General features: G+C 41.5%; 52 protein-coding genes (1 of these 52 running past the window's edge). 28 read left to right on the top strand and 24 right to left on the bottom strand.

Annotated features, from left to right (window positions below; genetic code table 11):
- From DQQ10_RS07895 to DQQ10_RS07885, 3 genes are all read left to right on the top strand, one after another.
- A protein-coding gene (locus tag DQQ10_RS07895; protein ID WP_112746315.1) for a MauE/DoxX family redox-associated membrane protein crosses the window boundary here: on the top strand, positions 1–415 show its 3' portion. Its footprint begins 8 nt before the window's first position; only the last 415 of its 423 coding nucleotides appear in the window; the start codon falls outside the window, past its left edge; the stop codon is at positions 413–415.
- Positions 412–1,467: a hypothetical protein gene (locus tag DQQ10_RS07890; protein WP_112746314.1), complete on the top strand. Its 1,056-nt coding sequence runs from the start codon at positions 412–414 to the stop codon at positions 1,465–1,467. The genes DQQ10_RS07895 and DQQ10_RS07890 overlap by 4 nt, the downstream gene beginning before the upstream one ends.
- Before the next feature lie 92 nt (positions 1,468–1,559).
- Positions 1,560–1,814, top strand: a complete 255-nt coding sequence (locus tag DQQ10_RS07885; protein ID WP_112746313.1) for a DUF6520 family protein — start codon at positions 1,560–1,562, stop codon at positions 1,812–1,814.
- Positions 1,815–1,888: 74 nt separating this feature from the next.
- On the opposite strand, the gene DQQ10_RS07880 is transcribed toward DQQ10_RS07885, so the two are convergent.
- From DQQ10_RS07880 to DQQ10_RS07860, 5 genes are all read right to left on the bottom strand, one after another.
- Positions 1,889–3,196 (bottom strand): TlpA family protein disulfide reductase, encoded by a 1,308-nt coding sequence (locus DQQ10_RS07880; RefSeq protein ID WP_112746312.1) that lies wholly within the window; start codon positions 3,194–3,196, stop codon positions 1,889–1,891.
- Positions 3,196–4,584 carry a RagB/SusD family nutrient uptake outer membrane protein gene (locus DQQ10_RS07875; protein ID WP_112746311.1) on the bottom strand — a complete coding sequence of 463 codons (1,389 nt, stop codon included), beginning with the start codon at positions 4,582–4,584 and terminating at the stop codon, positions 3,196–3,198. Before DQQ10_RS07875 ends, DQQ10_RS07880 begins: the two co-directional genes overlap by 1 nt.
- Positions 4,585–4,589: 5 nt before the next feature.
- On the bottom strand, positions 4,590–7,895 hold the full coding sequence (locus DQQ10_RS07870; RefSeq protein ID WP_112746310.1) for a SusC/RagA family TonB-linked outer membrane protein: 3,306 nt from the start codon (positions 7,893–7,895) through the stop codon (positions 4,590–4,592).
- Positions 7,896–8,097: 202 nt separating this feature from the next.
- Complete coding sequence (locus tag DQQ10_RS07865; protein ID WP_165823849.1) at positions 8,098–9,039, bottom strand: FecR family protein; 942 nt, start codon at positions 9,037–9,039, stop codon at positions 8,098–8,100.
- A gap of 219 nt (positions 9,040–9,258) precedes the next feature.
- Positions 9,259–9,792 (bottom strand): RNA polymerase sigma-70 factor, encoded by a 534-nt coding sequence (locus DQQ10_RS07860; protein ID WP_112746308.1) that lies wholly within the window; start codon positions 9,790–9,792, stop codon positions 9,259–9,261.
- A gap of 89 nt (positions 9,793–9,881) precedes the next feature.
- Between DQQ10_RS07860 and DQQ10_RS07855 the strand changes: the two genes are divergently transcribed.
- Positions 9,882–10,130 (top strand): helix-turn-helix domain-containing protein, encoded by a 249-nt coding sequence (locus DQQ10_RS07855; RefSeq protein WP_112746307.1) that lies wholly within the window; start codon positions 9,882–9,884, stop codon positions 10,128–10,130.
- Between the two features lie 386 nt (positions 10,131–10,516).
- On the opposite strand, the gene DQQ10_RS07845 is transcribed toward DQQ10_RS07855, so the two are convergent.
- Both DQQ10_RS07845 and DQQ10_RS07840 read right to left on the bottom strand, forming a co-directional pair.
- Entirely contained in the window at positions 10,517–11,632 is a 1,116-nt protein-coding gene (locus DQQ10_RS07845; protein ID WP_112746305.1) for a hypothetical protein, read from the bottom strand.
- 114 nt (positions 11,633–11,746) lie between these two features.
- Complete coding sequence (locus DQQ10_RS07840; RefSeq protein ID WP_112746304.1) at positions 11,747–12,298, bottom strand: RNA polymerase sigma factor; 552 nt, start codon at positions 12,296–12,298, stop codon at positions 11,747–11,749.
- Positions 12,299–12,803: 505 nt separating this feature from the next.
- Between DQQ10_RS07840 and DQQ10_RS07835 the strand changes: the two genes are divergently transcribed.
- The 4 genes from DQQ10_RS07835 (at position 12,804) to DQQ10_RS07820 (ending at position 16,327) form a co-directional block, all read left to right on the top strand.
- On the top strand, positions 12,804–13,211 hold the full coding sequence (locus tag DQQ10_RS07835; RefSeq protein WP_112746303.1) for a plasmid mobilization protein: 408 nt from the start codon (positions 12,804–12,806) through the stop codon (positions 13,209–13,211).
- Positions 13,196–14,464: a relaxase/mobilization nuclease domain-containing protein gene (locus DQQ10_RS07830; protein ID WP_112746302.1), complete on the top strand. Its 1,269-nt coding sequence runs from the start codon at positions 13,196–13,198 to the stop codon at positions 14,462–14,464. The genes DQQ10_RS07835 and DQQ10_RS07830 overlap by 16 nt, the downstream gene beginning before the upstream one ends.
- A gap of 62 nt (positions 14,465–14,526) precedes the next feature.
- Entirely contained in the window at positions 14,527–15,771 is a 1,245-nt protein-coding gene (locus DQQ10_RS07825; RefSeq protein ID WP_112746301.1) for a hypothetical protein, read from the top strand.
- 4 nt (positions 15,772–15,775) lie between these two features.
- The gene (locus tag DQQ10_RS07820; RefSeq protein WP_112746300.1) at positions 15,776–16,327 is read left to right on the top strand and encodes a hypothetical protein; all 552 of its coding nucleotides are present in this window, start codon (positions 15,776–15,778) and stop codon (positions 16,325–16,327) included.
- Between the two features lie 95 nt (positions 16,328–16,422).
- Here the strand turns inward: DQQ10_RS07820 and DQQ10_RS07815 are convergent, their stop codons facing one another.
- Genes DQQ10_RS07815 through DQQ10_RS07790 form a run of 6 tightly spaced genes read right to left on the bottom strand, consistent with a single transcriptional unit; the run spans position 16,423 to position 25,816 of the window.
- The gene (locus DQQ10_RS07815) at positions 16,423–17,517 is read right to left on the bottom strand and encodes a putative phage abortive infection protein (protein WP_112746299.1); all 1,095 of its coding nucleotides are present in this window, start codon (positions 17,515–17,517) and stop codon (positions 16,423–16,425) included.
- Positions 17,518–17,532: 15 nt separating this feature from the next.
- Positions 17,533–18,246 (bottom strand): M48 family metallopeptidase, encoded by a 714-nt coding sequence (locus DQQ10_RS07810; protein ID WP_112746298.1) that lies wholly within the window; start codon positions 18,244–18,246, stop codon positions 17,533–17,535.
- 2 nt (positions 18,247–18,248) lie between these two features.
- Entirely contained in the window at positions 18,249–21,287 is a 3,039-nt protein-coding gene (locus tag DQQ10_RS07805; RefSeq protein WP_112746297.1) for a type I restriction endonuclease subunit R, read from the bottom strand.
- A 53-nt stretch (positions 21,288–21,340) separates the two neighbouring features.
- Positions 21,341–22,048, bottom strand: a complete 708-nt coding sequence (locus DQQ10_RS07800; protein ID WP_112746296.1) for a hypothetical protein — start codon at positions 22,046–22,048, stop codon at positions 21,341–21,343.
- Positions 22,049–22,061: 13 nt separating this feature from the next.
- A complete protein-coding gene (locus DQQ10_RS07795) occupies positions 22,062–23,378 on the bottom strand; it encodes a restriction endonuclease subunit S (protein ID WP_112746295.1) in 1,317 nt (438 codons plus the stop codon).
- Positions 23,369–25,816 carry a type I restriction-modification system subunit M gene (locus tag DQQ10_RS07790; RefSeq protein WP_112746294.1) on the bottom strand — a complete coding sequence of 816 codons (2,448 nt, stop codon included), beginning with the start codon at positions 25,814–25,816 and terminating at the stop codon, positions 23,369–23,371. The genes DQQ10_RS07795 and DQQ10_RS07790 overlap by 10 nt, the downstream gene beginning before the upstream one ends.
- A gap of 170 nt (positions 25,817–25,986) precedes the next feature.
- On the opposite strand from DQQ10_RS07790, the gene DQQ10_RS07785 reads away from it, so the two are divergent.
- The 4 genes from DQQ10_RS07785 to DQQ10_RS07770 all read left to right on the top strand — a co-directional run bounded on the left by DQQ10_RS07785 (position 25,987) and on the right by DQQ10_RS07770 (position 31,018).
- The gene (locus DQQ10_RS07785) at positions 25,987–27,195 is read left to right on the top strand and encodes a ComEC/Rec2 family competence protein (protein ID WP_112746293.1); all 1,209 of its coding nucleotides are present in this window, start codon (positions 25,987–25,989) and stop codon (positions 27,193–27,195) included.
- 664 nt (positions 27,196–27,859) lie between these two features.
- Positions 27,860–29,008 carry a Na+/H+ antiporter NhaA gene (nhaA, locus tag DQQ10_RS07780; RefSeq protein WP_112746292.1) on the top strand — a complete coding sequence of 383 codons (1,149 nt, stop codon included), beginning with the start codon at positions 27,860–27,862 and terminating at the stop codon, positions 29,006–29,008.
- 69 nt (positions 29,009–29,077) lie between these two features.
- Positions 29,078–30,412: a TIGR00341 family protein gene (locus DQQ10_RS07775; protein WP_112746291.1), complete on the top strand. Its 1,335-nt coding sequence runs from the start codon at positions 29,078–29,080 to the stop codon at positions 30,410–30,412.
- 105 nt (positions 30,413–30,517) lie between these two features.
- Entirely contained in the window at positions 30,518–31,018 is a 501-nt protein-coding gene (locus tag DQQ10_RS07770; protein WP_317047924.1) for a DUF305 domain-containing protein, read from the top strand.
- Positions 31,019–31,457: 439 nt separating this feature from the next.
- Here DQQ10_RS07770 and DQQ10_RS07765 read toward each other — a convergent pair whose 3' ends face one another.
- The 3 genes from DQQ10_RS07765 to DQQ10_RS07755 all read right to left on the bottom strand — a co-directional run bounded on the left by DQQ10_RS07765 (position 31,458) and on the right by DQQ10_RS07755 (position 34,022).
- On the bottom strand, positions 31,458–31,865 hold the full coding sequence (locus tag DQQ10_RS07765; protein ID WP_165823848.1) for a response regulator: 408 nt from the start codon (positions 31,863–31,865) through the stop codon (positions 31,458–31,460).
- A 93-nt stretch (positions 31,866–31,958) separates the two neighbouring features.
- Positions 31,959–33,338 (bottom strand): sensor histidine kinase, encoded by a 1,380-nt coding sequence (locus DQQ10_RS07760; RefSeq protein WP_112746288.1) that lies wholly within the window; start codon positions 33,336–33,338, stop codon positions 31,959–31,961.
- Between the two features lie 3 nt (positions 33,339–33,341).
- Positions 33,342–34,022 carry a response regulator transcription factor gene (locus DQQ10_RS07755; RefSeq protein WP_112746287.1) on the bottom strand — a complete coding sequence of 227 codons (681 nt, stop codon included), beginning with the start codon at positions 34,020–34,022 and terminating at the stop codon, positions 33,342–33,344.
- A gap of 199 nt (positions 34,023–34,221) precedes the next feature.
- On the opposite strand from DQQ10_RS07755, the gene DQQ10_RS07750 reads away from it, so the two are divergent.
- Positions 34,222–36,447 carry a bifunctional alpha,alpha-trehalose-phosphate synthase (UDP-forming)/trehalose-phosphatase gene (locus tag DQQ10_RS07750; RefSeq protein ID WP_112746630.1) on the top strand — a complete coding sequence of 742 codons (2,226 nt, stop codon included), beginning with the start codon at positions 34,222–34,224 and terminating at the stop codon, positions 36,445–36,447.
- Here the strand turns inward: DQQ10_RS07750 and DQQ10_RS07745 are convergent.
- Together DQQ10_RS07745 and DQQ10_RS07740 are read right to left on the bottom strand one after the other, a co-directional pair.
- Positions 36,444–36,869 (bottom strand): response regulator, encoded by a 426-nt coding sequence (locus DQQ10_RS07745; protein WP_112746286.1) that lies wholly within the window; start codon positions 36,867–36,869, stop codon positions 36,444–36,446. The genes DQQ10_RS07750 and DQQ10_RS07745 overlap by 4 nt on opposite strands.
- On the bottom strand, positions 36,838–38,349 hold the full coding sequence (locus DQQ10_RS07740) for a sensor histidine kinase (RefSeq protein ID WP_112746285.1): 1,512 nt from the start codon (positions 38,347–38,349) through the stop codon (positions 36,838–36,840). Before DQQ10_RS07740 ends, DQQ10_RS07745 begins: the two co-directional genes overlap by 32 nt.
- Before the next feature lie 207 nt (positions 38,350–38,556).
- On the opposite strand from DQQ10_RS07740, the gene DQQ10_RS07735 reads away from it, so the two are divergent.
- From DQQ10_RS07735 to DQQ10_RS07690, 9 genes are all read left to right on the top strand, one after another.
- Positions 38,557–38,955 (top strand): response regulator, encoded by a 399-nt coding sequence (locus DQQ10_RS07735; RefSeq protein WP_112746284.1) that lies wholly within the window; start codon positions 38,557–38,559, stop codon positions 38,953–38,955.
- A 135-nt stretch (positions 38,956–39,090) separates the two neighbouring features.
- Entirely contained in the window at positions 39,091–40,191 is a 1,101-nt protein-coding gene (locus DQQ10_RS07730) for a mechanosensitive ion channel family protein (RefSeq protein ID WP_133259577.1), read from the top strand.
- 10 nt (positions 40,192–40,201) lie between these two features.
- Entirely contained in the window at positions 40,202–40,726 is a 525-nt protein-coding gene (locus DQQ10_RS07725; RefSeq protein WP_165823847.1) for a hypothetical protein, read from the top strand.
- Between the two features lie 426 nt (positions 40,727–41,152).
- Positions 41,153–42,031 carry an AraC family transcriptional regulator gene (locus DQQ10_RS07715; RefSeq protein WP_112746280.1) on the top strand — a complete coding sequence of 293 codons (879 nt, stop codon included), beginning with the start codon at positions 41,153–41,155 and terminating at the stop codon, positions 42,029–42,031.
- 66 nt (positions 42,032–42,097) lie between these two features.
- Positions 42,098–42,643 (top strand): YceI family protein, encoded by a 546-nt coding sequence (locus DQQ10_RS07710; protein WP_112746279.1) that lies wholly within the window; start codon positions 42,098–42,100, stop codon positions 42,641–42,643.
- Positions 42,636–43,469 (top strand): oxidoreductase, encoded by an 834-nt coding sequence (locus tag DQQ10_RS07705; protein ID WP_112746278.1) that lies wholly within the window; start codon positions 42,636–42,638, stop codon positions 43,467–43,469. Before DQQ10_RS07710 ends, DQQ10_RS07705 begins: the two co-directional genes overlap by 8 nt.
- Before the next feature lie 122 nt (positions 43,470–43,591).
- Positions 43,592–44,011, top strand: coding sequence for a hypothetical protein (locus tag DQQ10_RS07700; RefSeq protein ID WP_112746277.1), 420 nt, complete (start codon positions 43,592–43,594; stop codon positions 44,009–44,011).
- Between the two features lie 14 nt (positions 44,012–44,025).
- Positions 44,026–44,619, top strand: a complete 594-nt coding sequence (locus tag DQQ10_RS07695) for an START domain-containing protein (protein WP_112746276.1) — start codon at positions 44,026–44,028, stop codon at positions 44,617–44,619.
- 89 nt (positions 44,620–44,708) lie between these two features.
- Positions 44,709–45,479 (top strand): helix-turn-helix domain-containing protein, encoded by a 771-nt coding sequence (locus DQQ10_RS07690; RefSeq protein WP_112746275.1) that lies wholly within the window; start codon positions 44,709–44,711, stop codon positions 45,477–45,479.
- Positions 45,480–46,251: 772 nt separating this feature from the next.
- On the opposite strand, the gene DQQ10_RS07680 is transcribed toward DQQ10_RS07690, so the two are convergent.
- The 6 genes from DQQ10_RS07680 to DQQ10_RS07650 form a co-directional block, all read right to left on the bottom strand.
- The gene (locus DQQ10_RS07680; RefSeq protein WP_112746273.1) at positions 46,252–47,139 is read right to left on the bottom strand and encodes an RNA polymerase sigma factor; all 888 of its coding nucleotides are present in this window, start codon (positions 47,137–47,139) and stop codon (positions 46,252–46,254) included.
- On the bottom strand, positions 47,140–47,619 hold the full coding sequence (locus DQQ10_RS07675; protein ID WP_112746272.1) for a hypothetical protein: 480 nt from the start codon (positions 47,617–47,619) through the stop codon (positions 47,140–47,142).
- 190 nt (positions 47,620–47,809) lie between these two features.
- Positions 47,810–48,238 (bottom strand): SRPBCC family protein, encoded by a 429-nt coding sequence (locus DQQ10_RS07670; RefSeq protein WP_112746271.1) that lies wholly within the window; start codon positions 48,236–48,238, stop codon positions 47,810–47,812.
- Positions 48,239–49,091: 853 nt separating this feature from the next.
- Positions 49,092–49,841 carry an IS21-like element helper ATPase IstB gene (istB, locus tag DQQ10_RS07660; RefSeq protein ID WP_112746269.1) on the bottom strand — a complete coding sequence of 250 codons (750 nt, stop codon included), beginning with the start codon at positions 49,839–49,841 and terminating at the stop codon, positions 49,092–49,094.
- A 19-nt stretch (positions 49,842–49,860) separates the two neighbouring features.
- Entirely contained in the window at positions 49,861–51,429 is a 1,569-nt protein-coding gene (gene istA / locus DQQ10_RS07655) for an IS21 family transposase (RefSeq protein ID WP_112746268.1), read from the bottom strand.
- A 212-nt stretch (positions 51,430–51,641) separates the two neighbouring features.
- Positions 51,642–52,085, bottom strand: a complete 444-nt coding sequence (locus tag DQQ10_RS07650) for a DUF4365 domain-containing protein (RefSeq protein ID WP_112746267.1) — start codon at positions 52,083–52,085, stop codon at positions 51,642–51,644.
- Positions 52,086–52,389: 304 nt separating this feature from the next.
- Here DQQ10_RS07650 and DQQ10_RS07645 point away from each other — a divergent pair, with 304 nt between their 5' ends.
- From DQQ10_RS07645 to DQQ10_RS07625, 6 genes are all read left to right on the top strand, one after another.
- Positions 52,390–53,031: a hypothetical protein gene (locus DQQ10_RS07645; protein ID WP_133259576.1), complete on the top strand. Its 642-nt coding sequence runs from the start codon at positions 52,390–52,392 to the stop codon at positions 53,029–53,031.
- A gap of 87 nt (positions 53,032–53,118) precedes the next feature.
- On the top strand, positions 53,119–53,523 hold the full coding sequence (locus DQQ10_RS07640) for a mobilization protein (RefSeq protein ID WP_112746265.1): 405 nt from the start codon (positions 53,119–53,121) through the stop codon (positions 53,521–53,523).
- Positions 53,508–54,743, top strand: a complete 1,236-nt coding sequence (locus DQQ10_RS07635) for a relaxase/mobilization nuclease domain-containing protein (protein ID WP_112746264.1) — start codon at positions 53,508–53,510, stop codon at positions 54,741–54,743. The genes DQQ10_RS07640 and DQQ10_RS07635 overlap by 16 nt, the downstream gene beginning before the upstream one ends.
- Before the next feature lie 4 nt (positions 54,744–54,747).
- Positions 54,748–55,749, top strand: a complete 1,002-nt coding sequence (locus DQQ10_RS28225) for a YWFCY domain-containing protein (protein ID WP_245970319.1) — start codon at positions 54,748–54,750, stop codon at positions 55,747–55,749.
- A gap of 27 nt (positions 55,750–55,776) precedes the next feature.
- On the top strand, positions 55,777–56,670 hold the full coding sequence (locus tag DQQ10_RS28220; RefSeq protein ID WP_245970318.1) for a TraM recognition domain-containing protein: 894 nt from the start codon (positions 55,777–55,779) through the stop codon (positions 56,668–56,670).
- 17 nt (positions 56,671–56,687) lie between these two features.
- Entirely contained in the window at positions 56,688–57,473 is a 786-nt protein-coding gene (locus tag DQQ10_RS07625) for an RteC domain-containing protein (protein WP_165823846.1), read from the top strand.
- The last annotated feature ends 198 nt before the right edge of the window (positions 57,474–57,671 follow it).

Genomic DNA, 57,671 nt, shown 5'->3' with positions numbered 1-57,671 from the left:
ACGACTTTTGGTGGAAGTCATATACTTCCTCTTTCAACTTCTTTTTGCTTACGCTGCCATTATTAAATTAATGGATCTAGAGAAATTTCAGGGTCAGATTGGACAATCGTCCTTGCTTACATCATACGCGAATTTTCTCTCTTGGTCAGTTCCTGTGATAGAGTTGTGCGTTGTAATTGTGCTATCGATCTCGAAGATTCGACTTATAGGAATGTATGGCGCAGTTGTAATCATGGCGACGTTCACCTGGTATGTTTTCTACATTCTGAATTTTGACCCGAACATTCCCTGTTCTTGCGGCGGCATACTAGATTCAATGGGGTGGACTGAGCATTTAATCTTCAATGCATCATTTTTAATTCTAGCGGTTGTGTGTGTTGTCCTTGAATCAACCCCCAGATCTGTAGCGATATGAAAAGTGTTTATGTGATTATTATTCTGCTTTCAATTGTGGGCGTTAGCGCGACGCTACTAATAGCCAATCATTCCGCTACGGAAGAAAAAGTTTACGATTTTAAGCGGCAACCGATGGAGATGGTTGAAGAACTTGAAGGCATCGATTTGGGCTTTGATTCATATTATATAATCGGCGTCGCAGGCGAGAAAATGTACTTGGGAAACACCCAATCACCATTTGTGGTCACACAACTTTCTTTGACTGAACCCTGTCACATGCGTTCAATAAAATTGACACTTCCCGATTCGACAAGATTGTTTAAGCGCTCGATACGCATTCGCATGATCGATTCAACGCTGTTTTTTATGGAGGGCCGCACACCACGGGTGTATTTTACAAGATCTCTTGCGTCGGATACAGTAATGCTTGAACGATTCGCTAGCGATGAACTGTACTTCTTTAACGCGTTACCCGTCTCTGACGCATCAATATTCCTGCAAGGTGTTAGCCATTCGCCTTATACCAACATACTTGGTAAAGAATCACACTACAATTGTTCTGCTATCATCGCAGACAGTATTCTTGAAAAACAGGTTGACGGTTTGTTCTGTACATCTGGAATGCTGCATTACAATCAGGCGCTTAACCTTGCAGTTTATTTGTATTCACATCGGAACGAATATATTCTGCTGGACACAAATCTTTCGATCATGGGAAAGGGAAATACGATCGATACTTTTACTGTGGCAAGGGTTCGATCTGTGTATGTTGAATCTGATCGTGAACGGAAGCTTGTCTCTCCCAATTCTCAAATAAATCTTTATTCATTCGTGGCTGGAACTTCTTTGTTTGTTGTGTCAGGACTTCTTACGCGGTACGACAATTTTGACAAAGCGCTGCGATCGTCGGTGATTGATGTCTATGACATATCATCCCAAACTTATTGTTATACTTTTTACTTGCCAGATTTCGAAGGTCAGCGGTTTTCTTCGATTATGGTAAGCGGAAATAAATTGTATGCCATTTATCGAAAGAAGCTGCGCGTCTTCAGATTGCTTCAGCCATTTTGATAACATGGACCTAAAATATTTACTGGCCAGTGAATCAGGACAAGATCGAAAACCTGCATAAAAGAGTAGATCGTTATTTTAATTAATGTATTATGAAAAAGATTCAAATGATTTTCACCGTTATGGCCTTCATGTTGGCAGGCGTTGGTGTATTTGCGACTTCTGTGAAATCTCCAGTCATTGATCCGCGGATAGACTCCAATGATCCTGACATCATCTGTGATCAACAAGTTAGTACTGAATGTAATGCTTTTGCCGGTCAAGATTGTCGATACAATGACTCGGGGACATTGAAAACAGTCCACGACAAAAATTCAAATTGTACGTTGTTGTATAAGCAGCAATAACTGAAAGGAGGGAGGCTGAGCCTCCCTGTCCTTTGGCTCCCTGTCATCATACATGTGCAACACATACGCTCATGTTATGGTACTTGTGCATCGCGGAGTACCAGTACTTTCATTTTCTTGCACGCTTTGGTTAAAACTAGTCCTTGTTCTTCCAAGCTTCTTTTTATTTCTTTGAAGTCAGTCATCAGCACATTGAGCGATAAGTCAACATTTGCTGTAATTCCTGAATCATCAATGATAGGAGGCTGGCCATCATGATAATCACGGATGGTCATCAAGATTTGAGATAGTGGAATATTTTGAAAAGTCCATCCACTGTGGTCGCCCTTGACGATGGAATTGGTTTTTGCTGAGCGTAGGCTCGTCCTGGCCTTCTTTGTTGCGGTCAGTATCCATACCGGCATTTCACGCTCCTCAATCTTGACACTATAGCCAAATTGCTGGAACAAGTCCTGCTGCATCAATATTTTTAGATCCGCGAGTGAGGAATTGGGATTACTGGGCTTTAGGTAGTAGTTAAATAATCCGTTTCCTGTATCGTAGTTCACATTGAATGTTCGCGTATCATTGACTTCTAGAACTAATTCCCGATGAAATTTTCCATAGAGTGAGTCAACAAATGCCCAGTCTTCAAAGCCCACATAGGCATAATTATACAACTGCGTCAAGGTTGCGCCCGTGACTTCAAAATACCCTAAGTGGATCAAGGCATCGAGCCGAGTTTGTATTCCGATGCGCTGCCCGGGCTGCCACGCCGATAACATTGAACCACTGAGCATGGTTTTTACTTTGTCAGTTTGTTGGTCTTTGGCTATTGCGGCAACCTTTGGCGATACCTCAGCGTCATTCTTAGGATTGAATGCAACACTTTTTCCTTCTATCAACGCTTCGATTTTTTCGGTGCTGATTTGATCAGCATACGTGACCGACACTACCTCACCGAGCGTGTTGATGATGATCACGTGCGGCACGCTTCGAATATTGAATCGCTCAAACAAAGTCGAGTCGTAGCTCACGGTGATGTCGAGCTGCTGCTTTGTGCGGAACTTCTCATACATGGCCTCAATGCCTTTGTTCTTTCTGTTGTTGTTACCAATTAGAATAATTTGTGCTTTCTCTTGCAATGCCTTTTGCATGGAATTCAGTTTAGGGAATGTCGCAATGCAACCGGCACATCCCTTGGTCCAAAAATCGAGGACGACAAATTTTCCACGCAAATCGTGAAGCGTTGAAAAATTCGTTTTTGCGTATTGCACATTCTTAAATTGTATCGCAGGGGCAATCATGCCAGCTTCGATGTATTCAGTGCGTGAGGAGGGCTGCGCATCTGCTGTAAAGCAAGCTTGAATCAATAAAAGTATTAGTGTGAGTATCGTTTTCATTAATAGCCAGAATTTTGAGGTTGGAGATTAGGATTCGTGAGAATTTCTTTTTCCGGAATGGGAAAGAGTACATCGAACGCGTTCCAGGATGGCTTGATTGCTCCAAGGACTGCATCTATCTTTTCGGTTCGCTTAAGGTCGAACCAGCGATGTCCCCACTCGGTAAACAGCTCAAGGCGACGTTGATGTGAAATTTCCTGAAGAAGTTCCTCTTTGGTAATGTCTGCATCGACTGTTGCCAATGGAGCAAGGCCCGAGCGCGTGCGAATTTTGTCGACGCCTTCAATGGCGCCTTCCAATAAATCAAGATTTGCCTGGGCCTCTGCGCGCGTAAGATATAGTTCCGCGAGTCTTAGCACCATAGACGATTCAGCACCCGTGGCATTGGTAGCGAACTCCTTGTACTTGGTCGGATAATAGAACGTTCCATTATCATTTGCGACGGCGCCTACCCATTGCATGGCTCTGAGGTCATCCGCATCAAAAGCGTCAACCAAGGCCGCACTCAGGCTGGAATAACTTGGCGATCTCAAAAATATGTTTCCTTCGTTCGTGTAGGTAGCGCCAACGGGTGGTAAGATTTGAAAGATTGCTTCACGGCTGTTTCTTAAAAAGACTTTAGTTAGGTCTTGTTCAAGTTCAAAGAATTCCGTCTGCAAGATTACTTCGGAGGCGGCGTTGATTGACTCTTGCCATCTATGTTGATACAGAAATACGCGGGAGAGCATTGCTTTGGCGGCCCATTTCGTCGGGACTATTCTTTGATTATTGGTCGTGGTATAGTCCGCGGCTAAAAGCGAATAGGCTTCTTCGAGATCATTTATGATTTCGTCATACACCGTCTGCACATCCGCACGTGATACATCGCGATTCAGGCGGTAATCTGTGGTTTTGATATACGGAATTCGTCCGAATAAATTTGTCAAGTAGAAGTGGTAGAAAGCGCGAATGAATTTAGCTTCTCCCTCAAGTCTTCGCTGGACCGAAGTTGATAGAGTTGTTGAAGCATGAACGCCTTCAATCACCGCGTTGACTTGGTAGATCAGACTGTAGGCTTCCCCCCAGAACGTTGATGTCTGCGCATTGGACGGTAGAACGTTGCTTTCATAAAATTCGCGGGCATTGGCTCCTGATGCATTCTGCCAAACCAGTTCATCACTGGAGAGTGCTGTTAGAAAACCAATGCTTCCAAGGCCACCGCCTGTAATTCCCGTCGTCATCTGATTGTACACGCCAGCCATCGCAGCTTTTGCTGTCGCGTCGTTTTCGAAAACTGTTTCCTTTACAAGTTGTGTTTTCGGTGGATCAATTTCCAGAAATGACGTGCACGACGAGAGGCTCCCTACGGCGAGCACTATCATTAAATATTTTCGTATGTATAGTTTCATAACGCTTATAGTGTTATTTGAATTCCTGTGGTGAATGTTCTTAGTGCAGGAAGCGAAATGTTCATCGCTTCTGGATCGAGTCCGTAGTAGTTTGTAAGCGTAAATAGATTCTGGCCTTGGATATAAAAACGACATTCGAGTTTCTTGAGCAGCGAGCGTGTCAAGGTGTAGGAGAAGTTCACATTCTTGAGCCGGATGAAGGATGCGTCTTCAATGACTGCGTCGCTGTCACGGTACTGCGATTGCGCTTGGTATACGCTAAAGTTTGAGTGCGAAAACCTTTGAACGGATGCGATGTTTCCTTGCTGTTGCCAGCGATCATCGAGAACCCTTGCCGGCTGTTGACTACTGCCGGGAAAACTAAAGATCAACGCTTGGTAATTGTATCCGGTCTGTTTCACAAATTGTACAAAAACATCGAGCTGGAAATTTTTGTAACGAATGGTGTTTGTAAGCCCTCCGTAGTATTGAAGACCAACGTTCTGTACATACTGTCTATCGGCCGACGTGATGTTGCTATCGCCAGTGAAATCGTCAAACTTGTAAACGCCCGTTAGCGGGTCGACACCAAGTAGCTTATACCGCTTGCTTATCGTCAAAGGTTCACCAACAACATAGCGCGAGGCATACGTGCTGGTCTCAAGTCCGGGAAATGCAATAAGCTTGTTCCTGGGAATCGTTAAGGTTAAAGAAGTATTCCATGACAAATTCTGTTTAGCGATATGATCTGCACTGATTTCAAATTCCCACCCAGTGTTTTGAACTGTCGCGTCAAGATTCGACTGTATACTTGAGAAGCCAGTGGTCAGGGGTAGTGGATATCCGACTAACTGACTTGACGAGCGGTTCCGGTAGAAATTTGTTTTGATGCTTAGCCGGTCATTCCAAAATCCAAGTTCAAGCGCCGCCTCAAACTTGCGATTGATTTCCCAACCATAATTCGGATTAAACAATTGCTTGGGTACAAGCCCTGAAACACCGTTATAACCATTGCTGGGTTGGTATGTATCAAGAAATCCATAATCACCGATTTGATCGTTGCCAGTTGTTCCGAAGCTGGACCTAAGCTTACCAAAACTTAGGAATGACAGGTTTTCCTGAACGAACGACTCGTTGGAAAAAATCCATGCACCACCCAATGCCATGAAGGTTGCAAAGCGATTCGCGGAACCGAATCGGCTAGAACCATCGCGTCGTGCTGTAAGGTTCATGATATAACGTCCGTCATAGCTCGCATTGAGCCTGCCAAACACCGCCATGTAGCGATACTGGCTTATGTTGTTACCAATGACATCAACGCTTCCAGCTGCATTGATGTCGTCGATGAGTGCGTCACTCGCAAAATTGGTGGCAAAAAATATTTGCTGTTCGCGATCTGTGTTTTGAGACGTTGATCCCAGAAGCGCATTCACCCGAAACTTATCAAAGGTCTTTTGAAAGTTTAGCTGCGGCTCCCAAATCCAGGATCGGTGCAGGCTCGTGTTAAATGTAGCAGAAGCATATTCAGCCGTGGCATTGTATACCGGATCAAAAAAGGTGGATGGTGTCAGCGATTTTTCGGTAAGCCGAAGATCGTTGTAGCTGAAACGCGATTTTACTTCGAGACCTTCCAGCAGTTTATATTCCAGATTTACACTGGTAATAAGATTCCGAGTTGAAGACTCATATCGCTGTTCAAGATAGGAGAGTGGATTTGTCCAGGTAGAACTTTGCCAGTTCAGTTTTCCATCTTGATCATAAAGGGCGGGCGCGTTCGGCGCAAGAAGCAATGCGATAGAAGTGAGATCTATTGGCTGTATGTTATTCTTCTCAGCGTTATACGTAATATCAAACGAAGAAGTCAGTCGGTCTTTCAGTGCACGATTCGTCACAGCCAAATGAGATGAACCCCTGTGGTAACGGGAATCACCTGCAAACACAGATCCTTGCCGCTGGTAGCTGTTATTAAAAACATATTGTGTTTCTGCATTGCCCCCAGATAAGACGGCACTTACATTTGTAAAGCCCGCGTTATCGCCGAGTAGTTCTTCTTGCCAGTCAGTATAACGCGTTGTATCCCAAAGCAGCAAATCTGGTGCTGTGTTCGGTTGCGCCTCTACGCCATCATTGCGAAATGCCTCACGCCGCATCGTCAAGTAGTCCCGTGTGTTTAGCAACTTCATTTTCTTACTGACATGGCTAACACCGGAATTGATATTGACCATAACGCTGGACTTGCCTTCCGAAGCGCGCTTGGTCGTGATCAGGATTACGCCGTTCGCACCACGTGATCCATAAATGGCTGTTGCATCAGCATCTTTAAGAACTTCGATGGACTCGATGTTCTCTGGCGACAACGTGCTTAACGGACTGCTACCTGCACTTCCAAAAAGACTTCCGGTTGTAAACGTGGATGACATCGTCGTTGATGGGTAGGGTATGCCGTCGACAATATACAGGGGATCGTTGCTAGCAGCGATCGAATTTCTTCCACGGATCTGGACGTTAAAATTGCTTCCAGGAATTCCATTCTGCTGCGCAATATAGACCCCTGTAATTCTACCTTGCATGGCTTGCAGAACACTGCTCACAGGTTGTGCTTCGATAATTTCGTTGCTCACTTTTCCGATGCTTCCGGTGTTTTCCTTTTCGTCTACTTTCCAATATCCGGCATTGACCACTACTTCCTTTAGACTACTCGCATCATCAAGCATTGATACATTCATCTCGATTTCATCATTTACCCTTAACTCAACGGGCGCAAAACCGATGAATGAAAATACAAGGACCTCTCCACGCTCGACGTCGATAGCGTACTTTCCGTTAACGTCACTCGTAGTTCCCTTGGTCGTGAATTTGACAATGACGTTCACGCCAGCCATCGGTAAATTTGTAGTTGCGTCCGTTACTACACCGCGAACCTGCACCAATGAACGCTGCGCATCTCCTTGATTACCTAGGGACGACACTTTTGTAGCGCGCTTCAGTGTGATGATCTGTTCCGGCTCGTGTAATTTGTATTGGATATTGCGCGACCCGAGCATCTCATTGAGGACAAGGCGAAGCGGCTTATTGGTTGCCATCAGTGTAACATTGGACTCGCTTCGTGAGAGTTCGTCGCTGTACGCAAATTTGATATGGGCCGCTAAGCCAATTTCCTGGAGCGCTTGTGTGAATGGAACGTTCTCTAGATTTATTGTAATAGGCCTTTCAAGAATTTGTGCTTCTGTGCGACTTGCATAGATCGTACTGAAAAACAACAGCGACAGCATCATTTGATAAGCACAATATTTCATGACCTTCCAGAGTTTTCTGGTAAAACTTATTTTCATAAATTGAATTGTTTTGATCTGATTTCAGGACTTGAGAAAAGACAAAGCACTCTTGTGCTAACCCTGGCAGTGGTTTGCGTCATAAACAAGAGTTTAACAGGGCAGGAGTGTGAAGGGTCGCACTCCTGTTTTTTTTAGGTGGAGTTGAAAACTTGACGTTGGTCGAAGAGCATAGGTTAGCGGTTTAGGTTAATGAATTGAACTAATTGCAACCGCTTCCTGAGAAAGCTATTGCATTTTCTTTTTCTGTATAGGTAACATTGAATACCTCTGTGATCATCTTCAGTGACGTGTCGAGCGATTGATCTGTAAAGTCCGCAGTGATCTTACAGGATTTTACACTTTCGTCGGTAAATGATATCTCGACGTCAAATTTCTTTTCGAAAGCGTCTGCGACCTCTTCCAAGGATTTGGCGCTAAAGTTCATGTCATATGCTGTGCCTTCTATGAACTTGGCGCGGGCATGCTCGTCAAGTTTTTGGCTAACATGAATTTCTCCATTGTGAATCATCACCGTTTCATTGGGGAGCGTGTGAATTGGTTTTGTTCTACCTTCTGCAAAAATGTTCACCTTGCCCGTCAATACGCTGAGTGAGAATTCGTTTTTAATAGTCTTGAGGTTGAAACTTGTCCCGATAACAGCGACAGTCACGCCGTTGCAATCAATGTAGAAAGGACGGCTCGCATCTTTCGCCACTTCGAATAACGCTTCCCCGTTGAGTGACGTTTTTCTTATTATGGCGCCGTTCTCTTTTATCTCAGTATAGGAAAGTTTTGCACCACCTTTTAACCACACGATGGTTCCGTCTTGAAGCATCACTTTTTGTATCCCGTCAACCGACGTGAAATTTTGTATTCTATTTTTATTATAATAATTCCAAATAAGGACCGAAGCAACCAGGATAAGCAGCAGCGATGCTGCGATGCGCATAATCCATGGAGTCAATACGCGGACTTTCGATGGACGGAAGTTCGCCACGTCTTCTACACTCGTCATCTTGTCTGATATCGTCAGATAGAGACGGTCTTGATCTTCTTTGCTTAGATCGAAATCTTTATTGTTCTCAGTCTTTACAGCGTCAAGCCACGCCTCAAGCTTTGCTTTTTCTTCGGGGGATACCTTATCTTGAAGATATCTTTCCATTAATAAATCAAAATTGGACTGAACCATGATACGGTTGTGTTTGCCCGAGGGCAGGACTTCATTTAATTATATACAACAAGTGGCGCAAGGGTCAAAAAACTAATAGTAGTTATCAGAAAAAGTTTTTCCTGCACAGATATTAAGATAAGCAATCAATAAAGGAATTGTAAGGAAACGGCCAAGAAAAATTCAGCTATCGGATGAAAAGTCGTGGTCGGCCTATAATAATGAAGATACCGACAAGAGACTTATGGTTGCTCGTTGGAGAAATTTGTAGTGCTTACGGAAGTGGTTGAATGCCGTAACCATGTAATTATCGACGGTACCTTTCCCAATGTTCATTCGTTCTGCGATGGCCTTGTTGCTTAAGTTTTCAGTAAGACGAAGTTTTACAGCAAAACGGCAGCGTTCGGGCAATTCAGAGAGGCCTTTATCGATAACTTTCGGGAGGTCAAATTCCTTTTCGTCTTGCGACTCAGTTTCATAGAGCGCTTCAAACAGTTTATAATGTTCGGCGTATCGCTGCTTAACTTTTGAGTGCTGGATGTAACGAATCACTTTATACTTCACCATGCGGAAGAGATAGGCTTCCATATTTTGAATGTCGCCGAGGGTATCGCGTCGATTCCAAAGGTCTAGGAAAATGTCTTGAATAATTTCTTCGCAGTCTTCTTTTGATGAAATCGTTTTCGTGGCGAAAAGGAAGAGCCTGTCGCTGTATAAATCAAATAGTTTTTTTATTTCTAATTGCATATTTACAACTCAACGATATCTCAACAAATATACTTAATGTAGGATATATCCGACAACTTTAATTTTCGATCACAATTAGATTGGTCCCTGTGAAAAGGGATTTAAGATCTGTGTTTGGTGAAGTTATCAGAGAGCTAAGAGATGCGCGTGGCTTGAGTCAACAAGAGCTTGCTGACTACTCGGAGACTGATAGGACCTATATCTCTGATCTCGAGAGAGGGTTAAACTACCCGAGTTTAAATACCGTATACAAAATTGCTCAGGTACTTGAAATAATGCCACATAAGCTCATTGAAAAAGTTGACAAGCTTTACTTCTCTCAAACGAGCGTGTCCTAATCAAAAATATTTCTTTTGTTTTCTAGTGGTTTTTAGCACTGTAAGTCACAATATGAAGTGTCGGCTCGGACATCGGCTGGCCTAAATGTCTTATATCACAACAGAAAAATGGCATCGAAGATAAAGGTAACGAGGCTGATAGGTAAGTTAAAAAATGTTGTGACGTATTTAGATCAAAATAGAACTCTTTACGTGCATCAGCATATTGATCAGTTCTTTTACATGCAACGAATACAAGAAATAGTCACGTTGGTTGAACAGTTTGATGTTGTTGAAACGCGCATGAATGACATACAACGAAAACTAGACACCATGTGCGTTCATACAATTACAAGATTGCGCGAAGACATCTCGTGGATAAGGAAGCACAAAGAGTCTATCGAACCTTAAACTTTCTCCAGATGCTTCATGGCATTTTGTAGTACCTGTTTTACTGATTGCAATGTTCCCGCTTCTATATTGTAGTACTTGGTCCGAAGACTTGCATATGATATCTTCTCGGCTTTTTTACTTTCAGAATAATGGCCAAGAAATTGTAGTAGTTGCGAAAGATTTGGGTTTGATATCACATTAGTTTCCACGAGGAGTTTTGTCAGTAAAGCAATTTGTGCGACGGAAATATCGAACTTGATTTTAAAATCTGAAAACGCCTCGCTTATCTCAGCGCGCTTCTTATTTAAGCTTATCCGCTCTAAGTAGGTCAATTCTTCCATAAGGAAGGTGGTAATACAGGTTGTTAAATCAGGGCGGTTGGGATCGTATGCTATACCGGACCTCACTTGAATTTGGTTAATTTGCTTAAGCTCTAAACTCAAATATTCGATTTTTCCTTCCGTCGTTGAAATTGTACTCACTACAAGATGTATTGCGGCGATAAAATGGTCCACGGTACTTTCCGAATTGATATTGATCGCGTATGAAAGATCTCGAAGTTGGTCGTTGATAAGTCTGCTTTCATTGCTTTGATTGCGTTCATTGCATCGACGGTCGATTTCAACGAGTAGTAGTCGAACATAATTCGCTCTGTTAAAGGACACTTGTTTAAATACACTTACAAGAGGAGATGTCACAACTTTAATTAGTGCCTCACTAGCTCCCCTTGTTCGAAGCTTGTTCTCAACTTCTTCAATATTTAGCTTCTGCCGAATGTTGTTCAACTGTAACTTCGGAATCAGCAAATCTGTATCAAATTGTGTTGGGAAGTTGTCTTCAAGATAGCGCAGAAGCTCCTCAAGTTTTGATATTAAATGGAGGTTTGGTTCTGTAGACATTGCGAGTGCTTGATCCATTAATGCAATAATGCCACGTTGATGAGCCTGAACGTAAGCTTTCAAAGACGCTGATTTATGACCTAATAGGGAGCCTCGGATTATCGACTTTTTTATACGTATTAGTTCGTTGTCCAACAATGTCCAAGCGTATGTTTCGAGACTATGACATTCTGGTAGGGACGCAAAAGTGTCTTCTAGATTACTGAGTTCGTAGGTAAGAGTTGGTTGCATAGAGTTATTTTTTACAACGTTTCTGAATACTTAACAGTAACTCTTCAAGTCCGTTTGGTTCCCTATGCCAATAGAAGTTTATTTTTACCAATAGATAACCCGATTATCGGAAGTTCATATGGAGAACTTCCGTAAGCGTTTTTTTGCACTGGTCAGACTTCTCTCAACCGCTTTTATAGTGACGTTGAGTCTCTTTGCTATCTCAGCCACAGTTAATTCCTGTTCGTATTGTAATCGAAGACATTCTTTTTCTTTTTGAGGAAATGTTTCGATGATGTTTCGAACTCGTTCCGCAATTTCTTCCTGTATAATTTTGTTTTCAATCGGGTATTCAAGAGGTTTAAAATCATATCCATTGGCAAATCGCCGTTTTCGAGCGGTCAATTTGATGTGCTTCTTATAATATGTGATCGCTTTAAATTTGACGACACGAACGATAAAGTGCTCGATTGGCTTGTCGTGACTTGACGCAAATGTCTTATAGTTCTCCCATAAAAAAACAAAGGAATCCTCAACAACTTCCTCTGCGTCTCGATCATCGCGCGTGTATCGGAATGCTACGCGAAGCAAACTCAAATAATAGCGCTTGTAAAGCAATTCGATAGCCTTGATCGGGTAGGTTAGGAGTAACTTTCGAAAGTTCTCGTTGTTAAAATCAGTTTGCATGAAACGCCATTCAAAAATTAACAGACAACATTTCGGTTTCAGGGCTTAACATATGGTAATGTGGATAGCCGTACCGTTGGTAATAAGTTAGCATAAAAGTGCAGCAATTGAAATGTTTCTTGCAATCAAGTTTAGAGCCGCTGCTTTTTTGTTCCTTTCGCTGCCTATGAAATCGTTTTCGTTATACAGTCGTTGGATAACCGAACTTTTTTATGTCAGGTTTTCCGGTACTGTACTCTAAAAGTCTAGCGTTGATCGCCGTGAACTGAATCCGATGTCCAAAATTCTCTAATTGTGTCCAAGGATGTCCAAGGAAGACTATAATCGTCCAGATTAGTCTAAGTACGTCCAGTATCGTCTAAGCGTATCAAGTATTGCGGACAGGTGATTGCTCTTAGCAGCTTCGTGTTACCGCGCGGTAACAGCAAGATGTACAAATGCTAGCGCATTTGAAGGAGATAGCCCTCGGAACTCGGGCTTCCTGTGGAACTTAAACTATTACTGTATGACGAAAAAAAGACTAACCAATAGAGATGAGTTATTAAAACACAAAGTGGGCGTTCGCTTCGATGAGAAGACGTTCAATAAACTGAAAGCTCAAGTGCAGCAAAGCAATGCATCAACTGTGGGTGAGTTGGTCCGTAAGATCGTGACGAATGAAAAGGTGACATTCTTTGTGAAGGATATCTCCATGGAAGAACCGACCGCAGAGTTGATACGAATCAGAAAAGAGATCAATGCGATTGGTCGGAATATCAATCAATTGACGGAGGCACATCATACTTCCAGCATCGCGGACGAAAAGATTAAGCATATGCTTGAAGTGGACAAGTTGTATCGCCAGGTAGCTGACAAGGTAAGTGAGGTTTGGAAACTAGTAAGCGAAATGTCATTGAAATGGTCTGCAAAATAAGAAGTGGAAAGAACATTAAAGGTGCCCTCAATTACAACGAGAACAAAGTGAAAGAAGGTGTTGCCGAGTGCATCGGTGCAGCCAACTTTGTTGGAGAGCCTCAGCAATTGAGGTTCTCCGACAAGCTCGCAAGGTTTGAGCAGCTCATTGAAAAGAATGCCCGCGCTAAAACCAACTGCGTTCACATCTCACTAAACTTTGATGTGACTGAAAAGCTTACCCAGAACAAGGTGAATGAAATCGCAACAGAGTACATGGAGAAAATTGGTTTTGGAGACCAGCCTTATTTAGTCTATCAACACAATGACGCGGCACACCCTCATCTGCACATTGTAACGACCAACATCCAGGAAGAGGGTAAACGCATTTCAATTCACAACCTCGGCAAGAATCAATCGGAGGTTGCGCGAAAGGAGATTGAGGAAAAGTATGGACTGGTAAAAGCTAGATCAACACTAAAGCAAAATCTTGATAGCAACTTGAATAAGCCTGTATATGGGAAATCAGAAACAAAGAAAAGCATTGACAATATTGTTGGCGAGGTGATAAAGCGTTACAAGTTCTCATCATTGACTGAATTCAACGCAGTGCTTCGCCAATACAATGTGATGGCCGACCGGGGCAGGGAAGGCATGGTGATGTATGAAAAGAATGGATTGCGGTTTAGCCTTTTGGACTCAAAAGGAAATAAGGTTGGCGTGCCGATCAAGGCAAGTGCATTGTACTCGAAGCCTACGATGAAGAAACTTCAGAATGTTTTTGAAACAAACTCAATGCTAAAACAATCCCATAAAGAACGACTAACGAAAATCATTGACTCATTCTTCCATGCTACGGACAAGCACACAAGAGACAACTTTTGCGGTTACATGAAGCTTTATGAAATCAGCGCTATGTTCCGGGAAGGTAAAGATGGAAGGGTTTATGGATTGACTTTGGTAGACAATCGGAAATGCACCGTGTTTAATGGAAGCGATCTTGGAAAAGGCTATAGTGGCCAGGCCTTGATGAAAAGGTTTGATGCTAACACAAATATATTGATGGCTGGTGAAAAAGAAAGGCATGCACTTACTTCACAAGGTTCTGAATTGCCGCAACTTCAATTCCGCGATTTTTGTCTGCCGGCCTGGATACATCACATTGCGAAAGAGTTTTTGGACGTAATGAAGGCTGAGAAGTCCGGACAAGACCCTATCAATCCGATGTTGCAAAAGATGGATAAAAGGAAGAGAAGGAAAGGCAGGTCAATATAGGCTGGAAATTTTGTTCATGAACTGTCAAGCCATAACTTGTCTTTAAGTTTTACGACTCAGCCATGAAACCAACCGTCTCTTTTCTTTTAGGTTCCGGATTCTCAATTCCTGAAGGCCTTCCCGGGGTGAAAAAACTAAATAGTCGATTATCAAAAATTGACGAATCGGAAATTCTTATCCATACAGATCAGCGTGCACTTTTTTTGCGAGGTCAGAAAGATCCCAACAGATGGTCGAGGGCGGATGAAAGAATGTTCGTACAGGAGTTCCTTGAATTCTATAATGCGGAAGTACTGCGCGGTAAAGCAGAATTTCACTACGAGACGTTCTACGATTTTTACTCAGGTTATCTATATAAGAAGGAGAACAAGGACCTCATTGAAAACTTTTGTGATAACTTCAACAAAAAACATTTTAAAGAAAATTCCCCCTACCAAAGAGATTGCCACAACAGAATAAACGATTTTAACAGAACCTTTAATCAGCTTTTAGCCTCTGAGCTTCATAAAACTCAGTACTTGGAAGATGTAACGACACTAAACTATCCTTTATACGGATCATTTATTGCGATTTTGAAAAAGCTGCTTGAAAATTGTGATATCAAGGTTCATACCTTAAATCATGATCTATTTTTTGACTGGCTTGGCAGACACCATGCTGACCTTTGGGAGCATTTTTCCGATGGATTTCAATTGGAAGGATCTCCCTTTTACGGGACAGTGGAATATGAATTTAATCAAAACACAAACAGACCAAAGGTTAAGAAGAGTTACTATGTCAAACTCGAGTATTTTGCTGATAAGTTTGACAAACCCTTGAGCCTATTTAAGCTTCATGGTAGTGTTTTCAATACAATTATTTATACACCTGAGCCGCAGAAGCGAGTAAGATTAAAAGACAACTATGCTATTCATCAGTATTACATTGAAACCAAGGACGAGAAGACAGGAGAATATAAATTTCAATTTTTATGGGACGAAGTTGCTCCAGATTTTTTAAGTGGAACAACAAACAAAACGCGGTATTATACTAGCGATCCATACTACAAGAATCTGCTCGAGCATTTCGAAAAAAATCTCAAAGCTTCAGAATTTTTAATCGTTGTGGGTTATGGATTTCAAGACCCTGGCATAAACGAATATCTGGAAAAATACTTCTTGTCGCTGGGTAAAAAAATGTTAGTTATTGATCCCCATCGCCCTCAAACAGACTTGCTTGAAAAATATGAGGCATTACATATTGCTAAGGGTGTGACAGAAGTTACTCGTGACGAATATTTGGAAATTATTCCCGCGAATTTAAAATGACACCATGGCAACAAGGACAATAAGAGTTGTGATTGTGTCACCGTCAGATGTTAGCAGAGAACGGGAGCTGCTTCTCAACAACTTGGAGACGAAATTTCGCAGAGACTTATTTGAAGAGATTTCGGATGCAAGAATCATCGTAGAAGGTTGGGAATCGATTCCTCCCCAAGCCGGCTATGGTCAAGACGTTATCAATAAGCTGCTAATTGAACAGGCCGATATTGTGGTTGCAGTGTTCAAACACAAGCTTGGAACACCAACTAAAGACCAAATTAGCGGTGCGGAACGGGCGCCATCGGGAACAGCTGAAGAGGTACTCTATTCCCTCGAAATGTCGCAAAGACGTAAAATGGTGGTAATGGTATATTACTGCAGCTTTCCTCCGGATCTCAGCGATGTGCCAAAAAACGCTGAATGGCTAAGACTTGAGGAATTCAAGAAATCTATCAAGGATAGAGTATTGTATAAGTTGTATGATGATGAAAAATTTTTCCTGGATATTGTGTGTAAAGATATTTGCAAGAATATCCGGCACACATGGCCAAAAAATCCGTGAGCGAAACTTCTTAGTATAAGATTCACAAGATTGCGTTCAAGAACTAACTAACGGCACGCTCCATTATCCCACAACACCCACCCCTATTTCTAACACTAATTTTCGTTCGCTGGGTTGTACCATTCCAGCAACTCACCAAGCTCCTCTTCGACACTCGCATCAGATATCTTTGGATTCTCAATCTTGATTGCTTTTCTGAATCGTTCCACTGGATCCGGCCCAATGTCCGATAGGTAAAGAGGAATATTTTTTACGATTCGGGAAATTAAAAATAGCTTTTCGGTCCACCATAGATCTACAAAGAACGAATTATAATATAAAAGAAGTTGCTCATGATTTGACAATTGAGCACGAAGCGTCTTCATAAATGAGTATGTATCCTCAAGATCTTCCTGTTGATTAATGAACCTAACAGTTTGGTAAAGATGTCGGTAATAATGGCCTAACTTCGAAACATGACCGTCAAATGGGACATAATTGATATCCAAGTCAATTGGGGGATAACTGCTATATATAAGCTTAACATATGAACCATTACCTGACTGTCTCCTGTACTCATTCTGAAGTCTTTTGAGAATATTCCTTGTCTTTATGTAGAATGGTGTATGCACGTTATGTGTATGCATCGTTGCCTTATCGGATTGCTCGCCAACACCAAAGAAAAACATTTTGTAAGCAAATTCGGCCAGCTTTTCCTTGTCGTAACTCAATCGAGCAACTTGCGCGTGCACCTCGCTTCGTGAGTTCCATTTGTCATATTCATGCTCAACGATCCGGTAAACAAATCGGAATTCATCGAATAGATAAATGAAAGCTTTCCGTCCCGAATGCCGACCGGCAATCTCTATCTCACTAACTGTATCATTGTGTAATCGAAGCATTTCATAAAATTTATTTTCGAAACGCTCCACCTTGATATCATACCTCTGCTGTTGATTCGCTTTGTACTGTACCCAAAACGCTAAGAAAGTTAGTGCAGAAGCAAGAAGCGCTACCATCGGTCCAAGCGTACCACCAATTGCATCACCTATTTCATTTGCATCAATTCTGCCTATTGAGAATCCCCAACTATATTGAGTCAGTATCAAAGGAATCCAGCTGATCAGAAAGACTAAACCGCAGAAGCCAGCAAAATACCACCAGAATTCTTTGTCGTACGTCTTAATCTCTTTTAACCTGTTAGACTTCATAGCAATATGTTACTATTAGTAATCCCAATCAACGTGGCTCACTGGTAGCCGATTTAACAATTGCTTTCTCGATTTCCAATCAGGTAGATATTTATCCATATACGCAATGAATCTTGCATTGTGAGCACGCTCGAGAAAATGAACCATTTCATGCACAACAATGTACTCGATACACTCAATTGGTTTCTTTGCTAACTCTAGGTTAAACCAAATTCGACCAGCCCCTCGATTGCATGTACCCCACTTTGTTTTCATCTTCCGAATAGCAAATTCAACAACAATTATATTCATTATTTTTTCATATTGGCTGATCAGTTTCGGTATTAAACCTTTCAATTGTTCACGATACCAAGTCTCGATCAACTCCTTCCGCTTAGCACGGGTTGTTTTTGGTCTCACTTGAAGCACAACCCTATTATGCTTAAGGTAAACACGAGGTTTCGAATTCTCTTCGATGACCGTCAATAGATACCTTTTTCCTAGCAGATACTGGTTTTCTTTTGTTACATAATCTCGTCTCGTTTCTCTTTCAGCCCCTCGTAGTTTTGTTTGCTGTTTTTTTATCCACGATAATTTTGAGATCGCATATATTCTAATCGTATCTAGACTCATTCTCTCCGGTGCAGCAATTCGCACTTTACCATTCGGAGGGTAAACACTCAAATGAATGTTTTTAATGTCCTTAAGTTCCACCTCGATCGTTATATCTCCTAGCTGCACATATTCCATCTTCAGTATTCCGATTGCTTTTTAACAATATCAAAAATCCGCTCAACTTCTGATTCATCTTGGAGTATTGCAAACAAGCCGCCTTTGATGACTAGCTCTTTTGGATCGTGTCCTTTCCAATTATCAGGCTTTAGTTCCATGATTTTCTCGTGAACCCTTAACGCAAGGTCAGCATCTTTTCCGAGATTGTTGTAGAGAGCCTTCTGCCCGGGTGTCTTGATTTTTTCAGGTGTGCCTTCAGATGTACCTCGACTAGCTTTCCCTAACAGTTCAGCAATCTTTCTTAAATACTCTTCGTATGAGATGGCATCCGCCTTTCGCTGCGCAATTATCTCTTTTAAAAGCTTACTCATCTCATTGAAAAAAGCAGGGTCAATGAGATGATCCCTGATAATTTTCTGCCGAACGTTATTTTCTATCGTCTCAGCTACAGCCTCTTTATTTCTTTTGATGTCGTCAGGCAGTCTATCGATCGCGCCATCGACACCAAACTTTGAGATGAGATCGAGCAACGGAATTTCGCCAAATGGCGAGACAATTCGCGGGTCATCGGCTTGTATATAATTGTCAATCAAATGTCGCATGTCGGCCTCATACGCCTTTAAATCTAGAACTTCACCGCTTGCGCGCCTGATTTCTTCGCGGAGTTTCAGGTAATGATCAACCCGCCCTTTAACAAAGTCAATTGCTTCCGGAGTGTATCCAGCATCAGGCATATCAGCAACGATGTTCGCGTAAGCTCTAATCAGGCTAACAGTAGATTTGTATAATGCTGTACGTCTTATTTCGGTTGCTTTTAATTCCTCAGGAATTTCTGTGTTACCGCAGAAATAGTGGATATGTTCAAGAATTCCCTTTGGCGGCAAAACCGGTTCGCATATAAGTGCTATTTCTTCTAAAGCAGCATCTAATTTTTCGCGGCCTTTTTCGAGACGGCTCTGCATTAGCACATCGCAATCAGACTTTTCAAAGGTGTCATACTCCAACTCAGACGTGTACACGCTGATTGCGCCCTTTACGCTATCGAAAAGATTTTTATAGTCGACTATATATCCGAATTGCTTGCTATCACCGTCAAGGCGATTGACTCGGCAAATTGCCTGGAATAATCCGTGGTCCTGCATGTTTTTATCGATATACAGGTAGGTACACGATGGAGCGTCAAAGCCTGTCAAAAGTTTGTCGACTACGATAAGCAATTTCATCTTCGCGGGCGTCTTTATAAACGCTTCCTTAGCCTTGTCCACGTATTTCTCATTGTCACTGCTATATCCGGTAAGGATTCCTTCGTAGACGCGTTCGATCAACTCTTTATCAGTCTCAGTCGTTTCGCCTGTGTCTTCCATCACGATATTTTTTATTGACTGATTGTAGGAAGTAATTACGGCACACTTATTTCGAAATTCGGTTTGCTGAAACAATTCAAAATATTTGCAAGCTTCATAAATACTACCGGCTACCAATATCGCATTGCCGGTTTCACTGTTTAAGCGTGGCTTCGTGTTGAAGTCGAGAACAATGTCAGTCACTATTCGGTCCATTCTATTTCTAGAACTAAGAACTCTCTGCATCGTTCCCCACTTTTGCTTAATAGATGACTTTTGGAAGTCGTTTAAACCTCGGGTTTTGGATTCAAACCAAGCATCAATTCGTTCTGGTGACGAGATACGTTGATCAATATCGCGGGCCTCATAGACAAGATCAAGAACAACTCCGTCTGTTACCGCCTCGTTGAATTTGTATGTATGAATGTACTTGCCAAACACCTCAAGAGTAGTCTGTCTGTCTTTTTGTAAAAGTGGTGTTCCAGTAAACCCAATAAAGATTGCATCAGTAAGGATTTTCTTCATGGTTTTGTGAAGCTTACCACTTTGCGTGCGGTGACATTCATCCACGAAAACGAAAATTTCACCGACTGTTTTGATTGGATTGGCTTCCAAATCCTTGATGAATTCATCGAAGTCCTCAACGTCTTTCCGTCCGAATTTATGAACTAGCGAGCACAATAAGCGTGGCTTCGCCTGACCAAGCTGTTTCAATAGATCTTTTCCACTTCTTGTACGATGAATTTCCTCGCCAACGTCTTGAAATACACGTTTAATTTGTTTGTCAAGCTCTTCTCGGTCTGTAACTATTGCCACGCGTGCATTTGGATTGTTCTCCAAGATCCACTTTGCAAGTAATACCATGACAATACTTTTTCCACTTCCCTGGGTATGCCAAATAATCCCTCCTTCTTTTCTCCTAATGAATCGTTGAGCTTCTTTAATTCCGAAGTACTGGTGAGGACGCGGTAGTTTCTTAACCCCACCATCGAATACGACAAAATCATAAATAACTTCAAGCAACCGCTTTTTATCACAAATCTTTACCAGGTACTTGTCAAGCTTTAGTTGTTTATTTTCAAGCTCGTCTTCTTTCCATGGAAGAAAATATTTTTCTTTCGTCTCAATCGTGCCGTAGCGCAACCCTTCGGTATCATTACCAGCAAACACAAACTGAATTGTATTGAAGAAGGGCTCTATAAATTCCTTCTGTTGATTTACGATACTTTGTCGTATGCCATCAGCAACGGACTTAACGCTCCGCTTAAGTTCTAGAACAGCAAGTGCAATACCATTGACATACAATACTATATCTGGGCGCTTGTCTCTTTCACCTTGTACCGTCACTTCCTCCGCAAGATAGAAGTCATTTTTATCTGGGTGTTCCCAGTCGATGAAGTGAATTCGTTCGTTTCTGTCACCTGCGTCTTCTTTCACTTCAATACCATACCGAAGCTTGCTGTAAACATTCCGATTGTTTGTATACAAGTCAAGCTGATAATTAACCGATACCTTTTTCAACTCAGAAATCGCCTTGCTAATCAGCGCTGGCTTATACTTTCTTTTTCGAAGGTAGGTCTGTAATAATGATTCTTCAATGTTGCTATTATTCGGCCGTTCTTCCCAATTACCGAGGTATTCATATCCCAGGACATCCTCGAAAAGCTTTCGGATCCGATATTGGGTTTTATGTTCACGTTGGCCGACTTCATCCATGTCGTTAGGGTTTTCTTTTAATCTATATCATATTTATATCCTCATCCATTTTTTCAACAGCCAGATTTGCGTGTAACAGTAGGGGAGGAAAGAAGTTTTATATCACTCAAAACGAAAGTGTGCGATCTCTTGCGGATAATCTCGAGCGTGACGGACATCTCTTTTTCGGTTAGGTTAACCGGATACTTCCCCTTAACCTTGGAAGACACTTTGTCGCGAATAACTTTAGGCAATTCATCAAAGTCAATACATACTCTTTGTTCATTCACTAGTGGCAAGAATGAGTTCAATCTGCCCAAACGTGCTTCATAGCTGTGAGTAACCGAATCGTGATAACCGTCAAACGGGAATTTAAAGTGGCGTTTCCATGCATCTGGCTCATCCTTCTTAACACTTTTAAAAGACACAGGAAGGGACAAATGTGGCATTTGCGCCCATTGATGAATCTGGCCGATTTCGAAAACGGTATCGACACATAGTACGCCATCGTTAGCCTTGTCACCCGAACAAAAGATCAACCACGATCCAACTTGGAGATAGTTCTCCGAAGGCTGCCTGCGCAATTGGGATGCATGGCAGTAAGAATATATCCAACCATTTCGAAATACATACGGATCCTCGTTACCATTGCCAACCGCGTCAACCCAAATAGTTCCAAGCCAATTACGTTTGATTTTACCACCTACCAGGCTCGTTGCACTTACGCGAACCGGATCTCTTGCGTTGTCTGGATGGAAAATTATATAGTTGGCCCTGTTCATGCAACAGTTGGTCTTACACTAGACGGATCTTAGCAGATAGCAAATTTTGCATTAGCCCCTGCACTAACTCACGTTGCTTTTTCAGCTTATGCTCAAGGGAGAGTAGCTCACTATCCATACTCCTCAAAACATTTACGATATAGCGCTGCTCCTCGATGTCAGACGGAAAATAAATCGGTAGTTTTTTGGCAATACTGGCTGTATAACTTTGTTGTTTGGTACCTTGACAATATTTAAACGCCAGGACGTCACCGTATAGTAAGTAGAAATAAAATAAATATTCAGTCAGTAGTTTCGTCTGGTCAGGAAATAAGGCCATACATGACTGATTTGTGGTGGCTTCGATTCCCGTAATAGCACAACTTCCTCTTGTGCCCTGCGCTTCCAGACCAGTAATTGCAAATAGAAAAGTCCCTTTGGGCAAAATTCGCAAATTTGTTTTAATCATAGCCTCCTCGGAGATTTTCTCTGCGGTATCCATAATGACGTTATAATTTAATTCACCACTTGTGATCCAAGGTATATTTCCTTGGTAAAACCTTTTGACCTCGCGGTAGGGAGTTTGTCCGCTCGAAAATCCCGACATCACGTCGCAAAAATTACATGAAATCCAATCGCTTGGTATCAATGCTAATTCAGTTTTTTTAACGCCACGCTCCCCTTGAAACTTCTCGGGTCTGATTTTACCCGTTAAAAGCGCTTGAATAGTACCAAGTCGAATATTTTTCTTTTTAACTATAAGTTGCTCTAGTGAACTTATAATCTGCCAACCATCAGAAAGCGCGGTTGCGATGGCCATCTGTTCTTTTTTGCTTTGCGGAAAAGCAATTTTTACCTGACCGAGTAATCGTCCGTTTGTCAGCGCCCTTGTTGTGTATGTGGCTTTTGAAATTATATCTCTTCTGACAAGACGTGTTGAAAAGCAATATTGTTTGAACTCGTCAATTAAAATCTGATTCTTCGGCCTTGCTCTAAGTACAAAACCACTAAAGACGGTATCTGTTAGATTATCTAAAACGACACATGAAAGCCCTATTTCTTCAACCACCTCAGATGTTCTTGTAAAAAGCACATCTCCTTTTTTTACATCATAAGCATCGATCTCTTTCTTTGTTAAAAAAACTTTGCCCTTAATATCTTTTGCCAACAATCCACGGTTCTTGTAAACATCCATGTAGTTGATGATTGGCGTGCCATAACCAAAATATTTTCTTTCTTTGTTCAGTCCATTCTTAAACTCAAATAGTTCACCAATAGACACAACTTGCCAACCAGGTGGAAGAACATGCGTGTTGGTGGCGTTATCAACTTCATTCGCTATTAATTCCATCTGAAGCCAATTTCATTAAGGTGACTATAAACTTTACTCTCAAATTCGATAACCTCATGGAGTAACTCAGGCATCGGCCTCTCATAACGTAGAGATAGTTCTTTAATCCGTACAGATAGTCTTTCGCTAATCCTTTGCATTTCTCCTTGTATTGCTAAGTATATACTTGCCATCCATTTATCTTCTATCACCAAAACCTTGATGTCATCAACGTTTAGCTTTGCATATTTACCCCACAATTGGTTTTCTAGGTCCTGTAGCTTTTCTTTGATGGCCTTTTCCAGAGATACTTTTTCATCGATAATTTCCATAGAGCTTTCTAGTATCTGCTGTTCCTCTTGATGTTCTTGAGAGCCTTTTATCTCTTTAATTCGTCTTTGTATGTTAATTTTTGTAAACTTTTCTATATCAAGAACCAACCCACCTTCCACGTTATTCTCATCCTCCATTTCTTTCAATTTGGCGTTCAGCAGATCGCGTTTACCCCGTAGATCTTCGATTGTTGAGTATTCCCTTTGAAAAAATTTTGCAATCAATAGCTCTGGCCTTACAAGCTTACTTTCCATTCCGCTAATGCCTTCAATCTCTTTACTTTTAATTTTTCCGTTCTTATCCTTTGTCTCCTTGATTATTCGATAAACTTGTCCCCCAACTTTCCATCCATCGATAGCGATCTCATATACATCATCCTGCATCGTTTCTAACCAATATGTCATCAATTGTTGATATACATCATACTTATCAATCAGAGTAAGATTATCAAATGTATCGAGTAGGTCTTCACTTAATTCATGAATCAATTTTTTTGGCTTAACGCCAGTCCTGATATTTTTTAGTTTTTCTACACTTCTTGCTCTCCATCGATTGAACAATGAAGTGACCTTTTTTGAGTATGCAGTGAATTCGGGATGGGAAAAGATAGTTGCCTTTATATCTTCAGGCGCGACATTTAGTTGGCTATAGTTTTTGCGCTTTGTTGTACTGAATAAAATGCCTTTAAGCGATGGGTAAACCTTCCAATAAACATCAAGCGCGTCAATATCAGCATTCGGAATTCCGCCCAGCAAGTGCGCTTCTATGTCATGAATATCTTCTTGTTCCTGACTGTCGATGTATCTTGGGATGTTTAGGTTGTAATCGTTTTTCTCGTTACCGATTTCTTTCCATGGAACCATGCGAGAGTATCCCGGTAAAGGCAATTGTTTATTAAACACGTCAACTATTTTATGGATATCTTGTTCTCGCAGTCTGTTCTTGTTTCCGTCTTTCACAAACCCTTTGCTTGCGTCAATCATGAAAATACCTTTTCTACTTTCAGTATCTTCTTTATCCAAGACGATAAGACACGCAGGAATACCAGTTCCATAGAATAAGTTAGCAGGCAACCCAATGATGCCTTTGATTAAACGTTGCTTTATAATGTTTTTTCGAATTTCTGCTTCTGCGTTTCCTCTGAACAACACACCGTGTGGAAGAATCACTGCCCCCTTTCCTTTGCTTTTCATTGATCTGATTATGTGCAACAGAAAAGCGTAGTCGCCATTCTTCTCTGGTGGAATTCCATAATCCTGAAACCGACGATGAGGATCATTCACAGGATCTACACCACTGCTCCAAGATTTAGTGCTGAATGGAGGATTTGCAACGACAAAGTCGAATTGAGTTGCCAGTCCTTTTCCATCAATAAAAAGCGGATTTGAAAGAGTGCTATTCCCATTACAGCGAATATCCATTGTTGGATAGTTATGGAGAATCATGTTCATACGACTCAACGATGCAGTCGATACGTCTTTTTCTTGCCCGTAAATATCAACCTGTCTTTCTGTTTCAGCAGCCACTCGGAGAAGCAGCGATCCAGATCCGCACGTGGGATCGTACACGGTAGCGCGAGAGGAAATATTAGAGATGCCGATAATCTTCGCAATAACACGGCTCACTTCTGCCGGTGTATAAAATTGACCTTTGCTTTTACCACTTTCTGTAGCGAAATGACGCATCAAGTACTCATACGCATCACCTAAGATGTCATCACCCTCAGCGCGATTTTTAGCAAAATCTAATTCAGGGTTCTCGAATATGGCGATTAGGTTAGAAAGTCGTTTTACTTTTTCATCACCACTTCCAAGTTTATCAGGATTATCAAAATCAACATCGATTTTACCAAGTGACCGATTTTTATCCTCGATCGGTTGTATGATTTTTTTATTGATATCCTCACCAATTGAAGGTTTTCCCTTCAACGCCACCATGTCCTTAAAACTTGCTCCTTTGGGAACGACTATGGGAGCATATGGAACACCAGCGTATTTATCGCTGATATATTTTATAAACAGCATCACCAAAACATAGTCCTTGTACTGGCTTGCGTCCATTCCTCCCCGCAGTTCATCACAGCTTGCCCAAAGAGAGGAGTATAGTTCTGATTTCTTGATAGCCATAGGGGATTTGGAGTATAAACAAAATAGCAATTTTAAGCAATCTTTCAATTGAATTGGGTGCGAGACGCCCAATTAACTTGCAATTGTTTTGACTTTCAATAACTTAGATATTCAGTTCCTTGCAACCATTATGTTGAGCCCGCCTGGAACAAGTTTCAAATGAGTTATTTATGCTGATGCCTTATTATTATTCTCAGGAAGACCTATTGTTCTATGTAGAAAAGTTTGACAAGCAAAGTCGGGTTGTATTGATCGATTTCTTCGATTCCAACGAATTCGGAACATTCAATGAAATGGCGCAACTCAACTATAACTGGGAGAAACGGCCAACAATGATTGAGATTCGTAACTACCCAGGTAGAAGTTTACGAGAAGGGGTCACCTATAGAGTTACCCGGGAAACCGTCTTGCGACTAATTCCACGACTTCAAACGGTTGAGGAGTCGCTAGTGATTGGGTTTCGAATTGAACTTAATTTTGAGGATGGAGAGGTGTTTGGGCTATCAAAAACGTTCAATATTGGAGAACAATTTTGGAAATGGCCCTTTACCCATGCAGAGACCGAGCCTGATCAACAATTGCCCTTATCATCGGAAAAGGTGATTGTTCGTAACATCGGCCAAGGAAGTTGGAACGAAATTACTGCGGAGGGAGATGTTAAATTAATCTTCGATATCGGAACACTATGGAGTACGAAAGCAAGCGAGATTGTTCGCCTTATTGGAAATAGAAACATCGAATATCAACGATGCAAACCATCCCTCATTCTGTCGCATTGGGACGTTGACCATTATCACTTTCTGCTTGGTTTGGAGGACGCAACAATTACATCCTTCTTTCGGTTTATTACCAGAGCTCATCCGCCAACGCTAACAGCGCGAAAAGCCGCAGGTCGATTTCGGATATTGAATCCTACCGCGTTAATTGAACTTGCGCCATTGCCACCGCCACCAACCTTACGAAACAGCACTGCCTTAGGATATTCGTATTTAACTGCAAGCCGCGACTATATTTTATTTAATAGCTGCAAAAATCCCTCAAGAAATAAATGCGCATTGGGCTTAGCGATAAGAAAGAATGATAAGGCCGTAATATTCAGTGGTGACTATGACTATTCGCAAGTAAGTGATCACATTCTTCCATTGTTAAACTTTAAGTGTGATCATTATTTAATTGTTCCGCATCACGGAGGTAAAGCAGGAAGTTTTGTATACAAGCATAGTTCGAAGAACAGATTGCAAGAAGCGGTCATCTCTGTCGGGAAGAACCCGTACAAACCACCGCATCCTCATAGCGGCAATATCAATGATTTGCGCTCAATTGGATTTAAAGTGATTCGTACAGATTATAAGGGCAGCGATCATGTCATTCCGCTTTAGTTAACGAATTGATTTTCGTAACTTACTCCCACATTACGAATTGAACTAAACGAATCTATTTGTAAAGGTGGGAATTCGGGAAAGAGAATAACTATCGGTTACAAAAAATTGATATCCAACGAGTAGGCTAAGAGTTCAGACTCCCTCCTCCTCTGCGAGAAATCATCCAAAATCACATAAAAACCTTCATTCTGAATTGCGAATGAAGGTTTTTTGCTTTTAGAATGGTTGAATTTGAATGTTTTGATGGTTTTTGAGGGTTCGAATCCCTTCCATTCCCAAGTTCTCCGCCAGGATCAATTCAATTTACTGGATATCAAATCGTTATCGCAAAAAGGACACAAACTCGGAGGGAAATGAACCTATGGGTTTTCAACCCTTATGAGCTGATATTGCCGCCTATAGTATCATAAAAATGCTAGAACCGGTGAGCAAACTGGTGAGTATAAAAACGTTAAAATTTACTCACCACTTTTCTACGACAGGCCGGTAATCAGCCGCCATTATATAGGCCAGAATGTACTGGATATTTACAGTGGGCGACATGTTTACTTGAATCGTTTCACCATTCTGACTTGTCCTCTGAGCACAGATTGCATACCAGTTGTGGTTTAATAAAAATTATCTTTGTCAAACTGTGTTTTCTAAACCGCCATTGACACTAATGAAACTCACGAAGCTATTCAACGATTTTTTTCACAGCGAGAAGTCTGGAGGGATCATCCTAATCATATGCACGATTATTTCATTAGTGCTGGCTAACGCTGCACTAGGTCCTCAATACGCTTCAATATGGAATTACGAGGTTGGAAGTCATTCAGTGACGCATTGGATCAACGATGGACTGATGGCCATTTTCTTCTTGCTGATTGGGCTGGAATTGGAACGAGAAATTTATATCGGCGAACTCTCTGACATTAAAAACTCATTACTTCCGATCATTGCTGCGCTTGGTGGGATGCTGGTACCTGCGGGCTTTCATCTGATGTTCAATTTCGGAACTGACACGCAAGCTGGAGCCGGGATACCAATGGCCACAGACATAGCGTTTGCGTTGGGTGTGCTATCACTGCTCGGCAGCCGCGTTCCTGTGTCATTAAAAATTTTTCTAACTGCACTCGCGGTAATCGATGATCTGGGCGCCATTCTGGTGATTGCAATTTTCTATTCCGGCACAATTAGTTGGATGAGCCTTGGAATAGCGATAGCGATTTTCATTTTCCTTCTGATCCTTAACAGACTTCGTGTTCATAATCTGATTCCATATCTCCTTGCGGGAGTTGCCATGTGGTATTTCATGTTGCACTCTGGAATACATGCTACGATCACCGGAGTGCTGCTAGCGTTCGCTATCCCATTCGGCAACGGTGACGAGAAGTCTCCCTCATATATCCTGCAGCATGTGCTACATAAACCTGTCGCGTTTTTTATCCTTCCGATCTTTGCGCTGGCCAACACGAGTATTGCGATCAATGCACACTGGTATCAATCGCTTATTCACGTAAATGCGTATGGAATTTTCGTAGGACTTGTTTTTGGGAAGCCGATAGGTATTTCATTGTTCTCATATTTGTCGGTGAAACTGAAAGCCACACAATTACCTGCGGGATTGACTTTCAAGCAAATTATCGGAGCAGGCTTTCTTGGCGGAATAGGATTTACAATGTCCATCTTTATAACATTACTCGCATTTAATAGCGGAAAGTTTGTAGAACAGTCGAAAATTGTAGTAATGCTATCTTCCCTTATTGCCGGAATAATTGGGTTTGTAATCTTAAAAGTCAGTTTGCGGCCGGCCGATAGTCGTATGTAATAAGCCTTTGATCCTTGAGATTTACAACGATGCAAGAACCTCATGTATCTTTAAATAAATGTAATCGTCATGGTGAAAAAGCTGCTGAGGTTTCTGGATGTAAAAAGCGATCTTGATAATGTCGATGAAATTCATAAGACTATCCGGGATGGTATCATCTTCAAAGGCACGAATCTCTGGATTCTTGTCTTTGCAATTATCATTGCGTCGGTTGGCTTAAATACAAATTCCACCGCTGTCATTATCGGGGCCATGTTGATTTCTCCGCTGATGGGCCCCATCAATGGAATGGGGTATTCAATAGCAACTTATGATTTTACGCTCTTCAGACGCGCCTTGAAAAATTTCCTATTTGCAGTAGGAGCAAGTCTGGCTGCGTCTACACTATATTTTCTCGTTACACCTATATCAACTGCGCATTCTGAGCTACTTGCACGGACAAGTCCGACAATCTATGACGTGCTTATTGCCTTGTTTGGAGGGCTAGCCGGAATCCTGGCGATTAGTAGTCGCCATAAAGGAAATGTGATTCCGGGAGTTGCCATTGCGACGGCATTAATGCCTCCGCTTTGCACTGCAGGCTTTGGACTCGCTACAGGTCAATTCACATTTTTCTTCGGAGCATTTTATCTTTTTACAATCAACACGGTCTTTATTGGAATCTCGTCAGTTTTATTTTCCCAGTTTCTCAGCTTTCCAATCAGAACACTTGTCGAAAATTCACATAAACGAAAAGTTAATCGGTGGATCACGGCCGTGATTGTTGTGACAATCGTTCCAAGTTTATACTTCGGCTATTTACTCGTTGAAAAAGAAAGATTCAGTGAAAAGGCATCGCGCTTCATCAACACGATCGGAGCTGTTGATGGAAGTTATCTTTTGCGTCACAAAGTCAATGTGAAAAATCAAGAAATCAAACTTGTCTATGGTGGAAATACGCTCAGTGATAAAGGCAAAAGCTCCATTCTTGAACGCGCAAGCCTTCAAGGGTTAGATTCTACTCAACTCGTTTTTGAGCAAGGGTTTTCTTTTAGCGAAGTGAACAGAGGGATATCACAAGTTGACAATACATTACGGGGCGAGTTAAACAGGATAAACGCACTCTTGCAGAAATCCGAGAGTCGACAAGACAGCATTCGCTCAATTCCTTTAGAGGGCAAGCAAATCCTTCGTGAATTACAAAATCTATATCCGGAAGTCTCTTCGCTCGCGCTTAGTCATTCGATTGAATACTTTACAAAAAAAGATTCGGCGGTGATTAAGTTTGATTCAACTAAGATCATGGTAGTGAATCTTTCTTCACGCATTGACTTAAGAGAGGCAGATAAATCTAAAATTAAATCTTGGCTTAAAGCCCGACTACATACCTCGCGTGAAGTTAGGTTAATTGCTAACGAGAAATGAGTGCATAATTAGCTCATAAGCAAAATCAAAAGAGCTGCTGCATTTATTGCCCAGAATACAATTGCTCTGCTCGCCATTAAAACATATGGCGAACAACCGAACCGTATGGATGGCATGACAATTTCGCCTTCCTCGAAAAAGCCGATGGAATACAAGAAGCTTGCCGTCACCTCATCCATATCAGCAGTGATCATGTACGTGGTAATGTTCCTGAATGTTACCTCTTTCGATCATGCATATTTTAGTCTGACTCGTCTATACATGACGATTCTTATGGTCGCTCCAATGACTATCGTCATGATGTTGATAATGAAAGGAATGTATAAGAACAGGAAGATGAACTTTATTATCACCCTTCCCAGCCTTGCCTTATTCGTACTGACGTTGGTGTTGTTAAGGACGCAAACACTTGTCGGCGATGAACAATATATGAAGGCAATGATTCCTCATCATTCCTCAGCGATATTAACTAGCAAGAATGCAAAAATTGCAGATCCGGAGGTTAAAAAACTCTCGCAGCAGATCATAACATCCCAGCAGCAAGAAATTGAGCAAATGAAATCCATTCTTAAACGGATGGATACTGCCAAGTTGAATGACCGTTGAAGAGAGCGAAAGGACTTAGCTCGATCTTTCCTGGTAATATTGTGAATCATTTTGCACAGATTGTATGCTATTTTCGAAGCAAATTAGCACCATGATCAAATTTCCCGTCCCCTTAAAATCAAAGTTAAATAACCGACTGAAAGAGAACGCTGTTTTGATGATAACCTTCTTGTTGATCGGAATTGCTACGCTACTTTTCTCTCGAAATTGAAGTCACCATTTACCTAGGTCATAATTTTAATATGGATTTTAGATAAATTTAATCTCGTTAGGACTATCAATTGTATACTTTTGGCGCGGAAAAAAATTGACAATATAAAATAGGTTATAGCTTACAGGATTTCCTATTTGACCCATTCATGTATGAGTGGGTCTATTTTTTTTAAGAAAGGGCTCAGAATGAAATCTGAGCCTTTCAACCATAGACAGCCAACAAATTCTAGTTTGGAAGTATTCCCGCCATCTGATCTGTAAAATACAACGTCAACATGTTACAAATGCCATTGAACTGGTATGGTCGGAAATAAATTGCATGAGCACCTAGTTCCTTTAATTCGAGTATTTCATTCGGTCGAGGAGAAGTACAATGAATAATTACAGCAATATCTTTTAATGTCTCGTGCTGTTTAATCTCTTTAAGGAATTCCTTTCCGCTCATGCCAGGAATATTGAGTTCAACAAAAATGTAAGATGGAACAAGCCGCTCTTCGAGCAACATAAATAACGCTTCGCTGGCAGTAGATGCCATGAAACAGAATGTTGTCGGAGAAATATATTCCATTGCATCAGAAAATACATTTCGATTCCTGATGTCATTATCGATAAACAAACAACACTTCGAAGACATGTCCACCATCGCGATTTTTGTTATGCTTATCGAATTAACGGATTTACCGTGTGTGATGAGGAATCAGTCGATTAAATGGACATTAAATCGAAATTAAATCGAATGAACTGTAGGGAGAAGTATGGTGAACGTCGTCAGCTCCTGTGGTCCGGAGGACACTTGAATATTTCCATCATGGAGATGTATGATCCGTCGGGCTAGTGATAATCCAATGCCAAAACCCTTGATGTTTTTATCCGCGCTACTGGCTCGAAAAAAGGGATCAAAAATTCTATCTGCTACATCGGCAGGAATACCAGCCCCAGAATTGGCAAAAGAGATTTCAATTTTGTTATTGTTTCTAAGCTGCAAATTGACATTCACAGTTTTATTGTCCGAGTATTTACAGGCATTGTCGATCAAATTCATAAAAGCTACTCGTAACAGTTGATGATCGCCATTCACAGTGAGTGAACTCTCGTCCAGGTCCATGTCCAACTGAAAATCAATGCTGTAATCATGATGAAATCGCTGTGCCTCTTCTTTGGCCTCCCAAAGCACATCGTCAATTCTGATTTTAGAGATATTGCGCTGAGGTTCGTCAGAACTGGTCTGAGCTAATACGAGTAGTTGTGTGGACAATCGGTTTAGCCCGCGAAGTCCTTGCAGTACTGATCGAAGAATTTTTTCATAGTATGATTTTTCCCGATCGTGAAGCAATGTAACTTCGATCTCGCCTGCCATGACGGTGATTGGTGTCTTGATTTCATGGGAAGCGTTTGCGATAAATGTTTTTTGAGCAAGAAATGCACTTTGCAACCGGGAAAGCATCTTGTTAAATGTTGAAGCCAGCTTTCCCAACTCATCGTGTACCTTTCCTTCGTTAAGACGCTGGTCAAGATTTTTCTCCGTTATTTTTCCAACTTCATCAACCAAGCGCGACAACGGGCTAAGAATTTTTCCAGCATACATCCATCCGAGTATCAATACCAAGACCGCGCTAATGGCAAAAATGGTAATTAGTGTTACGCGCAGATTTTGAAGGGCGTTTCTTCCATATACGTCCAGCGCGACTGCAACAATGATGTAATCAATAGAATCATGCTTAAAGGAAAAGCAAACAACCTCGTGGCTTTCGTGTTCAAATTTAACTTCGCTTCGACTCCTCGATTGCTGTAACAAAGTGGAATCAATCTGTATGGGCGATTTTATCTCGGAGCTATAGATGAGGTTGTGTCCAGCATCATAGATTGCTATATACTGTTCGGGAAGGCTGGCCGGGTTGTTGCGTTCAATCCTCCTGAGCAGATCTGCGTTCACCTCTTCAACTTCCACCAAAATCTTCGCGGTATTGATAGCGCGATTTTTCAGTCGCCGATAAAAATCCTCGGTTCTATAGCTAGCTGATAGGAAATAAATTGAAAAAGAAAATGCAGTTAGAATAATTAAGACAATCGAAAAGAAGATAATCGTAATTCGCGCACGGATATTCATATTTCAGTCCTTGCTTAAAACATACCCAAGACCAATTCGGGTGTGAAGGAGTTTCGGTTCAAATTCTTTGTCGATCTTGTTTCGAAGCATATTGATATAAACCTCTACCACATTGGTGTTGGTTTCAAACTTAATATTCCAAATCTTCTCAGCTAGTTCAGCACGAGAAATAACACGGCCGGGATTGTGCATAAAATACTCTAGAAGCGTAAATTCCTTTGCCGACAATTTAATTGCCTTATCATGCCGTCTGACAATTTTTTTGGACAGATCCAATCTCATGTCTTCAAAACGCAACGTCTCACCGTATACGATATCACCCACAGAAGGTCTACGAGCAAGGGCCTTTACACGAGCAATAAGCTCTTCAAATTCGAAAGGTTTAAGTAAATAGTCATCAGCACCTGCATCAAAGCCAGACACTTTATCCGCCGTAGTGCCCAACGTCGTCAACATCAATATGGGAACGATTGGCTTTTCCTTTTTCAACAACCTACAAAGATCGAATCCATTAATTCCTGGAATCACAATGTCTAGCAACACAACTTGGTAATCCCTACTCAAAGCAAGGCGTTCCCCCATTGTGCCATCATAAGCAAGATCAACCTCTATCGACTGTTCTTCCAAGCCTTGCTTGATAAGGGCGGCCACTTGCTGCTCATCTTCAACAACCAGTACTCTCATCTATTTAACCTTTTTCACGGACATTTTCCAAGTTATGAGCGTTCATCCAGAAAATCCAGAATTTAATATGCTTTTAATTCCCATTTAATCCTGCGCTTTAGCGGTAACAGTCGGCTCCATGATAACTTGCGCATGTAAACCTTTAAACGCACCTGCGGAACCCATGGCCTCGTGCAATGAGTTCTTTAAAATCACCGCTATGTCTAATGAAAAACCGAGAAGGCTTGTAGTTGTTTCCAATCGTTTACCGTTTCAACTGCAACGGAAAAATGGAAAAGTTGAAATGCGGCAAAGCGATGGTGGCCTCGTTAGCGCACTAAAAAGCTATTTTGAGAACGAAGCTGACGATCATAAATTCTCTTCTGTTCTATGGATTGGTTCTGCCGAATTCAGCGAAAAGCGATGGACGAGTATATCGAAGCGCCAGTTGGAATCGCTCCCTTATCAACCAAATCCTATTTTCTTCGATAAAAAATTATACAATAAATTCTACAATGGCTTTTGCAACGCAACCCTTTGGCCACTCTTCCACTATTTTCCTTCCTTCGTCGAGTTCGACAACGACACGTTTAAAGCTTATGAAGAGGTAAATAGAATTTTTGCAGATGCCGTTTGCAATTGTATTCAAGAGGGCGACGTCGTCTGGATACACGATTATCAATTGATGCTCGTACCCTCCATGATCCGACAAAAGTATCAGCATGCAATAATTGGTTTCTTTCTTCATATTCCTTTTCCTTCGTTTGAAATATTCAGACTGCTCAATCGTCCATGGAAAGAAAAAATTATTGAAGGTCTACTTGGGGCGGATTTGATTGGCTTTCACACGCATGAGTATGTTCAACATTTCCTGAAAACAGTTCGCATGATCAAAGGATTTGATCACCATTTTCGGACTATCCTGTTACCAGACACAACCGTGAAAGCCGAGATGTTCCCTCTTGGCATTGACTTCAATAAATTTGCTTCAGCGTCGAAACGAGATGACGTGATTGAAATTAAAAATGCAATTGCCGAAAACTTTTCGTCAAAGAAGATAATTTTTTCCGTAGATAGATTAGACTATACAAAGGGTGTAAATCACCGACTGAAAGGATTTGAAACATTTCTTGAACGATACCCAGACTGGAGAGAAAAGGTAGTCTTTGTGCTCGTGGTGGTTCCGTCAAGGCAAATCATTTCTAAATATAATGAGCGGAAGAAAATGATCGAGGAAGAAATTGGGAGAATCAATGGCAAGTACTCCACTCTTCAATGGCAGCCGGTAATTTATCGCTACTCAAATCTTTCCTTTCAGGAACTTACTGCGATGTACGACGTCGCCGACATTGGGCTTATTACGCCGCTCAGAGATGGCATGAACCTAGTCGCCAAGGAATACGTTGCCAGCAAAAGTGACAAAGGGGTTCTCATACTTTCAGAGTTGGCAGGTGCAGCGAACGAACTAGGGGAAGCCATTTTAGTAAACCCATTTGACAGAGATGAATTGGCAGAATCAATTTTTCGTGGACTCAATTTAGATGACGACACCCAGCGATTATCTATCCAAAGTATGCAGGCTAGATTACAAAATTACACAACGTCGGATTGGTTAAGTGACTTCATTCAACAATTAGACGATGTAAAGCAGGAACAGCGATCGCAGCAGACCAATCTATTGAAGGAAAGCTCAAGAAAGGAGATTCTCTATCACTTTAAGCACGCAAATCGTCGACTATTTCTTTTGGATTATGATGGCACGCTTGTGCCATTTGCTAAGCATCCCTCCCTGGCAACGCCAAACCCAACGGTGATCAGTACGCTAAATGCCATTGCATCCTTTCCAAATACCGACGTCATGATTATCAGCGGACGTGATCGAGGCAGTCTCGAGAAATGGTTTGGGAACCTTCCGGTTACCCTTGTGTCCGAGCATGGTGCAGCGGTTCGACATATTGGCGGCAAATGGGTCGATTACGTAGCAGCTGATCAATCCTGGAAGGATAACGTTCGTCCTACACTCGAAATTTTTCATCAACGCAGTCCGGGATCATTCATCGAAGAAAAAAGGCACACTATGGCGTGGCATTATCGAAATGTTGATCCAGAGTTAGGATTCATTCGCTCCCGCGAATTAGTCGATAGTCTTCATCATATGCTTCGCAACGTATCCCTACAGATAATTGATGGAAATAAAGTGATTGAGATTCGAATACCTGGAATTAACAAAGGTGAAATCACGAAGAATATTTTACAGGGAAAGGATTTTGATTTTATCCTGGCGATAGGGGATGATAAAACCGACGAGGATATGTTTAGAATACTCGATCACTCAGCCTATACGCTCAAAATTGGACCAGGCCATACGATAGCGAAGTTTCACATCAACGAACAACGCGATGTATTACCTCTATTGCATAGGTTTTGTAATAGCGTTGAAAACTAATTTGCTTGTAGGTTCATTAAATCGATCATTAAATTAAAGGCATCAATTGAGGGCGGACTTTCAAGCTTTAATGGCTTTGTGATGAATCCAGAAACTCCCAATTCATTAGCCCGCACCTTGTCTTCCCGTTCATCTGAGGTTGTTAATACAAATATTTTGAGATCTTTAAATCGATCTTCGCTGCGAAGATTCTTTAAGAACTCAAAGCCATCCATCTTTGGAAGATTTACATCCACCAAGATAAGGTCGGGATTGCCATAGAAAAATTCAGCCTGCCTGTTTCGTAATCCCGATAAGGCATCTTCACCGTTTGTCACGATTTTCAGTCGATTAACAATGTTCTTCTTTGCTAGCGTTCGTTGCACCTCGATCTGGTCGAGGGAATCATCTTCAATTAAAAGTATATTGATTACTCTTCGCATGTAATTCATATTTAGGCCACGTAAAAGAAAATATCGAGCCGTTCCCGGACTCGGAGGTCAATTCAATTTTCATCTCTCTTTCATCTAATATTTTTTTAATTATAGCTAGACCAATACCCGTGCTCTCAAATGAGTCCTTTTCCTGTAGCGTTTGAAAGATGTGAAAAATCTTTTCATGATAATTTTGGTCAATCCCGGGACCGTCGTCTTCTACAAAGAATTTATAATGATCTTCATATGTCTTACAATAGACTTTAACCATTCCGACAGGCTTGTCGTGATGTTTAAATGCATTTGAAATCAGATTAGTAAAAACCTGTAACAACGGAACACGTTCGGTCAGAATTATCGGCATCCTGGGTTGAACTCTCAGGTCGATCCCTTGCCTCTTAGGTACATACTCATAAATCTCTCCTAAGAGCTCAGCGGTGTCGACGAGTTCCTTCGTTGGTCTTTCTTTTCCAATACGAGCATAATCAAGAATGCCCTTCAAGAGACTTTCGGCTCTCTTGATTCTTCCTTTGATTAGTAAAAGATATTCTTTAACTCTATCCGGCAGGTCGATACTATGATCTTCTTCGATCCAGGTGACCACATTGTCGATTCCTCGCAGTGGCGTTTTGATATCATGCGATGCAATATGGGCAAACTGGTCCAACTCATCCCGCTGACGACGTAAAAGTGAAATGTTCGCATTCAGAATCCGAGCCATTTCATTTAACGCATGTGCAAGTTGGTTAAGTTCGTTGTTCCCACCCTCCTGTGTAGTCACTTCATAGTTTCCGGCGGCTATAGAGTTCGCCATTTTTACCATACGAAGGATTCTCGTGGAAATGTACTTCGAGATGAACATAGCAATCGCAATACCTACAATAATGGAAATGCCTGTTAGGTAAAATGAAATATTACTTGTACTCCGGACACTTTCTTCAATTTGCACTTTTCGGCTATCTCGGAAACCGTATTCAACATTCGAAAACTGTGAAAACTTTTGCTGAAGGCTTCGTTGAATATCCTTCTCCAATCCGTCAACTACCTTCTGGCGATAAAGGGCGTTGAACGCAAATTTACTGCTGTCGGAAAGACCAACAGATCTTTTCGCCTCTAATAAAGGCATGGCAAATTCCGTCACCCAGTATTTGTGTAGCCCGTGTATTTCGTCAAGCAAAATTCGCTGATCAGAACCCGGCCGTACGAGTTCACCCAAATCATGAAGAATATCTTCGTTTTCAATGATAGCCGAATCGTAAGTCTGGATGAAAAATGGTTCATTGGTCAATAGATATCCTCGCAGGCCACTCACCATGTTCAAAAAGTTTCGCTGGAATCTATTACTGTGACGAATAATCGTTGACGATCTCGCAAACTCCTCTGAGTTTGTATTGATTAACTCCGATTGCTTGTAATTGATATATGTCGTCGTCAAGAACAACAATAGAATTACCGAAAAGCTTAGAAATGTTATATGAGATATTCTCATTTCTCACTAGAGTCATGATGTAAATGACAAAGTTACCGTCCTTCAGATTGAACTTGTCTTGAAAAGAGAAGTTTAATGTCGATTTAATTTCGTTTTTAACTGCACGATACGATCATTTGGGTATGTCCAGAAACACGAACAAAAAGTAGGTGCAAAAGCAATGAAATGGCTAGCAGGGAATTTTTTAAGAATAAAGAAACATTTGAAATGAGGACAGCCGTAATAATCGATGATAACATTGATGAGGTCGAATTACTCGAGCAAGCATTGAAAGAAGCCGACCCATTGATTGACTGCATCTGCTTGGTATTCCCTGACGAAGCACTTTTCGTAATCGAAAATGAATTTAAAATATGCCCGGAGTTTATTTTCTTGAATACGGAAGTGAAAAGAAAATCTGGTATGGCGTGCCTGTTGCGGCTTGGAGTCCTGCCCACGCTTAGAAAGAGCACAATTGTGATACTTACTAAGGTACTTCCGCCTCCACTTGTTGAAGTGTATCAAAACCTCGGAGCAGACTTTGCTTTCCAAACGCCAACGTCAAAATCTCAGTACAAAGATTTGATTTTTGAAGTGATGCAGAAAAGTTCTCGTAACGTAGCATAATTTTCTGACCGGTTGTTGGGTGTGGCGACTTTCATCCTGACGTTACGAATGATCAACATGTATTTAATTTCGATTTAATTTCGGTTTAATCGGTTCCGCCTCCTGTTTTCATGATTCAGTTATACCTTCACTCTTGTGAAGCAAAGTTACGATATGGATAATTTTATCAACCGAGAGATCGTTTATAATTCAATAGCGGACTACTTAGTGGTGGTGGGAATTATCATTGCCGGGATTGTTGTTATTAGAATTACTCGGTTGTTCATCGCTAACCATTGGGCGAAAGGGACGTCGGAACGCGCGCATTTTATTGCAAAAGGGCAGAAGCTAATTATTCCAATCTTGCATGTGCTTTTGATCTTTGCGGCATTGAAATATTTGACATTTCCTGAGCATTGGCTCCCTACCATCAATAGTACGTTCGTTGTCGCTCTGGTATTTTTGATCGTTAGGGCAGTTACAGGTGTTGTAAAAATTGGGATTCACTCATATGTAGTACAGCATCATGAGACCGCAGCGGATCAAAAGCTAAAGCAGATCAATGGAATTGTATTAGTGCTCAATGCAATCATTTGGGTGCTAGGTGTTATCTTCTTATTTGACAATCTTGGATTTAATGTAACTGCGGTTATCACGGGGCTTGGCGTTGGGGGTATTGCCATTGCCCTCGCCGCACAAACAATACTTGGTGACATCTTTAACTATTTCGTAATCTTCTTCGATCGTCCTTTTGAGCTCGGCGACTTCATTATTGTCGACGATAAAATGGGAACAATTGAATACATAGGCTTAAAAACTACGCGCATCAGAAGTCTCCAGGGAGAACAAATTATATTCTCTAACAGCAACCTTACCAATTCCCGAATAAACAACTACAAGAGCATGAAGGAACGCCGCGTCGTATTTGTGTTGCGCATCGTTTACAAAACAAGCCATGACATTCTTCAGCAGATTCCGATTATCCTGCGGGCTATTATAGAGGAGGAAAGAAATACTCGCTTCGATCGCGCGCATTTTGCAAGATTTGAAACTTACAGCCTGGATTTTGAAGTCGTATACTTTATTAAGAGTGGTGACTACAATCAATACATGGACACGCAGCAACGAATCAATCTGGCAATCTGCGTCGAATTTGAAAGGCGAGAAATTCAATTCGCCTTGCCACTATATCATCTGAAATTGGAAAAGCAGGAATTTGAAAATGTAAAGAGCTATGAGAAATATGATTCACATTAGAGTGCCTCGAATGAATATCTTTTCAGTCGTCGCGACCGTATTTTTCGCTACGGCCTGTGGCGCTCCGAAAGTATACTCCGATTATGCAACCTGGGACCGTAACACGGACAAGGGTATACAACGAAGTGAATTCGTGGATAGTTATTTAGCAAATAATAATGCTAAAAACTGGCAATTGGAATCAGGCTCCCTCAACCGTCTAAAATTCACAGAGAGGTTATTTCACCGAATGGATGAGAACAATAGCGGAACGTTGACCGTTGACGAATTCAATCCAAAAATTAAGAAGTTTTCGTTCGGTATGGTCAGCGCAAGTATTTCTTCATGGGATACGGATGATAATGGCATCCTGGTTAGGGACGAGTTCACTGCGGCAGCTTCAAAAAGTAAACTATTTAACTTATGGGACACCTCTGGAGACAATTCAATCAGCGCAAAAGAGCTTGCGGGTGGAATGTTCTATGTGTGCGATCTGAATAACGATCACCATATAGATGAAAACGAATTTAAAGCGTGGCAGGAAAGTATAAATTGATCACTTAAAATTGATATTTGAATGGTGAGGACGCTAGCGGGGTTTTTAACAAACTATTCCGTCATCAGTAAAGATGGGTCGAGACTAGGCATAGTGACGTCTTGTTTACTGGACGTAGAATTGGGCATGATTACGCATCTCGCCTTGAATGTTCATGACCATCAGGTTGCGCTGCCATTCCAGAATTTTATGATTGACCATCGGTTGAAGGAAGTCAGGTTGAGTTTTATGAAATAGTTCTTGACAGTCTAACAAGGGATTGCAACCATCCAGTCATTTACGTTCCGTGACTTCTTGTGGCCGATTGAGGCTACTTACGGGAAGCAGTTGAATAAGGTATACCTAAAAAATAATTAATTTTAGAGGAAAATCGTGGGTCTGACAAGGTTGTCATGAACAGACCAAATTCAGCGGTTCAAAAAATCAATGGCAATAAAAAGTTATTCAATTGGAGATTTCATCAATGACCCTGAAAGTGCAGATGAATTCGAGATTCTTGAATTCAAGAAAATGGCTGAACCTAATGTTGATGATTTTCATAAGCATACTTTTTATGAAATCATATGGACTGACGCAGGTGTAAGCAAACAATTCATCGACTACCAACACTACACCGTCCAACCGAATTCGCTGTTCTTTATTTCTCCCAATCAAATTCATCATTTCGAAGAATGGAAACCGCTAACGGGCGGTACAATACTTTTCACTGAAGATTTTTTCTTGCTGAATCAGAACAACAAAGACAAACTCTTTGAATTAAGCTTTCTGGATAACTTTTACGCAAACCCGTGCCTGCAACTCAAGAAGAGCAACTTCATTGAAATAAAAAATACGATCAACGAACTCCTGCAAGAACAAAGTCGCGCGGACAAAAACGAGACAATCATCCAATCGTTACTTCATTTATTGGTAGCGCGAATCCAGCGATGCATTGATTCGAAAAATCAGACCACGGCACCAAAGCGATCTATTATTCTCTTTAAGGAGTTCAAGAGTGTTCTAGAAAAACATTACACTCAAAACAATACTGCTGCGTACTTTGCTGACAGAATAAATATAAGCACCCATCATCTTAATTTGATATCCAAGTCGGTAACTGGCAAAACTGCCAGCGAAATTATTCGCGAACGAAGGATATTGGAGGTAAAGCGGCTTCTATCTTTCACTAACCAAACTGTGTCGGAGATTGCTTTCAATTTGAATTTCATCGATAGCTCATACCTAGCTAAGGTCTTCAAGACGGAAACAAAAATGTCTCCTCTCGAATTCAAATCGAAAATATCCGAAAAATACCGAATAAGGTAGGGTTTGTCTTGACTCATATCTTCTCCTTCATTGCACCTTTGAATTATCTAATAATTCAGAAATCATATGAAGGCAAACAAAACTTGGAGCTTTGACTTTAGTCATTCACGGATCGGCTTTAGTGTTAAACATTTCGGGATCACGCAAACAGATGGTCTCTTCAAAAAGTATAGCGGAAAAATTCGGACGGACAAGGACGATTTTTCAGATGTTCAGGTTGAACTTTCGATTGAAACCGATAGCATAGAAACGAATGACGCGCAACGCGATGCGCACCTCAGATCGCCTGACTTTTTCGAAGTTGAAAAATTCCCACTCATGATATTCAAAAGTACATCGATTGCTACGGTAGGTAAAGGCATGTACAAACTTTCAGGGGACCTGACGATAAAAGGCTTGTCGAAGACAATCTCATTTGACTTGGAATTTGCCGGAATCGTTCCGAAAGATCCTTTCGGCAACACAAAGGCGGGATTCATACTCACGGGAAAAATCAACAGAAAAGACTGGGGTATCACCTGGAACGCAGCGCTTGACCATGGAGGTGTTGCTGTAAGTGATGAAGTCAAAATTTCATGTCCAATACAATTATTGATGGTACCGAATGAATAAGAAGGTTTGGTTTATTACTGGTATCTCCAGCGGACTGGGGCAAGCCATTGCAAATGCAGCAATTCACACTGGTGACTTTGTTGTTGGAACGTTCCGTCAACAAACGCAAGTAGATGAGTTTAATCGGTTAGGAAAATCAAACGCTCTTGCCATTACAATGGACTTAACAAGACCGGATGATATTGAACGAGCTGTTCAAGTTGTAAGGGATCGCTTTGGCAAGATCGATGTGTTGGTGAACAATGCTGGTTATGGATTGGCTGGAGCTATCGAAGAAACTGCTATTCAGGAAGCGCGCGAAATCTTTGAAGTGAATTTCTTTGGCACCCTAAAAGTATGTCAAGCGTTTCTGCCCATGTTTAGAGCGCAAAGGACCGGCTACATAGTTCAAATTTCATCGCATGGCGGGATCAAGGCATTTGCAGGATTTGGTCTTTACAACGCAAGTAAGTTTGCGCTCGAAGGAATGAGCGAGGCTCTCAAGCAGGAAATACAGCCATTGGGAATACATTTGACCATCGTGGAGCCTGGTCCCTTCCGTACTGGCTTCGCTGGAGATTCGTTTAAACAAGCGATGACTACGATCGATGATTATCAAGGAACCGCAGGTGTATTTCGCCAAAAGATTAAGTCCGTTGACGGAAAGCAAGAGGGCGATCCTGAGAAAGCCGCTGATGTACTCGTCAAACTTGCATCTACACCAAATCCTCCGTTGCGACTTATGCTCGGTAGTGTTGCCGTTGCATCAGTCAGAAGCAAGATTGAATCCGTATCTGATGATCTAAAAAATTGTGAGGAAATAGCCAAACAAGTCGTATTCTCATAATTCAATCTGTACCCATGAGGTTTCAGAAAAGTCTGTCCAAATAGAACAATTTTTAGACTTTTTAGACAAGCAAGTCCGAAACTTCAACCGATACCTTTGCCGCATAACAAAGACAATATATTATGCGATTAAATAAAATCATAAGCATCTTCCTTGGTGCATCAATGTTCGCGTTCGGGTTCCTGAAGTTCTTTGATCCTTTTAGAAGCTGGTACTCTGTGCAAATCGAAACGAGCCAATTGGGAAAAACTTCCTATGCATTAGGTATCATTGGAGAATTAGCAATCGGTCTAATGTTCTTAAGCTTGACGCGTCATCGCAAGAATCTTTCCCATGACGCATACCACTTCGCTTCACTTTTCGCCTCTGTTGTCGTAATCGTTATGATGAGCACAGGGACGTATGTTCATTTACATCCTAATGTTCCAGCGGAAGTTCTTCCACTTAAAGTAAAGCCTCCGTTTATACCTTTATTTTTTCTCATGGCAGCGTGTGTAAATATTGTCATGCTGTTTAAGAGTCGGAATGCTGTACCATCCTAATCGGCCGATGCACCATGAAATCATTACTACTCGTATTGACCGCATTTTTAAGTACTATTTCCTTTTACGCACAGGATTGGGAGTTATCTAAAGAAAAAAATGGAATTAAAGTTTACACCAGAAAAAGTGAAAATAGCCCCATTAAGGCATTCCGCGTTGTGACCACGATGCAAGGTAATATGGGGACCCTTTTGGCCGCACTACGCAATCCCATTTCCTATCCATTATGGTACGACCATTGCAAAAAAACGGAAGTAATTTCGAACGATGGAGATGGATTGATTTACTATGTTGAAATGTCTATGCCTTTCCCGTTTGACAATCGGGACATTGTGTACGAGATGATCGTGAAACAAACAGAGGCGTCAGCCGAAATCATATATAGGGCACTAACCGGAGTTAAAGACGAAACCGATGGTCTTGTCAGAATGGATTACGCAAAAGGTTCCTGGATTATATCGTCTTCGGACGCGGTAACAAGTACTATCATACACGAATTTGAAGGGGACCACAAAGGAAATGTACCGGCTGGGATCGTAAACTTGTTTATTGTACAAGGACCTATCAATACAATTGAACGGTTAAAGGAATATATTCGTAAAAAATAATACGAACGATTTTGATCTCCTCCAGGAAACATTTTGACTTCAACGGCAAATGCTTACTCGAAAAGCTTACAATAAAAAGATCAACTCGGATGAATATAGTTTTTCCTTCTGAGGCTTGTTACCTTTTTGTTCGTGATGGCCGTATAGTGGTGAACGGAAACAACCTTTCATCACCCTTAACCTCCAACGAGGCGGTCGTATTGAATTGCGGCTATTACATAGCAGATTTTGTGAATGCGTCTCCACATGATGTAACTGAAGTACTTGCTATTCACTTACACCCAGATATTCTACGGGAAATATTTCGGAACGAGTTACCTGATTTCGTTCATACCGACGTGGATCCAATCCTTCCATCCAAAGTTATTACAAACTCCGTATTAGAGAGATTTATTGAAAGCCTTACATTCTATTTTGACAATCCTGATATCGTGACTAATGACATCCTTGTTCTCAAGGTCCGTGAATTGATCCTTCTACTGGTGCAATCAACTCATGCCGAAAGTATCCATAAATTGATTACATCGTTATTTTCGCGAAAGAATGTGACGATCGGAGAAGTAATTAAAACACACCTGTATGGCAACTTTTCGATAAGTGAATTGGCAAAATTCTCTGGATTGAGTCTCACCTCATTTAAAAATGAATTTGTATCGTTATACGGAGAATCTCCAGGTCGTTACATTCGCAAGAAGAAAATCGAACGCGCCAAGGAATTATTGCTAACTGATCACCTTAGTGTTAATGAAGTGGCCGATCAGGTTGGCTATAAAGATGTCAGCCACTTTTCAAAATCATTTCAATCAATAACAGGCATCACCCCGACGAGCTTTCGCTCAAATTTCAAAGTCAAACTATAAAGGCTTAATTCTTATAATTCTTTCCGAGTCGCATTAATCCAAATTAAATGTCTTTCTAATTGATTCTGACGACAAGAGACTTTGCAAAGATTCTCTGATCTCCGTGGCTTTTAGAAACGGGTGCTGTCCAAACATTGTCCGATATTCTGACAAGACTACATTGGAATACGACTCGACTTTATCAGAGGCCACACTGTCAATTGCTGCAACCGCATCTCTTTGAAAATGCAAACTCACAGGATCAACAAATCCTAATTTTATATAGCTTGTGGTCTTTCGCGCACAGCGGCAAGGATTGTTCTTGTTTATCAACCCGCATTTGTTATCCATGAAGTTGTAAAGCTGTTGCTTTGCGCGATGAAGTTTTATTCTGAAGTTTTCCTTTGTGATCTCCATCACTTCGCTACCTACGGAATCAGGGAACTCAAAAAGTTCACCCAGGAAACGAATCAGTCATGTCCAGAATCACTTTCATGACTTCGTTCTGTTCAGGAGTGAATTTTTCTTTTTCCATAGTTTGTTTTGTTTGAGAATTTGCAACCATAGCCATCACGAAAAGGCAGGTTGTCATTACGGTGAATTTTAATTTCATATTCGTCATTTAGCAGTTAGACACCGCAGAAAATCGACTGTTACAGTTAAAAATGCCGAATCTCAAAAAAAATGGAAACCAATAAAACGTGGATTTGCACAACGATTATCGTTCCCAACAGATCCTTTCATGTTGGATCGCGTAAAGTCTGTTGGCTTTAGTAGCAGAAGTGAGTACAGCTTATTTTAGATCAAAAGCGCGACTGAAGTTATCGTTGTCCAGGATCTGATTAAGAATTTTGTCAGTCGTGATTCTGGTTGCTTTAAACGGATGTTGCCGAAACAAGTCGGAATAAATTTTATCCCGTTCATTCAACAAATTGTCAACAGTTCTCTCAGAAAGCTCGAAGATTCTGTTTGAAAAATCGGAATGCCATTTAAGATTTTTCGGATTTACATATCCTCTTTCGATGAAACCTTTTGTTTTTCCTGGACAACGGCATGGATTGTCTTTGTTTACCAATCCGCATTTGTTATGCATCCAAGCGTATAGGTCCTTACGGCTACGGCTCAATCGTTGTCTGAAATTGTCGGCACTGATGTTGAATATTTCTGCTCCTAAATTGTGGTCGATCTCAAACACGTCTCCAAGTATATATCTTAGTCGCTGTTCGCGATCCAGACACATGATCATCCCGGCCATACATGCTACCTTCGATTCTTCGATCTCCCACTTCAGCTGCAATTCTTCTTCAACTTGCAATTGCACCACAGGTAAACTCTCGATCAACTGAAAGAAATTCTCGAAGCCTGACTCATACCGCAATTCAAGCGGACCTTTCTTTGTATTCAGAAAATGATTGACTGTAATTCTGTAAAGCCAGGTTCTGAATTGTGCTTTAGCTGAGTCGAATGTCCCGAGATTCGCGATGACTTTGATGAGTACTTCCTGAGTAGCATCCTCGGCATCTGCTATATGATTGAAATATTTAAGAGCTACATTAAAGATGTAGCTTTGATGACCTTCAATCAATTTATTCAACGCGTCCTTACTTCCGGCTAGGCAAGACTTTATGAGCAAGGCATCATCTTGTGGGTTGTAGGCTTTACTATTGAATGGGTTCTTCATCTATTTACACATAAAGAAATGATACGAATCAAGTGTATTGTCTCTAATTGGAGCCAACTCCAGGTATTGACGATCCGAAAGGTACGCTTTCATCTTTGAAGCGTCATCAACTCCGAACAGCGCGATCAGATCTGGTTGTTTGTAATCCAATGCTCCAATCGCAGGCATGCTTTTCATAACCTTTACAAATGCTTCCGCATGAATCCCGTACTTCGAAAATAGTCCACTATTTTCCCCTAGCCTGTTAAACTCTAACATGGCTGTATGATCCAGATTTTCCTTGAATTTCACAAGTGCTATGCCGCGCAGCGCACCGTCAGTTGACTTGGAAAGTATTTCGCTGGCCGATATTTCACTTCCAAAACTGACCGTCATTTTTCGCAAACCCTGATTGCGCACATTACTCAATCGTTGAACTTCTTCATCAGCCATGTACGATTGAAAGCTTATAAGATTTTTAGCAGTAAAAATCTGAATCATGTCCGGTTGCTCAATCCCATTCTCGTTCAATCCAATCTGACCTTTGCCGATCGGTGCTAACTGACGAATGATTTCTATTCCATACTTTTTAAAGAACGGAGCTCATTCATCTGAAACTCTTCCAATTTCTCCATCCCACCTTCATTGAAGTAGAGAAGGCTGACAAATATTATTTTTACGCTGTCCATTATCAATTATTGATAAGATCTTCGATTCCTTTAATTCCACCTTGATACAGTTGGTCTAAGGCAGATGAGACAACTTGCTCCATGGATTGATCCAATAGATTATAGTTTGCTAACCAGGTAACATTTGTTTCACTGTCAGAAAGCCTGGTGACATGAATTGTTCCCAGAACATCCTTCGTAGGTAACATATCCTGCCTATCGATGGAGTACTGAAACACCATTGCATCGTTGTCAACTGCGAGAATCGTTTCTTCGAGAACATTGCCCTGGAAGGTTGTACAAACTCGCTTAGCCCCGGGGCCGGCAGGTCCATCCAGTTCACATTTTTCTATGGCGGAAAACCATTTCTCCAAACCATTCGCTTTTGCGATCACTCCCCACACTTTATCGGATGGAGCATTAATAGTCATTGTAGTAATTACCGATTTCATTTTGTTTGAATTATGCCAGTTATACAACGCAATCGGTCAGGTGTGACGGAAAATCAGAAAAAAATTTGGAAGAATTCTGTGAATTGCATGAAGTATCCCACGCATGCGGCATTGAATAATTTGTCTGAAGACTAAAAACTCAAGTCAGCCAAAAGCGTATATTTGTTATAGAATTGCAGTCAAAAAGTGGTGAGCAAACTGGTGAGCAAGTTGTAAAGCCGCTTCTAAGATATTGAAATAGAGTAGGGTAAGAGGAACATTCGTTTCCCTCCTCGATTGACAATTACGTTCTATTTGGCGTAAGCAGAAAACGCGTATGTTAAATATCTAAGATCTTTTCGATGCGCCGATTTGTTATGCCGGCAGCCCGGGGAGTAAGTAGGTAACAAAGACTATCAGCGACCATAAATTAAAAAAGGTCTTCTAATTCTAGTTGTAGCCACTTTCACCTAATCGCCGATTTAAATCGGAATTTAAGAGACCTATGTTTCTGGCATATTCGTCGAGTAAAGAATTTATGCGCTTACCGAATTTCCAAGGGTAAGCTATTCTGAGACTTTCAACTCTATCAAGATATCCACGAGCCTCATTTAGCAAAGAAGACTGCTGCTTATACATATTGTTCTCATAAATTGCATCTGGATTAATTTTCTCGATCAAGAACCTTATTTTTTCAAGCATGTCATAAAGATTTTCCAGTTCTATGCTTCTGAAAATATTCCTGATTGTAGATTTATTGTCGGGTCTTAACAGATCGGTCTTGGTTGCAAAGTGACTATTCCGGAAAGCCTGACCCACCTATTCCGGTAAGTGATTGACCCACCTTTGAGCGATGAGATTTGATGCGATAAAGCTAGCGTTTTTCCGGTGTATTTTTGATTGACTTTTTTCTTAACGATTCGCCTTTTAATTCGAAGCGGTGTGCGTTGGCCATAAGACGGTCCATGATTGCGTCCGCTAGCGTAGGTTCTGCGATGTACTCGTGCCATTTGTTGATGGGTAACTGGGATGCGATTACGACAGATTTTTTGTTGTAGCGATCTTCGAGGATCTGTAACAGCGCTAGGCGTGTGTTTTGATCCATCGGTGCTAGACCGAAGTCGTCTAGGATCAATAAGCTAACCTTGTCGAGTTGGTTAAGAAGCTTTACGAATGATCCATCAAGCTTTGCCACCATGATCTTTTCGGTAAATCTGTTAAGGTTAAGATATAACGTTTTGTATCCCATCGCACAGGCTTGATGACCAAGTGCACAAGCCAAAAAACTTTTGCCTGCGCCAGTAGCTCCACTGATCAGGATGTTTTCAGACCGGTCGATGTAGCTGCAATCGGCAAGTTGAAGGATTTGCTCTTTAGCCAGATTACGCGAAGCGCTGTAGGATATTTCTTCCAATGATCCTGCATAGCGAAGCTTGCTTAACTTCAGGTATAACTGAGTTTTGTATTGTACACGACTTTGTCTTTCCGCTTCGGAGAGTTGGGCAATAAGGTGATGTGCTTCCGGATGTTGATTAACCGGCAACTGTAAAACGGCTTCGTAGCTTCGCGACATTCCCTGAAGCTTGAGTTCCTTAAGTTGTTCAAGTGTTGCTGTTGTGTTCATTCTTTGAAAGTTTAATTTGTTATTGATATGATTGTGGTCCTCTAATTTGTGAGTGGTCAGGTATAATGGATGAATGATTATCCGAAGGCAATTGATCAAGATGATTCTTCAGTATGTTATTGATGATTCCGTAATTAATTTTCGGAGCATCTTCCGCGCGTTCACAAGCAGCTTCCAGCCTCGCATTGCCATATGCTTTAGCCAATCGAAGGACACCAAGACAGCTATTATAAGTCTGCTCGTAAAACGTATTTGACTCCAGCATTCTCTTGATGACCCGCTGTACGGATTGACCGATGTAGGAAGCCTGACGTAAAAAATCTTCATCGCTCCAGGCGCGTTGCTCTGCTAGATAACGATGTGCAGGTGGGCGATGCTCGATCAACGTCGTATAGCCATTCTTGCGATAACTCCGCTTATGTACCGCTACACGTTTGAGCGCATCATAGATCTCTACGGTATCAGCTGTATAAATGATCTTGAGTCGTTTACCAATGAGCGAATACGGTACACTGTATTGATGTCTGTCTTGTCCGACAATGACATGATAATTACGTTGCACTTTACTCTCTACTACGTGCTTGATCTGATAGGGTGTTGAAGGAAGTTCCTTAAGTTTACTACGTTCGTCATCGATAAAGACTTTCTGACGATTACCTTCTCTTACCTTAAAAGGTCTGGCATTCAACAGCTCAACCTGTTTGCGTATAGCGGTATTCAATTCTTCGATACTATGGAAGGTCTGATGACGAAGCGGAGCATAGATATGTTTGTAAGACAAGTCTACTGCTTTCTCAACGCTACCTTTGTCGCGAGGTTTTCTTACACGCGCTGCTACGATGGTTGTTCCGTAATGAGCAGCCATGTATTCCATTGCTTCGGTAAACTGTGGCTCATAGCGATTTGCACGAACAACGGCAGTGCGCATGTTATCGCATTTGATACTTTGAGGAACGCCACCTATAAACTCAAGTGCATGTCGCAATCCGTTGATAAAATCTTCCTGCTTCTGTGAACGTAGGGCTTCCGCGTAGATATAATGACTGTAGGGTAAAGCACAGACCAACACTTCACAAGTGATCCATTCACCGGTAGATCGCTCAACGTAGCCAAGCTTATCACCCGCAAAATCGATTTGAAGTTGCTCTCCCGGGCGATGTGTAAAATGCATGACTGCTTTATCCCGCTCGGTGCATTTAGAGAGATGTTCACAAAACTGAGAGTATGAATAACCGTCCTGATTTTCTTTGCGGTATTCTTCCCAAAGCAGTTGACGTGTAACACCACGCTTACGAAGCTCGGAAGAAAAATAATCAGCACGCTGTTCGAAGATGGCGTAGCGTTCATCTTTGGTTCTCCCGGTGCGTAGCAGATCGACATCATCGGTATAGACTATTGCGGCAAGCGATTGGTCATCTAAACCCAATGCCTGATGCGTAGTTAAGCCAGCCAGCCTAATCCTGCGTAAATATTCTCTGATCGTATTTCTGGACAGTCCCGTAAGTCGTTCCGTGTGCCGGATACTTTGTCCATTGGATTGTAATTCAAATATTCTTCTGATCTGATGCATACGTAATGGTTGTGACATGGAGCGCTAGTGGTTTACTTTTCGAGGTGTAAACCAACGCTTGTCGGCATCAAATCTCAAGCTCAAAGGTGGGTCAGATCATTTCCGGAATTCCTGGCCATCAGGTGGGTCAGGTAATTCCCGGAATCTTGCCTCCCAGGGTGGGTCAAACAATTTCCGGAATACCCGGGTCTGACCATTTCAGGAATCGGTGGGTCAACTCATTTCCGGAATCACCCGGGGCACACAATTCCCGGAATTCTTATCAGGTGGGTCAAATGATTTCCGGAATATTCAGCAAAGTTTATTCTATAACCTTTTTCGGTGGGATAAATATCGTCATAGCTAGACACAATTTTATAGAAAATATTTTTTGTTACGATGTCAATTTTAAAGAGCATCACTGGTAGCGGCATATTTGTCCAGTATGCCAAATGTTCCTTACTCACATAAACAGAGAAATCTTCCGTTAGGGCGTTTTGCGTGGACTTAACCTGAGCCTTTACGATTATTGAAGTGCTTCTGTTATCATCTTCGCAGATTTCAATTTCAGCGTCAATGCCAATGTCCGCCATAGATTGTATTCGGAAAGGCCAGCCGAAATGGCGCGTTACCCAGTGTCCCAAATAAAAAACTCCCGAGTCGCCGGTGGCACCACCTTCAGTATAGAATTTCATGCTACAATTTAACTTTACTTAAGGTAATATGAATTAATGGAAAGAAAATTAGTAATCTCAATAAAAAATTGATTAGACATGAATATTATGGGTGATATCCTTAATGGTATTAAAGATCGTGTATCCAATCCGTTTATTTTCTCTTTCATGTTTTCCTGGATTTTTTTTCAATTGGCCAATTACTGTCGCGCTTCTTTGGTTTGATCCAATCCAGTTGAAGAGCGAAGGACACGATTCAATATATTCATTTATAAATTCGCACCTTGCCCTGGGTAATTTGTTTTGGCGCCCTTTAATATTTGCTGTGGCGTACACATTGATATCACCTGTCTTACGAAACTTAATTAACATTCTACATGCCGTTGTCGATAAACATGGAGATAAGCGCGTCTTGAAAATATCGGAGGATACCCATGTTCCATTCAATCGTTTTATTCAGTTAAAAAATGAATCAACAGCCCTGCGCAGAGAGCTTAATGATGTATTCGATCGAGAAAAATCTTTACAAAATGAAAAGCAACTGTTAGTCGAAGAGATAAAGAGCTTGAAAGACGACTTTCACTCTGTTCAAGTTGCGAATAATGAATTATTGACATTTCAAAAAGAAGTGAATAGAAATGAAATTATTTCTGGAAATTGGGTCATTACCAGCGATGATCAGCAATACAACGTTCACATCATCAATAATCAAGTTCATTTTTTAGATAAGTATGCAAGAAACAGATTGGATCAACTGTCCATCACGCATTTCTTTTTTGACTCAAGGTATAAGAGGATGTGGTTTTTGATGCTGCCGAGTAACCAAGAGGAGAAAAATAGTTCCAATGACAAATCGCTTTCCGAGTTTAGTGGCCTCTTTTGTGACCTGAAGTTTCAGGGACCAAACATGTTGGTCGGCATGGTCAATAATCGGCAATCAACACAATGGGTTAAAGTGGTTGGTTGATGAACAAACCTATTTTAACGGTTCTAGAACCAGGTGTAACTGTTTGTGATGTGCTAATCTAGGTTCATTTGTGTCAAACATTCGGATATGACACGAAAGAAGATAGAAAGTTCAGAACGTTTAGGCAGAAAGATCGGGCTGCGTGTAACCGATAAATTTTATCATCACCTACTGCTTTTGCTACCAACCACCAATTGCAGGTCTGTTGCAGAATTAGCAAGGGCAATTCTTATTAAAGAACAAATAGTATGGCTGTATAAAGATGCGTCTCTCGATGGCGTCGTTGCTGAATTGTCCTCGATCAAAAGTGAGGTTCGGATGATTGGCAAGAATGTTAATCAGGTCGCCAAATCCTTTAGCAGTGCACCTGATCCTTCGCAGAAGATAACTCAGGCGCTCATTCTCCTTGATGAGTATCGCAAGGTTTCTGATCGATTGGAGCCTGTTATGAAAATCATTGGCCAACTGTCAGAGAAATGGTTGCAAAAGTAATCACCGGGAAAAGTATGCGCGGTGTATTAAGCTACAATGAGCATAAGGTACGCGATGGTATGGCATCATGTATTCATGCGGAGAATTTTGGTCTCGATTCGGGTGAAATGACTTTTCGCATGAAGCTCAATCGGTTTGAGCAATTGATGGCGCTCAATAAAAGAACCAAAACGAATGTAGTTCACGTCTCTTTGAATTTTGCCGTGAATGAAATCCTTGATCAGGATAGACTCATTGAGATTGGTCGAATGTACATGGAGCATCTGGGGTTTGCAGATCAACCGTATTTGATATATGAACATTTTGATGCTGCACATCAGCATATCCATATCGCTACAACCAACATTCGTGGTGATGGTTCTCGGATCCCTCTGCATAATATTGGAAAAAATGTATCGGAGCCGGCGCGCAAGTATGTTGAGGAGTTCTTTGGACTCGTGCAGGCAGAACAACAGGCTAAGCATGAGAAGCTAATATTTCCAACGCGTATTGATCCGATTCAATATGGCAAGCATGAAACTAAACGATCGATATCAAATGTAGTGAATTATGTCACGCGGAATTATCAGTATACCTCCATTGCAGGTCTCAATGCGGCGTTAAAGCAATTCAATGTCGTTGCTTACCAAGGGGAGCCCGGTACAGCTATGTATGAACGCGGCGGCTTGCAATACTCCATAATCGACGTGAATGGAAATAGGGTAGGTGTGCCCATCAAAGCTAGTTCTATTCACGGAAAGCCCACACTCAAATTTTTGAAAGGGCAATTTGTGCTCGGTGAGAAACTACGATTGTCCCACGCTCAATCATTGAGAGATAAGATTGCCACTGCAATGGGCGTGTCAAAATCGTTTCAACAGTTAATAGAGGTTCTGGCTCAGAAAAACGTTGTGTTGCTACCGCGATTGAGCGTTGATGGGAAGGTATTTGGAATGACGTTCGTCGATAATGAAAGTAAAGTTGTATTCAAAGGTAGCGACCTGGGTAAGCAGTATAGTGCAGCAAATATTTTAAAATCATTTGGTCCGGTTCCTTTGTCTGAGGGAGTGTTGAAAGACGAATCGAAAAGAAGTTATGACGTTGAGGTGCCGGTGGCAATTCATGGTACACCGGGGTTTGATCATGCCATAGAGATGCTAATGAAATCGCAGTCGAGCGTTGATGGCGTGCCTGCAGTCGATCGCCGACGTAGGAAACGGAAGAAACGCATTAAACGATAACCTTATGGCAACAGGGGAAAATGAACAAGGCCTTAGAAAAGTCATGGACTGGACACGCGGGCTAAGTAACGGGCTATTGGTCTTACACTGCTATCAATGTGCTGTGGAGACATTTCATGCCCCGGTCATTCCTGGTCGCATCATCAATGGATTATGGGAGGTGCTGCGCCGAAATATTTTATTTGATGCTCAAGTATATGCAAAGCTCGGCGCGTTTGTTTTGCTTTTATGTTCATTACTCGGAGTTAAGGCAAAGAAAGACGTAGATACTAATCCATGGGGTCCCGCGGTTTTGCTAAGCCTCGGTATAGCTTTTTATTGGGCTATCGACGCGAGATTTTTGATGCAATTAGGTTTTTCGAGTACCAGCTACGTGCTATGCGTTACAGTTGGATACATTCTCGTATTGACCGGCGGCGTACGAATGCACCGCATAATCCGGTCTCGGTTAGATAAGGATATTTTTAATCACTTAAATGAATCGTTTCCGCAGGAGGAACGATTGATCGAGAACGAATTTTCGGTCAACCTAAAGGCGCGTTACCGGTCAAGGAAAGGCTCCCGAAATTCATGGATCAACATTATCAATCCGTTTCGTGCACTTCTTGTCATCGGAACACCGGGCGCTGGTAAATCATACTTTGTGATCAGACATGTCATCACACAGCACTTGGCTAAAGGGTTTTCGATGTTTGTCTATGATTTTAAGTACGATGATTTATCCATTATTGTTTACAATCACTTGCTCTCAAATCGCGGCGCATTTAAGGTCGCACCAAAGTTTTATGTTATCAATTTTGAAGACCTATCGCGCAGCCATCGGTGTAATGCGTTAGAACCATCTATGATGAATGACATCACGGATGCAGCAGAATCGGCGCGCACAATTATGCTTGGTCTCAATCGGGACTGGATTAAAAAGCAGGGAGATTTTTTTGTGGAGTCTCCAATTAACTTCGTTACTGCGATTATATGGTTCCTGAAAAAATATAAAGGTGGCATTTAATGTACCCTTCCGCATGTCATCGAACTCATGCAGGTTGAGTACAAGATTTTATTTCCACTGCTGGCAAGGGAGCCGGAAGTTGACGTGTTAATCAATCCTTTTGAGTCGGCCTATCGTCACGAAGCCTGGGAGCAACTTGAAGGACAAATTGCGAGCGCGAAAATCGGCGTTGCTCGGCTCGCGTCTCCACAGCTTTATTATATTCTTTCAGGAAATGATTTTTCCCTTGACATCAATTCGCCGACTGATCCGAAAGTCGTATGTATGGGAAACAACCCACAGAAGCAGCAAGTGTATGGTGCTGTGTTGTCTTTATACATTTCAAGGTTGATTAAGATCGTAAATAAGAAAGGCAGGATAAAGTCGAGTTTGATCTTTGATGAATTTCCTACAATATATTTCAACGGGATAGACGGGCTGATTGCCACCGCAAGGTCGAATAAGGTAGCAACAACACTCGGTGTTCAGGATTATAGTCAGCTCAAGAAAGATTATGGGCGGGATCAAGCTGAAGTTATTATGAATATTGCTGGAAACGTCATCAGCGGACAAGTAGTAGGGGATACCGCCAAGACGCTTGCCGAACGCTTTGGGAAAATTGTACAGCATCGCGACAGCATTAGCTTGAACAGTAACGATACTTCAGTGAGCAAATCTTCACAGCTGGATTATGCGGTTCCCGCTGCTAAAATCGCAGCGCTTTCTTCAGGGGAGTTTGTAGGGATGGTTGCAGACAATCCAGACCAGAAGATCGATCTCAAAATGTTTCATGCGGAAATTGTCAATGATCACGCGCAAATCAATGCGGAAATAAAACGTTACAAGGCCATTCCTGTGATTCGAAAGGTGAGCCTCTCAGATGTTCAGGACAACTATTACAGGATTAAGAATGATATAAGACTAATTGTTGATGGTTACTAAACTAAATGATAGCGGTTATGAAAATCTTGAAATTTTGCGATGCATTAGAAGCAAGAATGAAATCTGAATTAAGTGGGAGCGACACTGCTCGCGATTACGCGTCCGTCGCGTTAGTTTATGACAAGCTTAATTCAATGGTGATGGAATTACGTGAGTTTGTTGTGCGAACCGGGTTTTCGGATCGGGAAGAAGAAATTCAATTTTTTAAGTTTCGGAAGCCGATTTTTATGAGTCAGCAGATCTATCATAAAAAGCTTTTTAAACTGCTGGTGCAGAAATCTTTTAGAAGTTTTGACGAGCAGAAAAAACTTGTTCAAGATGTTCGAAACAAGCTTGAGCAATTCGCGGTGCAAAACTTTGATTTTTATTGCTATTGCATGGGAACAGCGTCGCACCTGGACGCGCAATATTTTTCAATGCAGCTTGGTGCGGATGGGCAGGTGGATCCGTTTTGTACGCGATATGACTTGAAGCTTTCGAAACTTCTTGCTAACAATATGTTACTCGAGTATCTCAATGGTGTTGACGATAAGAGAACGACGTCATCTGCTAACCTGCGATGGACTGGTTCAAAGTCGGCGCTGGTAGAGCTTGTGTATGCTCTGCACTTGGTCGGCGTATTTAATAACGCTACTGCAGACATTGTCAACATTGCCGATGAGCTTGGCGGTTTCTTTGGAATGGATTTAAAGAACTATCGCCGCATCTTTATAGACATCAAAGGAAGGAAGACTGGACAGTTTCTGGTGGATCGCATGCAGCGGAACTTTCATGAGCGCATAGCGGAGCATGATGGTGGTTAGTTGTTAAAACCAGTCAATCATTTTATTGGATGAAATGTTTTTGAAACGCTATACCAGTACCAGGAGGCCGTCTCAAAAGTCATGAGGCGGCTTTTTTTGTTTTTTTTGGGTTAATCTAGTTTGAAAAATGTAGGCGCGTGAAATCTTCGTCACTCATGCGGTCGCTTTTGCAAGATTGTGCGCTATGGCTAGTAAACC

Origin of the sequence: Pseudochryseolinea flava (assembly GCF_003286915.1) — a bacterium.
Lineage (GTDB): Bacteria > Bacteroidota > Bacteroidia > Cytophagales > Cyclobacteriaceae > Ohtaekwangia > Ohtaekwangia flava.
This window is presented reverse-complemented; position numbering and strand designations above follow the sequence as displayed.

Coding starts and splice junctions, on each gene's coding strand:
- DQQ10_RS07790 (WP_112746294.1), bottom strand. CDS start 25,816: ATGGCTATCAAGAAATCAGAACTATACTCCTCTCTTTGGGCAAGCTGT.
- DQQ10_RS07810 (WP_112746298.1), bottom strand. CDS start 18,246: ATGGAATATGTGCAGCTAGGAGATATAACGATCGAGGTGGAACTTAAG.
- DQQ10_RS07735 (WP_112746284.1), top strand. CDS start 38,557: ATGAGGACAGCCGTAATAATCGATGATAACATTGATGAGGTCGAATTA.
- DQQ10_RS07635 (WP_112746264.1), top strand. CDS start 53,508: ATGGTTGCAAAAGTAATCACCGGGAAAAGTATGCGCGGTGTATTAAGC.
- DQQ10_RS07825 (WP_112746301.1), top strand. CDS start 14,527: ATGAAACCAACCGTCTCTTTTCTTTTAGGTTCCGGATTCTCAATTCCT.
- DQQ10_RS07785 (WP_112746293.1), top strand. CDS start 25,987: ATGCTGATGCCTTATTATTATTCTCAGGAAGACCTATTGTTCTATGTA.
- DQQ10_RS07880 (WP_112746312.1), bottom strand. CDS start 3,196: ATGAAAACGATACTCACACTAATACTTTTATTGATTCAAGCTTGCTTT.
- DQQ10_RS07740 (WP_112746285.1), bottom strand. CDS start 38,349: ATGAGAATATCTCATATAACATTTCTAAGCTTTTCGGTAATTCTATTG.
- DQQ10_RS28225 (WP_245970319.1), top strand. CDS start 54,748: ATGGCAACAGGGGAAAATGAACAAGGCCTTAGAAAAGTCATGGACTGG.
- DQQ10_RS07715 (WP_112746280.1), top strand. CDS start 41,153: ATGGCAATAAAAAGTTATTCAATTGGAGATTTCATCAATGACCCTGAA.
- DQQ10_RS07705 (WP_112746278.1), top strand. CDS start 42,636: ATGAATAAGAAGGTTTGGTTTATTACTGGTATCTCCAGCGGACTGGGG.
- DQQ10_RS07680 (WP_112746273.1), bottom strand. CDS start 47,139: ATGAAGAACCCATTCAATAGTAAAGCCTACAACCCACAAGATGATGCC.
- DQQ10_RS07805 (WP_112746297.1), bottom strand. CDS start 21,287: ATGGATGAAGTCGGCCAACGTGAACATAAAACCCAATATCGGATCCGA.
- DQQ10_RS07875 (WP_112746311.1), bottom strand. CDS start 4,584: ATGAAACTATACATACGAAAATATTTAATGATAGTGCTCGCCGTAGGG.
- istA (WP_112746268.1), bottom strand. CDS start 51,429: ATGTCACAACCATTACGTATGCATCAGATCAGAAGAATATTTGAATTA.
- DQQ10_RS07690 (WP_112746275.1), top strand. CDS start 44,709: ATGAATATAGTTTTTCCTTCTGAGGCTTGTTACCTTTTTGTTCGTGAT.
- DQQ10_RS07865 (WP_165823849.1), bottom strand. CDS start 9,039: ATGGAAAGATATCTTCAAGATAAGGTATCCCCCGAAGAAAAAGCAAAG.
- DQQ10_RS07845 (WP_112746305.1), bottom strand. CDS start 11,632: ATGCAACCAACTCTTACCTACGAACTCAGTAATCTAGAAGACACTTTT.
- DQQ10_RS07700 (WP_112746277.1), top strand. CDS start 43,592: ATGCGATTAAATAAAATCATAAGCATCTTCCTTGGTGCATCAATGTTC.
- DQQ10_RS28220 (WP_245970318.1), top strand. CDS start 55,777: ATGCAGGTTGAGTACAAGATTTTATTTCCACTGCTGGCAAGGGAGCCG.
- DQQ10_RS07695 (WP_112746276.1), top strand. CDS start 44,026: ATGAAATCATTACTACTCGTATTGACCGCATTTTTAAGTACTATTTCC.
- DQQ10_RS07860 (WP_112746308.1), bottom strand. CDS start 9,792: ATGCAATTAGAAATAAAAAAACTATTTGATTTATACAGCGACAGGCTC.
- DQQ10_RS07770 (WP_317047924.1), top strand. CDS start 30,518: ATGGATGGCATGACAATTTCGCCTTCCTCGAAAAAGCCGATGGAATAC.
- DQQ10_RS07870 (WP_112746310.1), bottom strand. CDS start 7,895: ATGAAAATAAGTTTTACCAGAAAACTCTGGAAGGTCATGAAATATTGT.
- DQQ10_RS07670 (WP_112746271.1), bottom strand. CDS start 48,238: ATGAAATCGGTAATTACTACAATGACTATTAATGCTCCATCCGATAAA.
- DQQ10_RS07775 (WP_112746291.1), top strand. CDS start 29,078: ATGGTGAAAAAGCTGCTGAGGTTTCTGGATGTAAAAAGCGATCTTGAT.
- DQQ10_RS07625 (WP_165823846.1), top strand. CDS start 56,688: ATGAAAATCTTGAAATTTTGCGATGCATTAGAAGCAAGAATGAAATCT.
- DQQ10_RS07675 (WP_112746272.1), bottom strand. CDS start 47,619: ATGATTCAGATTTTTACTGCTAAAAATCTTATAAGCTTTCAATCGTAC.
- DQQ10_RS07815 (WP_112746299.1), bottom strand. CDS start 17,517: ATGAAGTCTAACAGGTTAAAAGAGATTAAGACGTACGACAAAGAATTC.
- DQQ10_RS07760 (WP_112746288.1), bottom strand. CDS start 33,338: ATGAATATCCGTGCGCGAATTACGATTATCTTCTTTTCGATTGTCTTA.
- DQQ10_RS07765 (WP_165823848.1), bottom strand. CDS start 31,865: ATGTCTTCGAAGTGTTGTTTGTTTATCGATAATGACATCAGGAATCGA.
- DQQ10_RS07650 (WP_112746267.1), bottom strand. CDS start 52,085: ATGAAATTCTATACTGAAGGTGGTGCCACCGGCGACTCGGGAGTTTTT.
- DQQ10_RS07750 (WP_112746630.1), top strand. CDS start 34,222: ATGTCTAATGAAAAACCGAGAAGGCTTGTAGTTGTTTCCAATCGTTTA.
- DQQ10_RS07755 (WP_112746287.1), bottom strand. CDS start 34,022: ATGAGAGTACTGGTTGTTGAAGATGAGCAGCAAGTGGCCGCCCTTATC.
- DQQ10_RS07820 (WP_112746300.1), top strand. CDS start 15,776: ATGGCAACAAGGACAATAAGAGTTGTGATTGTGTCACCGTCAGATGTT.
- DQQ10_RS07800 (WP_112746296.1), bottom strand. CDS start 22,048: ATGAACAGGGCCAACTATATAATTTTCCATCCAGACAACGCAAGAGAT.
- DQQ10_RS07795 (WP_112746295.1), bottom strand. CDS start 23,378: ATGGAATTAATAGCGAATGAAGTTGATAACGCCACCAACACGCATGTT.
- DQQ10_RS07890 (WP_112746314.1), top strand. CDS start 412: ATGAAAAGTGTTTATGTGATTATTATTCTGCTTTCAATTGTGGGCGTT.
- DQQ10_RS07835 (WP_112746303.1), top strand. CDS start 12,804: ATGACGAAAAAAAGACTAACCAATAGAGATGAGTTATTAAAACACAAA.
- DQQ10_RS07885 (WP_112746313.1), top strand. CDS start 1,560: ATGAAAAAGATTCAAATGATTTTCACCGTTATGGCCTTCATGTTGGCA.
- DQQ10_RS07725 (WP_165823847.1), top strand. CDS start 40,202: ATGAATATCTTTTCAGTCGTCGCGACCGTATTTTTCGCTACGGCCTGT.
- DQQ10_RS07840 (WP_112746304.1), bottom strand. CDS start 12,298: ATGCAAACTGATTTTAACAACGAGAACTTTCGAAAGTTACTCCTAACC.
- DQQ10_RS07640 (WP_112746265.1), top strand. CDS start 53,119: ATGACACGAAAGAAGATAGAAAGTTCAGAACGTTTAGGCAGAAAGATC.
- DQQ10_RS07710 (WP_112746279.1), top strand. CDS start 42,098: ATGAAGGCAAACAAAACTTGGAGCTTTGACTTTAGTCATTCACGGATC.
- DQQ10_RS07830 (WP_112746302.1), top strand. CDS start 13,196: ATGGTCTGCAAAATAAGAAGTGGAAAGAACATTAAAGGTGCCCTCAAT.
- istB (WP_112746269.1), bottom strand. CDS start 49,841: ATGAACACAACAGCAACACTTGAACAACTTAAGGAACTCAAGCTTCAG.
- nhaA (WP_112746292.1), top strand. CDS start 27,860: ATGAAACTCACGAAGCTATTCAACGATTTTTTTCACAGCGAGAAGTCT.
- DQQ10_RS07745 (WP_112746286.1), bottom strand. CDS start 36,869: ATGCGAAGAGTAATCAATATACTTTTAATTGAAGATGATTCCCTCGAC.